This is a genomic window from Actinomadura sp. HBU206391, from assembly GCF_014323665.1.
In the GTDB taxonomy this organism is placed as follows: Bacteria; Actinomycetota; Actinomycetes; order Streptosporangiales; family Streptosporangiaceae; genus Actinomadura_C.
Genome location: NZ_JABVEB010000010.1, coordinates 1 through 57,282 on the forward strand (window position 1 = coordinate 1; position 57,282 = coordinate 57,282).

The window sequence follows — 57,282 nt, forward strand, 5'->3', positions numbered from 1 at the left end:
CTTTGTCATGCTGGAGCGGGTGACGGGAATCGAACCCGCGCTATTAGCTTGGGAAGCTAATGTTCTGCCATTGAACTACACCCGCGTCGTCGCCTGCTGAAGACGACCGCCCGCACATGGTACCGGAACCTGGCCCCACCGCGAGACCCGCGCGGTACGGCCGCGAGTGGTCCGCCGGACCCGGTAGTTTTCTGACGTGCTGCTCTCCGATCGCGACATCAGAGCCGAGCTGGAGTCCGGACGGGTCAAGATCGACCCGTACGACCCCGGCATGGTCCAGCCGTCCAGTGTGGACGTCCGGCTGGACCGCTATTTCCGGGTGTTCGAGAACCACAAGTACCCGCACATCGACCCGGCCGAGGAACAGGCCGACCTGACCCGGCCGGTCGAGGTCGAGGGGAACAACGACGCGTTCATCCTGCACCCCGGTGAGTTCGTCCTCGCGTCGACGTACGAGATCTTCGCGCTGCCCGACAACATCGCGGCACGGCTGGAGGGCAAGAGCTCGCTCGGGCGGCTCGGGCTGCTCACGCACTCCACCGCGGGCTGGATCGACCCGGGCTTCAGCGGCCACGTCACGCTGGAGCTGTCGAACGTCGCGACCCTGCCGATCAAGCTGTGGCCGGGCATGAAGATCGGCCAGATGTGCCTGTTCCGCACGAGTTCGCCGGCCGAGCACCCGTACGGCTCCGAGAAGTACGGCTCGCGCTACCAGGACCAGCGCGGCCCGACCCCCTCCCGCTCTTACCTCAACTTCCACCGTACGAAGGTCTGACCGCGAGGCGGCCATGCGACTCTCCACGCGACGCCGTGAGACGCCCGTCCCCACCCTGCAACTGCCCGAGGGCGCCGGTGCCGACGAGGTCGAACCGCTGCTTCGGCGGTACGACCCGGACGCCCGGCGCAGGCGGCGCCGGATCAGGGTGGCCGGGCCGGTCACGGTGATCTGCGACGGTGAGACGCTCAGGGTGAGGGGCGGGGGGCACCGGCTGGCCAGGGGTCTGCACCATCACCTCGGCGGTACGTGGCTGGTCGCGCCGCCCGAACCCGGAGAGCACGACGAGCAGATCGAGGACATGCTGCGGATCTATGTCCCGCGCAAACTGCTGCCCGCCGAGCCGGCGATGCTGCTGCGGCCCTTTCTGCCGGGGGTGGCGATCCGGGAGGACGCCGCGCTGGGGCTCTTCTGGTTCAACGACGAGGACAGCGAGCTGACGATCTCGGCCCGTGATGTGGACGCGGCCGACCGGGGACCGCTCGCCGCGGCGCTCGGGCAGTTGGCACAGGCCGACGCTTTGTACGAGTGCGGGATCGACGACGTTCACGGACCCACGGAGAAGAGCGCCGAGCAGGCCTGGCGCATCGCGCGGGCCTTCGAGGAAATGGGCGGTGTACCGATCGACCGGTACGGCTTCCGCGTCGCCCGCGCCTCCGACCTCCTGACCCGCCGATCAGGCCTGACGACGCCCTGAGCAGCACAAATCGGGAAGACCTCTGGTGTGACGCAGGCCACCCAAAGATGAAATTTTCCCCAATTAACGATAATTTTCAACAGACGCATGACCGAGTCGTTCGGTTGACACGCGATTTTGTGAGCTGAGTCACAACGGTCGTGGTCGTGCCGAGATCGCGCTCTTTATAAGAAGAAGCACTTCGGCGTCGTACGGGGGTACGCGCCGCGGTGAGTTTCGACCGCGCGCTCCCGGCCGGGGGCGGGTCATCCGCCAGGGTTTGGCGCGGTCCAACCGAAAGGAGATCGTGTCCCGACTCCGCGCACAAAACGTGTCCAAATTGTTCGGCCGCAAAGCCGAAGAGGGTGCCCGCCGCCTGGCCAAGGGCGCCACGGTCGACGAGATCCGCGAACTGGGCGTGACGCCCGCGGTCGTCGACGCCTCCTTCGAGGTGGATGAGGGCGAGATCTTCGTGGTCATGGGCCTGTCGGGGTCCGGGAAGTCCACGCTGATCCGCATGCTGAACGGCCTCCTGCCGCCCACCTCCGGCCATGTCGAGATCGACGGCACCGACATCAGCGGCCTGGGCGGCAAGGCGCTGCGCGCCGTCCGGCAGGCCAAGGTCAGCATGGTCTTCCAGCATTTCGCCCTGTTCCCGCACTGCTCGGTGCTGACGAACGCGGCGTACGGCCTGGAGGTTCAGGGCGTACCGAAGGGCGAGCGGGAGAAGAAGGCCAAGGAGTTCCTGCGCCTCGTCGGCCTCGAAGGCTGGGAGGACAGGCTCCCCGGCCAGTTGTCCGGTGGGATGCGGCAGCGGGTCGGGCTGGCCCGAGCGCTCGCCGCCGAAACCGACATCCTGCTGATGGACGAGGCGTTCAGCGCCCTCGACCCGCTGATCCGGCGGGAGATGCAGGATCTTCTGCTCGAACTGCAGGCCGATCTCGGCAAGACGATCGTGTTCATCACCCACGACCTCAACGAGGCCATGCGGATCGGCGATCGCATCGCGGTGATGCGTGAGGGCAGCATCGTGCAGGTCGGAACGGCCGAGCAGATCCTCACCGACCCGGCAAGCGGTTACGTCGCCCAGTTCGTGGCCGACGTGGACCGGACCCGGGTGCTGACCGCGGCCTCCGTCATGGAGCGTCCGCTCGCCACCGTGGCCTCGACGGACGGCCCGCAGGCGGCACTGCGGACCATGCGGGAGAGCCAGGCCTCCGCCGCGTACGTGGTGGACGGCGATCGCAGGCTGGTCGGAACCGTACGCGCGGACGCGGTCGCCGAGGCCGGGAACGGCGACGGCGCCGTGCTCGACGGGCTCATCGACAAGGGCATGAACCCGGTGGCCCCCCACACCGCCGTGGCCGAACTGTTCACCCGATGCGCGGAGAGCCCGCTGCCCGTACCCGTGACCGACGAGTCCGGCACGCTGCTCGGTGTGATCCCCCGCGTCAGGCTGCTGGCGGCGCTGGGCGCCGTCAACGGCGAGACCGCCGCGAGCACCGAATCGCTGCAGCGACGTGGAGAGGAGGCCACCAGTGTCGATGCCTAGGATCAACGTCGGAACCTGGTTCGAGAACGCGGTCAACTGGCTGACCGACAACCTCTCCTGGCTGTTCGACGCGATCGGCAGTGCGGTCGAGGGCACGGTGAGCGGCCTGGGCGAGGCGTTGCTGTGGCCGCCCGCACTGGCGCTGATCGCCGTGCTGGCCGTCCTCGCGCTGTGGCTGCGGGGGTGGCGCTTCGGCCTGTTCACGCTCCTCGGCCTCGGCCTGATCGACAGCATGGAGCAGTGGGAGCCGGCGATGGAGACGCTGGCCCTGGTGCTCGTCGCGAGCGTCATCTCGGTCGTGCTCGCCATCCCGCTCGGCATCGCCGCGGCCCGCAGTGACGCCCTGAGCCGCCTGCTGCGCCCCGTGCTCGACCTCATGCAGACGATGCCGGCGTTCGTCTACCTCATCCCGGCCGTGTTCTTCTTCAGCATCGGGCCCGTGCCCGGAGTGGTCGCGACGGTCGTGTTCGCGCTGCCCCCGGGCGTACGTCTCACCGAGCTCGGCATCCGCGGTGTCGACCGCGAGGTGGTCGAAGCCGGCGAGGCGTTCGGCTCCTCTCCGCAGCGGATCCTCACCCGAATCCAGCTGCCGCTCGCCATGCCGACCGTCATGGCCGGCGTCAACCAAGTGATCATGCTGGCGCTGTCGATGGTGGTCATCGCCGGCATGGTCGGCGCCGGAGGCCTCGGCAATGTCGTGCTCGACGGCATTCAGCGCCTGGAGATCGCCACGGGCTTCGAAGGCGGACTCGCCGTCGTCATCCTGGCGATCTTCCTTGACCGGATCACCTCGTCACTCGGTGACCGGTCGGCCGTCGCGCGTGCCGAGAAGGCGTCGGCGCGCGCCTGACGGTCACTGTTCTGGGCGCCTGCGGGCGCCCAGCGTCCTGTAGTCGAATGGAAGGACAGCTTGTGCGTTTTCGGCGCAACAGCCTCACGAAAGTAGCGGCCGTCGCCCTGTCGCTCACGCTCGCCGCGACCGTAACCGCGTGTGGTGGTGACAGCGGCGGGTCCAAGAGCGGCTCGGGGTCGGAGAGCAAGGAGATCACGATCGGGTGGGTCTCCGGCTGGGACGAGGACCTCGTGGCCACCTACCTGTGGAAGAAGATCCTGCAGGACAAGGGCTACAAGGTCGAGCTGAAGAACCTGGACACCGCCCCGCTCTACGCCGGCATGGCCAAGGGCGACATCGACGTGTTCCTCGACAGCTGGCTTCCCATCACGCACGAGGACTACTGGAAGCGCTACGGCGACCGGCTCGAGAAGCTCGGCGTCTGGTACGACAACGCCAAACTGACGATCGCGGTGCCGAACTACTCGGATCTGAAGTCGCTCGAGGACCTCAAGGGCAAGGGCGCCCAGTACGACGGGAAGATCTTCGGCATCGAGGCCAGCTCGGGCCTGCAGCGGGTCTCGTCGACCAAGATGCTGCCCGGTTACGGGATCGACAAGGAGTTCAAGGTCGTGCCGTCGTCGACGGCGGCGATGCTGACCGAGCTGAAGAAGGCGACGGACGCCCAGAAGCCGCTCGTCGTCACCCTGTGGCGCCCGCACTGGGCGTACGCCTCGCTGCCCATCCGCGACCTCGCGGACCCGAAGGGGACCATGGGCCAGGCCGAGGAGATCAACATCGTCGGCCGTAAGGGCTTCGGCAAGGACCACGCCGAGGTCGCGGGCTGGCTGAAGAAGTTCAGGATGGACGACAAGCAGCTCGGCTCGCTCGAGGACCTCGCGATCAACAAGTACAAGGGCCAGGAGGACAAGGCCGTCGACGAGTGGGTGAAGGCCAACCCGGACTTCGTCAAGAGCATCACGGGCTGATCCGTACGCCCTGAAGAAGCGCGACGAAAGGGCCGCCCGGCCAGAACCGGGCGGCCCATCGCGTGTCAGTGCCGGGGCCAGGCCCGGACCGAGTGCTACTCGGCGGCGACGGACTCCTTCTCCGGCGCGCGGCCCTCGCCCTTGATGGACTTGATCAGCAGCTGCGAGACGTCGACGACCTCGAGCGACTCCTTGGCCGCGCCGGCGTTCTTCTTCTCGTTGATCGCGTCGCCCAGCATGACGAGGCAGAACGGGCAGGCGGTCGAGACGGTGTCGGGGTCGGTCTCCAGCGCCTCGTCCACGCGTTCGGTGTTGATGCGCTTGCCGATCCGCTCTTCCATCCACATCCGGGCGCCGCCCGCGCCGCAGCAGAACCCGCGGTCTTTGCAGCGGTGCATCTCCTTCGTCTGGACGCCCGGGACCTTGGCCATGATGTCGCGCGGCTGCGCGTAGACCTTGTTGTGCCGGCCCAGGAAGCACGGGTCGTGGTAGGTGATGTTCTCCTCGATCGGGGTGACCGGGGTGAGCCTGCCCTCCTCGACCAGCGCCGCCAGCAGCTGCGTGTGGTGGACGACCTCGTACTGGCCGCCGAGCTGCGGGTACTCGTTGGCGAGCGTGTTGAAGCAGTGCGGGCAGGTCGCCACGATCTTCTTGACGCCCGCCTCGTTGAGCGTCTCGACATTCTGCTGCGCGAGCATCTGGAAGACGAACTCCATGCCCAGCCGGCGGGCCGGGTCACCGCTGCAGGCCTCCATCGGGCCGAGCACCGCGAACTTCACCCCGGCGATGTGCAGCAGTTCGGCGACGGCCTTGGTGGTCTTCTTGGCCCGGTCCTCCAGGGCGCCGGCGCAGCCGACCCAGAACAGCCACTCGGTGTCTTCGGAGATCTTGTCCTCGACGACCTGGACCTCGAAGTCGAGATCCCCGACCCAGTCGAGACGCTTGGTCTCGGACATGCCCCAGGGGTTGCCCTTGTTCTCCAGGTTCTTGAGCATCACGCCGGCCTCGGACGGGAAGCTCGACTCGATCATCACCTGGTAGCGCCGCATGTCGAGAATATGGTCGATGTGCTCGATGTCGACGGGGCACTGCTCGACGCAGGCTCCGCAGTTGGTGCAGGACCAGAGCACGTCGGGGTCGATGACGCCATTGACGTCCTCGCTGCCGACCAGCGGCCGCGCGGCCTCGGCCAGCACGTCCTCGGGCAGGTTCTCGCGCTCGGCGTCGGTCGCCAGGAAGAAGGGCGCCTTGGCGAAGGCGTGGTCGCGCAGGTCGGTGATCAGCATCTTGGGCGACAGCGGCTTGCCGGTGTTCCAGGCGGGGCACTGCGACTGGCAGCGGCCGCACTCGGTGCAGGTGGCGAAGTCGAGGAAACCCTTGAACGTGAAGTCCTCGATCTTGCCGCGGCCGAAGGTGTCCTCGTCCGGGTCGGCCTCCTCGAAGTCGAGGAGCTTGCCCTTGCTCATCATGGGCTGCGCGGGGCCGAGGCCGTCCGGGCGGCGCTTGAACATGACGTTGAGCGGCGCGAGGAAGATGTGCAGGTGCTTGGAGTGCACCACGATGATCAGGAACACCAGCATGACGCCGATGTGCAGCAGCAGCCCGATCGACTCCAGGATCTCGTTCGTGTCGTGACCGAGCCCGTCCAGCACGCTGCCGACGGCGTGTGAGGCGAACGCGCCGTCGCCGTACGGGAAGTTGCCGGTCGCGACACCGGCGCCGCGGAACAGGAACATCGTCCAGATCACGTTGAAGATCATGAACAGGATGAGCCAGGCGCCGCCCACGTGCGAGCCCTCGAACCGGGAGGCGCGGTCGAGCCTCTTCGGCGAGTTCTTGATCCGGATGATCGCGAAGGCGATCAGGCCGAGCAGCGCCGCGACGGCGATGAAGTCCTGCAGGAAGCCGAGCGCGTCCCACTTCCCGACGAGCGGGATGTGGAAGTCCAGCCCGAAGATCAGCGCTCCGTACGCCTCGAGATAGACGGTCGCGAGGATGAAGAACGCCCACATCACGAAGAGGTGCGCCAGGCCGGGGCCGGTCCACTTGAGCAGCTTGCGCTGCCCGAAGACCTCGACCACCTGGCCCTTGACGTCGTCGCCGATGTTCTCCTTGACCGAGGCGACCCGCGTCGGGTCCGGCTGACCGCTGCGGATGAGCCGGTAGAGGAACAGCACCCGCCGACCGGCGAACGCGAGGGCGACCGCCGTTCCGGCAAGCCCAATGATCAACCTGAGAACCACTGTTCCGTCCTCCTGGGGGTACGGGCGTCGCTGTCAGCGTAGGGCTCGCGACTGACTGCTGCGCATACGGCCCCCGAATACTACTCGGTAGTAGCTTCTGCTTCCATGCCCTGAATACCCGAGGTAACACGACCTCATCCGCATCGTCGCACGCCGAAACGGCCGGGTGCGGTGCGAGCCCCCCGCTCGCACCGCACCCGGCCGTACACCCCGGCCGTGGCCGTCATTCGACCTGGACGACCGCCGAGCCGCTGGAGATCAGCGGGGCGGCGAGGCGACCCACTCGTCGGTCACGATGGTGGTCGAGTTCCACACCGAGCCTGCGGGCATGCCCGCGGTCGTGCCGGCCGGCTTCACCGCCACGATGTCCGAGCCCAGTGCCCGCCCGGTCGCGTCGTCGATGATCAGCCGGCGCTGCTGGACGCCGCCGGCCTTGGTGTTCTCGACGATGGCGACTGCGCTGCCCGCCCGTCCCTGGCCGTCCTTGACCGTGCCCACGGACTCGACCGTCTTGAGGTTCGCGAGCATCCTGAACGCCGCCGCGCGGACCTTCGGGGTGATCGGCATGTCGGTGATCAGCCCACCGGCGACCGTGAACAGCCACTGATCGGAGGACATCTTCTCGCTGGTGGACTCGGTGCCGTGCCCGTCATAGGACGCGAGCAGCCAGGCCTTCAGCCGCGCCGGGTCCGTGGGCAGGCCGCGCAGATCCTTCATAGTGACGTTGCGGCCGAGCCAGAACACCTTGTCGCCGTCGGTCAGCGGGGAGTGGCTGACGTGCGCGGGCTTCCGGGTCGCGTCGGTCGTGACGACGAACTTCTTCAAGCGACCCTTGCCCTGGGGGCCCTTGACCGTGGGCAGCTCGATCGTGAACTTCGTGGGAGAGCCGGCCCGCTGCCACGCCGCCTCGTCGGCGGGGCTCGCCGGCCGGGCGCCGAGGTTCTGCTCGCGGCTCCACTGGTCCTGCCCCGTGGCACGCGGCGTCCAGCCGTCGGAGCGGCTCTCGGTGTAGATCGTGTAGCCGTCCGCGGCGGAGCCGATCCGGTAGTAGTTGCGGCTGAGCCGTGTGGAGTGCCAGTACGCCCCGGCCTGCTCCGGCTGCCCGGCCGAGCGCTCCGCCGCCGCGAGCAGCACCGTACGGGCGTCGAGCTTGACCGCGGGGCTCCCCGACGCGGGCGGCGCCTGCCTCCCGGTCCCCGCGTCGTCGGCCGGACCGCTGACCGTGGTGGTGACCACCAGTGCGGCCGCGGCCGCCGCGCCCACCAGGCCGAGCCCCCACATCGGCCATGCGATCTGACGCCGCGTGCCCTTGGCCCGCACGCCGTCCGTCCCGCCGGTCGCGCGAGATCCCATCATCGCCCGGGACAGCTCAGTGCTCCTGGTGACCTGGTCGACCTCCCTGCCCGGATCCAGCTCCTCGGGACGCGCCGCAGCCAGCCTCTTGATGACGCTCATGACATTTCCTTTCCTGCGACCTCTCCGGCGATCCGCACCCGGGGATGTACGGCCCTCGCGGGCGGGTTGTCGTCAATGGCCTGGATGAGCCGCTTGCGCGCGCGGTGCAGCCGTACGCGCAGCGCGGTGGGCGAGCACCCGACGACGCGGGCGGCGTCGCGCGGGGTCAGGCCCTGCCAGGCCACGAGGATCAGGACTTCGCGATCGTCTTCCGGCAGCGCGGCCATGGCCCGCAGCACCGAGAGCCGTTCGGCCACATGCTCGGCGATGTCCCCCTCGGCGCCGTCGGTCCAGATCCTCAGCTCAGCGTTGAACGACTCCCGCCGCGCCTCGGTGCGGAAGTTGTCGCGCAGCACGTTGCGGGCGACCCCGAGCAACCACGGCAGCGGCGGCTCCGGCACGTCGTCCAGCCGCCGCCAGGCGATGGCGAACGTCTCACTGACCACCTCGTCGGCGATCTGCCGACCAGCCCGGCTGACCGCAAAGGCCCATACGCGCTGCCGGCAGGCGTCGTACATCTCGGTGAAGCGATGTTCATCGTCGGTCACCGCCTGCTCCTCCGTCCATCCCGGTGTGCTCTGTCACCGGGTAGTGGTCCGGGGACGGCGATCGTTACCGAGTATCCGCACGCGGCTCGGCACGCGGCCGCGAACAACTGCATGATCACGCCGGTCGACCTGGCGTTCGCGGTGGGACGAGAGGCTCTCGGCGCCGTACGGCCTGGTCAGCCGATCAGCCGGATCGCCCTTCACGCAGCCGCGGCCTCTCGTCGGTCCATCCGAGACTCAAGATAACCTCGCTGCGTATCACCTGGTCGGCGGCACCCCGGGTCCCCATTCGGACCCGCTCGATGGCGAGCGGCAGGCCGGTCTCGGAATCGATGATCAGTCGTTCCGTGATACCGCGGTCCTCGCCCGTCATCGAGACGGCCTGGCCGGATCGGCCGAGGACGTCCTTCACCGAGCCGTGCGAGCGCACCCCCGGCAGTGCGGCCATCATGCGGTACGAGGCCGCCCGTACCTCCGCTGACACCGGGAGCCTGGAGAGCAGCGCCGTCCCCATCTCGAAGAGCACGATGTTCCGGTCGATCTTGGCATTGCCCCCTGAGAGGCGCTTGATCAGCAACACCTTGAGCCGCGCGGGATCGCTGGGGAGCGCACGCGCCTGGGTGATGGTCAGCATGGAGTTGCCGAGGCGGCCCACCCCGTACCTCTCAGGCATCTTCGAGGCGGCGGCCGGCCTCATCTTCGGCACCGCGCAGGACCGCTTGGTGAGCACGCATTTCGAACCCGGCACGGGAAAGCTCGTCGGTGACCCGTCCCGCCGCCACGCCTCGGCGTCCGCCGCGGTGGCCGGACGCGTTCCGAGCTCCTGGCCGAGCAGCCAGGTCGATTCGGCGGCGTCACTCGGAATCCACGTCTCGGAGGTGCGGCGCTGCTCCAGCACATACGTACGACCGGGCGCGGGGTTCCGTTCGGCCTCCACGGTGCGGACGTGCCAGTACGCGCCCTTGGTGGGAGCCGTCTCCGCCCTGGTCGCCGCCGCGAGGAGCACGGTCTGAGCGGACGCCGGCGTGGCCTTCGCCCGTACGTCGGACGTACCGGCCGGTGTGCCGGTGCCCGAGACGGCCATGGCCACCGCCACCGCGGCTCCCGCCGCCGTGAGGCCGAGGCCGCCCGTCAACAAGGTGATCTTGGGTTTGCGGCGCGCGCTCATCCGGCCCGCCGGGGTACGCGCGGCGGCTCGAAGCCGATCGCGGCCCGCGGCCGCGACGGCATCCGACGGCGCCGGCTTGTCGAGCAGAGAGTTGATCATCTGCAGCTCATCCATCGGTGGAGACCTCCTCGTGAAGCGCGGCGCGCAGTTTCTTCCGGGCCCGGCTGAGGCGGGGGCCGACGGTTCCGTACGGGATGCCGAGAGCCTGCGCCACCTCGTCGTGGGTGAACTGGCCCAACGCCACGAGCAGCACCACGTCCCGCTCCTTCTGCGGCAGCCCGGCCAGAGCACGCGCGAGGTGCGGGTGGAAGCCCTCGGCGGTCACCCACGTGACGACCCGGTTCTCGTGGCTGTCGACCGCCGGTTCCGGGCCCGTACGGGCGAGCGCCCGGTAGTGCCGCGTCTCCACCCGCCGGTGCTGGGCGACCTGGTTGGTGGCGATCCCGAAGAGCCATGGCCGGAGGGCTCCCCGCGCCGGGTCGAACCGGTCGCGCTTGCGGAACGCGATGAGAAACGTCTCGGCCGCGATGTCGTCTGCGACCTGGGTGTCGAGCCGTCCCGCGATGTAGCGGTGGATATCGCGGAAGTAGCGGTCGTAGACGGCAGTGAAGCGGTCCGGATCCCGCCGGTACTCCCGTACGAGCTCGGCATCGTTCACGTGTTCCGCCGCGTCGACGTCGGCCAAGGCGGTCACGTCCTTCTCTCCGTCATGCGGGCACCTTCCGGGTGAGACGACCACTCGTCACCCGTACTCCGTCGCAATCTCCGATCCCTTTCGCAGGCACCTCCTCGCAGCGCCGAGGTGCGCCGGAAAGAGTTCGGTCCCGAAACTCCGGGCGGCCTCGGCGGTGATCTCACGAGAATGTCTGGATTACCGGCCGGTGCCGTGGGATTGTCGCGATTGCGGCGACCGGCCGTGCGATCGGAGTCCGGATCCGACGGTGCGATGCACCACCATTCCGAGGAGCGTGCATGCGATCGCCTGGACGGATGATCATCGCCGGTGGGCTGGTCGTCGTGCTGCTGGCCATCGGCATTCCCTTGTACGCGTGGTCGCGCGGCGAGAAGGGCAGCCCCGAGCAGCTCTCCCGCGAGTACTTCAGCGCGTGGAGGCAGGGCGACCTCGAACGGATGCAAGGGCTGGCCGCCGACCCTCCGCTCGACTTCCTCGGGCAGCACAGGGCCCTTTCCCGCGGCCTGTCGGTGACCTCGATCAGCCTCACTCCCGGTCCGGTGATCCGGGACGGCGAGAACCGGGCGCACCTCGACTTCGAGGTGCGGCGGAACCTGTCCGGACGCGGCACCTGGAGCTATCGGTCGGCGCTCTGGCTCGGTGTGGCCGACGGTCGGTGGAAGGTCCTGTGGACGCCGGCCGCCCTGTACCCGGGCCTTCGGAGCGCCGCGACCTGGTCGCTGCGAGAGATCAAGGCGCCGGCCACCCGGTTGGTCGCACGTGACGGAAAGCCGCTGCCCGAAGGCGGCACGCTCGGACCGTACATCGCCGAACTCACCGACCGCTTCGGCGGCGACGAGGAGGACGACGAGCCTGGCTGGGCCGTGGAGTACCGGGAGAACAACGGGCCCGCACAACGGGTCAAGGTCTTCGGCGGACGCACCGGCAAGAAGGTCCGCACCAGTGTGGACACGCGGTGGCAGAAGGCCGCCGAGCAGGCGGTGAACGGCTCGTCCAAGCCCGCGGCCATCGTGGCCCTCCGGCCCTCCACCGGAGAGGTCCTCGCGGTGGCCGACGAACTGGGCGGCCGGAACGCCTTCCTCGGTCTGTATCCGCCCGGCTCCACGTTCAAGGTCGTGACCGCCGCGGCCCTGCTGTCGGACGGGATGGCGCCGGGCAGCAGCGTGAACTGCCCGGGCACGGTCGTCACGTCTCAGCGCACGGTGCGCAACCACGACGGGAGCACCCTCGGCAGGACCGCGTTGCGCAACGCGTTCGCCCAGTCCTGCAACACCACCTTCGCGAGCCTCGCGGTCGAGCGGCTGCGCGCCGCCAAGCTGACGGACGCCGCCCACCGGTTCGGATTCGGCGGGCCGATCACCCCGGGCGTGGGCGCCGCCCGTGGCGGGTTCCCCGAGCCGGACGGCGACGCCGAACTGGCCGAGGCGGCGTTCGGGCAGGGCAAAGTGCAGACCAGCCCGTTGATGATGGCGATCGTCGCGGCGGCGGTCGCGGACGGCACTTGGCGGTCACCGCGCATGGTGGACACGGCGATGATCCGGAGGGTCGGGGATCCGGTGCAGAAGGCCCACCCGGTGGAGGGCGCCGCGGCGCTGCGCACGATGATGCGGGCGGTGGTGACCGACGGCACCGCGGCGCGGGCCGGGCTGCCGGCCGGCACGGCGGGCAAGACCGGCACCGCCGAACGGGTGGACGGCGCGTCACACGCCTGGTTCATCGGTTACAAGGGCGACTTGGCCTTCGCGGTTTTCGTCGAGGGCGGCGGCTCCGGGCCCACGGTCGCCGCTCCGCTCGCCGCCCGATTCCTGCGCGCCGGCCGATGAGCTCCCGCGCGCCCGCCGATGCGCCCGCCCGCGGTGGAGCGGGCGCCGATCGCCGCCGTGCGCAACACACCGCGAGGGCCAGACGGTAGTACTCGGCGACAGGGTTACTGCTGAGGGGACGCGGATGGTGGACAGACGGGTTGATCTTCGCGAGCGGGCTTGATGCGACGAACACCGGCTACGCGCTTACCTCCCGCGAGCTCGCCCCCGTGCTGCAGAAGGGCCGGACCGCCGTCCGACCCGTGTCGACCCAGAGCTGCTCCGCCTGACGCTTCGCGCAGCGCCGGTCGCCGGGCGGTGACGGATGACCACGACGGCGAGTACGGCCGCCGGCGTGCTCTCATTCCCGACATCCCAATCTGGACATTTCTTACTTTTTGGGATTTCATAGCGCAAAATCCCCCCATGTGGTCTGTCTCGTCGGCAGCCGCATCGCGCCATCCGGAGGACCCGAGTGAAGAGGTGGACCGCGCGCGCCGCCATGGCCCTCGCCGTGGCGGCCGGAGCCGCCGGCGTCGTCCAGACGGCCGCGCCACAGACCGCGACCGCCGCCACCACGGCCACACCCCCCGGGTCAGTACGGTCCCCCCTATGGACCGCGCCGGATCCGGCGACCGTCACCGCGCCGCCGTCGTACCGGCTCACGCTCCAGGGGCAGTACCAGCGGACCGACTACTACTGCATGCCCGCCTCGGCTTCGATGAGCCTGTCGACCTTCGGTGTGAAGGTGAAGCAGGCCAAGCTGGCCAGAGCAATGCGGACCACGACGACCGGGACCAGGGACGTCAACGCGATCCCCGTGCTCAGGTCCTACGTCAAGTCGCTCGGCTACAAGTACACGGCGGTCCCGGGCCTCACCGGCCGTCCCAAGGCCCTGATGAAGCGCGTCGCCTACGACGTCGGAATGCTGCACCGGGCACCGAACATCGACGTCTGGATGGAGATGCTGCCCTGGAACAAGGGCGAGATCTACGGCACCAGGGTCGGCCACATCATGGTGGTCTACGGGTACGACCAGAAGAAGGGCACCATCACCGTCTTCGATCCGTGGAAGCCCACCGGCGGCACGCATACCCTCTCGGCCGCGACCCTCGCCGACACGCTCCAGGACGACGGCAGCATCCACTACATCTCCCGCATCTGACGTTCGAACCGTCGCACCCCCCGTACCCGCCGACCGGCGGGTACGGGGGGTGCGCTCGCGGAGGGGGATCCGGCCTCGTCAGGGACGCGCGCTGAGGCTGTTCACCCAGCCCATGGCCTCGTAGGCCATCGACAACTGCACTCCGGATCGCCCGCGGTCGTCGACGCCGAACGCCTGGTAGGCCAGCAGCCGCCCGGTCGCCGGATCGATGATGAGCCGTGCCTCACCGGGCCGGCCCTTCGCGTCCATGGACCGCTTGTCCGAGCCCTGTGCCCTGGACAGGGCGACGCCGGGCCGACCGAGCGGGTCGGTGACCTTCCCGATCAGCCGGATGCCCTCCTGCTCGGCCAGTACGCGGTAGAGCGCGGCCTTGGTGCCCGGCGTGATGGGGCCGGCGAGCAGGTCTTGTGCGGTGCTCCACACGTACGACGCGTAGCTGCCCTGGAGCGGGAACTTCGGGTCGCCGGTATCGGCCTTGTACCGCTTGCGCAGCTCGGCGTTCAGCCCGGTGGCGTCGGTGGGCAGCTTGGCCAGCTCGCGCATGCCGACCTGCTTCTGCCCGATCATGAAGCGCATCGGCTCGTCGTAGTTGTTGACATGCGGCTTGGCCGGCACCCATCCGAGCGACGGCGATCCCATCGCCTTCCACTTCGCCTCATCGGCCGGGGAGGCGAACGTGTACTTGCGGTCGATCCCGACGATCGTACGAGTGCGGTCGCCGGCGTCCCTGGCGGTCCAGCTCTCCTGAGTGTGCGCGACGGTGGCCGAGAAGGACGGTTCGGCGATCCTCCGCTTCCGATCCCCGACGCGGGTGCCCGCGGGCACCCGCTTCGCACCGTCCTTGCCCGCGACCGGGCCCGCGCCCTGGACGGTGCGCTCCCGCGTGTACCAGTAGCGCCCGACCGTGGCCTGGGCGCGCTCGGCCTTCTGCGCGCTGGCGAGCAGGAAGCTCCGCGCGTCGGCGGGCGCCTCCGGCGCGACCGTGGTCACGGGCCCGGCGCCGTCCGCACCGCTGAGCGCGACGACCGCGCCCACGGAGAGCACGCCCACCGCGGTCACTCCGGCGAGCAACAGCGCGGGGCGCGGGAACCGCAGGGCTCTGGCGCCGCGGGCGGTCTCGGCGTCGGCGAGCCGGTTCTGGATCCTCGCCCGCAGGTGCGGCGCGGGCGGAACCTCCCCGTACAGTTCGCGCACGATCCGGATGTCGTCGTTCATCGTCGCCTCATCCACGATGTGGTCCTTCCTGGTCGTGCATGGGATTGGCGCCGCCGAGCGCCTCGCGCAGCTTTCTTCTGGCCCGGTTCAACCGTGAGCCGACGGTTCCGTACGGGATCTGCAGCGCGGCCGAGATCTCGTCATGGCTGAACCCGGCGAGGGCGACGAGCAGCAGCACATCGCGGTCTCCCTTGTTCAGCGAGGCGATGGCGCCCGCGATCTCCGGTCGCAGACCTTCGGCGCTGACCCGCGCGGCGACCCTCTCCTCGGGCCCTTCGGCGGCGTCGGGATCCGGTCCGCGGCGCCCGAGCGCGCGCAGCGCGCGTACCTCGGTGCGGCGGTGCTTGCCCACGAGGTTCGTGGCGATGCCGTACAACCAGGTGCGTACGCTGCCCCGAGCGGCGTCGTAGCCGGCCCGCTTGTGGAACGCGGTCAGGAACGTGTCGGCGACGACGTCCTCTGCCGGTCCCGGGCCGAGGCGGCTCGCCACATATCTGTGGATCTCCGCGAAATGGGCATCGAAGATCTCACCGAAGCGCTCGGGATGTCGACGGGATTGTTCGATCACGGTGGAGTCGTCCGTATGCGGCGGGTCGCTGACCCGGCGCATGACGGTCACGAGGGGCTCCCGTTCATCGGTTGCCTTTCCGTGGCGGATGGGCGGTCGCCTGTGTATCACCCGATCCGCCGATCTGCTTTCACGGGCACCATGCGAATGCGAGCAACTGCATGATCACGGCGGGGCGAAGGCGGCTCGATCGTCAGCCTCCTCGCGGTCGGATCATTTCGGCGGGGGCGGCTTCGTGTCGGTCCAGACGGAGCGCAGCGTCGCCCGGTAACTCAACAAGGTGCCGGGCTTCTCCTCGTCCTTCTTACCCGGCGTCACCAGATGCGCCGGCTGGCGAGCCGTTCACCGGTCTCGGCATCGAAGAGGAGCTCCTCTCGGATGACCGCCTCGGGGTCGAGGTTGTAACCGGGCCGCAGGCCGGTCAGCGCCACTCCGGGCCGCCCGAGCGGGTCCGTCGTCCGGCCGACCGACTCGATGCCGGGCTGGTCGGCGAGTACCCGGATGAGCCCCGCGAGCGCCTTGGGCGGCAACGACCGGTCCAGAACATCGTTATCGGTCCACACGAGCTTGGCACCCGCAGTGGCCTGCTCTCCCTCGCCCATGATGTGATCGGCCATCCGTTGCCAGTAAGGGACCATCACGGCCGCCAGTTTCTTCGGATCCGCCGGGGGCTCCGCACCGTTGAACGGATCCCTGGGCGAGTTGATCAGCATGTTCCCGCCGGGCTTACCGCCTCGGTCCTTCCTCCAGGGTGTGCCATGCGTCTTGTAGAGATGCCTCGGGGCCTGCGGGTGCGGGAACGTGCTCGGCGAGCCGGCGCGCCGCCATGCGGCCGCGTCCTTGGCCGTCAGCGGACGGGTCGGCAGGTCACGCCCCCAGGAGGCCGACCCGCCTGCCTTCTCCCTGGCGCTCCAGGCGTAGTACTCGTGGCAGGCGTGCATCACGTAGTTCCCCGTCCTCGCACGCACGGGCACCGAGTTGCAGGATCGGTAGTGGACGAGCCGGTAGCGCTTCATCGGCCGCATCGCCGCCTGGTCGGCCGCGGCCAGCACCATCTGCTTGGAGGTGCCCGGCACCGGCGGAGACGTGGCGTGCGGGCCGGCGTCCTCTCCGCCCGGCACGACGAGCACGGCCACTACGGCCGCGGCCACTCCTGTCGCCAGCACTCCCAGCACGACCGGGCGCGCGCGCCGGGCCGGCCGGTCCGCACGCCGTGCGAACCGGCGCCGGTCACGACGTACCGGAACCGGCCCGGCGACATCGTCCGGCCCGGTCATCCGGGCGCGCGCGAGCGCGACGACCTGAGGCGTGGGCGCCGGCGGCTCGTCGTACAGGTCCCCCACCATCTCGATTTCGATCTCGATCTCGCTCATCGGCTCGCCCCTCCCTCGTCGAGCAGCGGATTGACGCCGCCCAGTGCCTTGCGCAACTTCTTTCGAGCCCGGCTCAATCTGGATCCGACAGTGCCGAAGGGCACGTTCAGCGCCTGCGCCACCTCCTCGTAGTTGAAGCCGGCCAGCGCCACGAGCAGCAGCACGTCGCGCTGATCGGCCGGCAACCGGGCCACCGCCTCCGCCAGCGGTCTCCTGGCCCGCTCGGCGCTCACCCTCGCGGCGACCCGGTCCTCGTGCCCGTTCAGTGACCCGGTCGAGGCGTTCGAGCGCCCGGAGTTTGCGCAGCTCGTCGCGCAGGTGCCGGCCGATGAGCCTGGTGGCGATGCCGTACAGCCAGGGGCGGGCGTTGTCCCGGCCGAGGTCGTACGCGTATGAGGCCTCGTCACTGACGTGGACAGCGGTCAGCCGTTGTTGTCCGAACCCCCGGATCACCTTCCCCTGTTTCCCTGCCGCTGTTTCCCTGCCGCGCCCTTCGACCGGGGGGCGTAGATCAGGCGGCGCAGCACGACCTCGGCGGGCCCGCGGCGGTCGGCGCGTTCCAGCGCGTACGCCCCGGCGGCGACGACCAGCCAAACGCCCACGGCGAAGAGGACCATGGTGGCGCTGCTGAGATTCGCGCCGAGAAGACCCAGCCCCCAGGCGGCGAGCAGCGGTGAGAAGACCAGCGAGTGGCTCAGGTAGGACGGCAGGGAGCGCTTGCCGACGGCGGCGATCGCGATCACCGGTCGGCTCTCCGTTACCCGCCGAGACATCGCGTGCGCGGCCAGCGCGAGGCACGCCACGTAGCCGAGCCCGCAGGGGATTCCGGTGAGGCCCCGGAGCTGCGACAGCACGCCCTCCTCCGAGACCGCCGCGGGCGGTACGTCCAACACGCCGAGGTGGGCGAGCGCCGCGGGCAGCCCGCCCAGCCAGCCGATCGTGATCCCGATGACCGCCGTCCACCGCAGCAGCCGGAGATGGTCGTGCGGCTCCTCCAGGATGCGCCGCCGGGCGGCCCAGAACCCCAGCAGGAACTGGGGCGCCGTGACCGAGAAGATCCCGCCGACGAACGTCACGAACAGTCCCGTCTCCAACCGGGTCCGCGCGGCGGCGAAAACGTTCTGCTCGCCCGAGGCGTAGACCTCGGTCGTCGGCGGTGCTCCCGCGTTGCCGACCGCTCCGAGATCGCCGGTGACCGCGGCCCCGATCGCCTCGGCGGCGAAAAAGATCGTGAGCCCGGCCGCGACCGCACTCCACACCAGCAGGGTGCGATCGGAGCGCCGAAGGAACAGCCAGCCCAGGAGCAGGCCCACCACGCCGTACGAGCCGACGATGTCCCCGGCCATCAGCAGCGTGGCGTGCAGGAGGCCGAAGACGATCAGCCACAGGCTGCGCCTGCGCAGCAGCCGCACCGCCGCGCGTTCCTCCGCCCCGGCCGCCGTCTGGCGCAGGTAGAGCTGCATCATCCCGTAGCGAAAAGGAACGAGAACAGCGGATAAACGCGCAGGTCCAGCATCGTGATCATCAGGAACTGCGCCGTACGGTCGAGGAACGCCCCCTCGTACGGATGCCACCCCGACGGTCCCTGCCGCGCCGCGTACAGATAGAAGACGGTGTTGGACAGCACGATCAGCAGCAGCATGATGCCGCGCCAGGTCGGGGGCGAGCGCCCGCTCGGCCGCCCGCACGGGGCCACGCGCGACGGTGGAACGTTCGGTGATTCCTCGCATGGTCCGACGCTGGGAACGCCCCTGGGGCGTGACATCGGCCACTCGGCCACGTCGCACCGACGGAAGTCGAAGAGGCGAGTCCGGGGGGCGGAAATCGACCGCGAACCGGCCTGGGAGTTCGGGAACACCGCAGTGGCCTCGCGCGTTGGAGCGGGTGTCAGCAAAGTTGCGTCACATACACTCAAGTCATTTGACAACAGTCGGGCGACAGGGCAATCTTTCGACTGCATGGCTGAACCCGCGAGCGGGCGGGCCGCGCCGGAACCGGGGAGCGAGAAAAGCCCACGAGGAAGACGCCGCCACCGGCCCCCGCGAGCAGTCGTGCCGGAGGCAACAGACCGACACAAGGCACAGCGGCCGCCACCCCGCGGCGGCCGGGCTACACATCGACGGAGGACGAGCTAATGGCACGAGCGGTCGGTATCGACCTCGGGACGACCAACTCGGTCGTCGCGATTCTGGAGGGCGGCGAGCCCACCGTCATCGCCAACGCGGAGGGGTCGCGGACCACGCCGTCCGTCGTCGCCTTCGCCAAGAACGGTGAGGTCCTCGTCGGCGAAGTGGCCAAGCGCCAGGCCGTGACGAACGTGGATCGCACGATCCGGTCGGTCAAGCGCGAGATGGGCACCGACTGGAAGACCTCGATCGACGGCAAGGACTTCACGCCCCAGCAGATCAGCGCCTTCGTGCTGCAGAAGCTGAAGCGTGACGCGGAGTCCTACCTCGGTGAGACGGTCACCGACGCGGTGATCACCGTCCCGGCGTACTTCTCCGACCACCAGCGGCAGGCCACCAAGGAGGCCGGCCAGATCGCGGGTCTCAACGTCCTGCGCATCATCAACGAGCCCACGTCGGCGGCACTCGCCTACCACCTGGAGAAGGAGAGCGAGGCCACCATCCTCGTCTTCGACCTCGGTGGCGGCACGTTCGACGTCTCCCTGCTCGAGGTCGGCGACGGCGTCGTCGAGGTCAAGGCCACGAGCGGCGACAACCACCTCGGTGGCGACGACTGGGACCAGAAGGTCGTCGAGTGGCTGGTCACCAAGTTCAAGAACGCCAACGGCGTCGACCTGTCCAAGGACAAGATGGCGCTGCAGCGGCTCCGTGAGGCCGCCGAGAAGGCCAAGATCGAGCTGTCCTCCTCATCGGAGACCACGATCAACCTGCCCTACATCACGGCCTCGGCCGAGGGCCCGCTGCACCTGGACGAGAAGCTCACCCGGGCCGAGTTCCAGAAGCTCACCGCCGACCTGCTCGAGCGCTGCAAGACCCCGTTCAAGCAGGTCATCAAGGATGGCGGCACCAGCGTCGACGACATCCACCACGTGGTGCTCGTCGGCGGTTCGACCCGGATGCCCGCCGTCGCCGAACTGGTCAAGGAACTGACCGGCGGCAAGGAGGCCAACAAGGGCGTCAACCCCGACGAGGTCGTCGCGGTCGGCGCGTCCCTGCAGGCCGGCGTGCTCAAGGGCGAGGTCAAGGACGTCCTGCTGCTCGACGTCACCCCGCTGTCCCTCGGCATCGAGACCAAGGGCGGCATCTTCACCAAGATCATCGAGCGCAACACCACGATCCCGACCAAGCGGTCCGAGACCTTCACCACGGCCGACGACAACCAGCCGTCCGTGGAGATCCAGGTCTACCAGGGCGAGCGCGAGATCGCGGCGTACAACAAGAAGCTCGGTACCTTCCAGCTCACCGGTCTGCCCCCGGCGCCGCGCGGCGTGCCGCAGATCGAGGTCACCTTCGACATCGACGCCAACGGCATCGTCAACGTGTCGGCGAAGGACACGGGCACCGGCAAGGAGCAGTCGATGGTCATCTCGGGCGGCTCGGCGCTGCCCAAGGACGACATCGACCGGATGATGCGCGAGGCCGAGGAGTACGCCGAAGAGGACCGCAAGCGCAAGGAAGAGGCCGAGGTCCGCAACCAGGCCGACACCCTGTCGTACTCCACCGAGAAGTTCATCCGCGAGAACGGCGACAAGATCCCCGAGGACCTCAAGAAGGAGGTCGAGGAGGCCGTCGCCGAGGTCAAGAAGAACCTCGAGGGCACCGACACCGACGCGATCCGGGCCAGCGCCGAGAAGCTCGCCACGGTGAGCCAGAAGATGGGCGCGGCGATGTACGCCCAGACGCAGGGTGAGGCCGGGGCCCAGGGCGACGCCGGACCCGACGCGGCCGCCCAGGACGCCACCCCTCAGGACGACGAAGTGGTGGACGCCGAGATCGTCGACGACGACAAGGACGTCAAGGGCGGTGCCGCGTGAGCGAACCCACCAACCGTGAGGTGAGGAGCGGGGCGAGCCGTCCACGACGGCATGCCCCGGTCCGCCTCCCCGAGTCCGCGGGTGAGGAGGAGACGTGACGGAGCGCCAGCCGGATCAAGAACACGACGGCCCGGTCATCCGCGACAATCGGCGGATCGATCCCAAGACCGGCCAGGTCCGGGACACGGCGACGGCGCCCAGCGGCTCGACGCCGGCTCCCCCGGCCGAGCAGGTCGACGATTCCACCGAGGGAGCCGAGGTGGCCAAGTTGAAGTCCCAGTTGGCGGAGCGCACCACCGATCTGCAGCGCCTGCAGGCCGAGTACGCCAACTACCGCAAGCGGGTCGAACGCGATCGGGTGGCCGTTCGCGAGCAGGCGCTCGCGAACGTGCTCGCCGAGTTGCTGCCGGTGCTCGACGACATCGGCCGGGCCCGTGACCACGAGGAGCTCACCGGCGGCTTCAAGTCCGTCGCCGAGGCCCTCGAGGCGGCCGTCGGCAAGCTCGGCCTGGTGCGGTTCGGGGAGAAGGGCGAGCCGTTCGACCCCACGGTGCACGAGGCGCTGATGCACTCGTACTCTGCCGATGTGACCGAGCCGACCTGTGTCGACGTCCTGCAGCCGGGCTACCGGATCGGCGAGCGCGTCATGCGGGCCGCCAGGGTCGCGGTGGCCGAACCCGACGAGGACGCAGCCGCCGGAACGGGCGCGCCTGCGGCCGCCGGCGCGGGCGAGGACACCGGCGCCGGCGTGGCCTCGGATACGAGCGCCGACGCCGACACCAACGCGGCGGGCACCGAGAAGTGATTCAGTCCGGGCGGTCCCGGTCCCCCGGGGCCGCCCGGACGACGAGAACCCGGCAATCGAAAAGAGAGGCGCCGTGAGCACCAAGGACTTCCTGGAGAAGGACTACTACAAGGTCCTCGGCGTCTCCAAGACCGCCGGCCAGGACGAGATCAAGAAGTCCTACCGCAAGCTCGCGCGGAAGTATCACCCCGACGCGAACAAGGGCGACAGCGAGGCCGAGGACCGGTTCAAGGAGATCTCCGAGGCCTACGACGTCCTGTCGGACGACAAGCGGCGCAAGGAGTACGACGAGGCCCGGAAGTACGGTGTCGGCGGCTTCCGCTCGCAGCCGGGCGGCGGTTTCGGCTTCGACCTCGGCGACCTGTTCGGCAACCAGCCCGGCCAGGCCGGAGGCGCCGGTGAGCGGATCGGCGACATCTTTGGCGGGCTGTTCAACCGGGGCGCCGGCACCCGGCAGACGAGCCGGCGGCCCAGGCGCGGCGCCGACGTCGAGTCCGAGGTGACGCTGTCGTTCGGCGAGGCCCTCGACGGCATTACGATGCCGCTCCGGCTGACCAGCGAGGCCGCGTGCGCCGGCTGCCGCGGCACCGGCGCCAAGGCGGGCACCGTGCCGCGCGTCTGCCCGTCGTGCGAGGGCACCGGGCAGGAGAATCGCAACATGGGCAGCTTCTCCTTCGCCGAGCCGTGCCAGGAGTGCCGCGGCCGCGGACTGGTCGTCGACGACCCGTGCCCGATCTGCCACGGCAGCGGCCGGGCGACCGGCACCCGTACCATCCAGGCCCGTATCCCGGCCGGCGTCTCGGACGCCCAGCGGATCCGGCTCAAGGGCAAGGGCGCTCCCGGTGAGAGCGGCGGGCCGGCCGGCGACCTGTACGTCGTCGTCAAGGTGGCCCCGCACAAGGTGTTCGGACGCAGCGGCGACAACCTCACCATCACCGTGCCGATCACGTTCCCCGAGGCCGCGCTGGGCGCCGAGATCAAGGCGCCGACCCACCGCGGCCAGCCGGTGACCCTGCGGATCCCGGCCGGCACGCCCAACGGCCGTACGTTCCGGGTGCGCGGCCGCGGCGCGACCCGACGCGACGGTTCCAAGGGCGACCTGCTCGTCACGGTCGACGTGCAGGTGCCGCAGAAGCTCGACGACACCACGCGTGAGGCGCTGGAGCGGCTGCGCGCCTCGGGCAGTGGTGACGACCTCCGCAGCGAACTGCTCCAGTTGGCCAGGGAGGGATGAACGGCATGAACTTCGCAGACGACTCTCCTGTCTACGTCATCTCGGTCGCGGCACAGTTGTCCGGTCTGCACCCGCAGACCCTGCGGACCTATGACCGCATGGGGCTCGTCTCACCGGGCCGTACGGCCGGCCGCGGCCGCCGCTATTCGACGCGCGACATCGAGATGCTGCGCGAGATCCAGCGGCTGTCCCAGGAAGAGGGCATCAACCTCGCCGGGATCAAGCACATCCTCGAACTCCAGCGCGAGGTCGCCCGGCTGCGCGACGAGGTCGCCCGGCTTCATTCGCTGATCGGCAACCTCGGCAACGAGCTGGAGTCGACCCGGGCCGTCGCCGCAAGACTGGCCAAGCTGCGGCACGACCCGGACCCGGGCGGGCGCGATCTCGTACCGATCCGGCAGACCAGCGTCGTGCTGTGGCGGCAGACGGGCGACAACCCGTGATCGGCCGGCCCGAACCGGCGGGGCCCGGATCGGCACAGCACGGATCGGCAGAGCGCGAATCAAAGAACGTGAATCGGTAGTACAGGGCGGGCCGAGCGTCGCGGCCGATCAGGTCACGACCAAGGGTCCGCGCCACAGGGGACAGGGAGGGGACAGGCGTGGACTACAAGCTGACGCAGAGAAGTCAGGAGGCCGTGTCCGCCGCCGTCCGGCGGGCGGCCACCAAGGGTAACCCGCAGGTGGAGCCGGTCCATCTGCTGGTGGCGCTGCTCGGCCAGGCCGACGGCATCGCCGGCCCCCTGCTCGAGGCCGTCGGCGCCGACGGGCGGGCGCTGCGCCGCCAGGCCGAGGAGGCTCTGGCCGCCCTGCCCAAGGCCGCGGGCTCGACGGTCGGGGCGCCGCAGTACTCCCGCCCGTGGCTCGTCGCCATCAACACCGCAGCCAACCGCGCCAAGCAGCTCGAGGACGAGTACGTCTCCACCGAGCACCTGCTGGTCGGGCTGGCCGACAACGAACGCGACACCGCCGGCGCGCTGCTGCGCAAGGCCGGAGCGACTCCGAAGGCCCTGCTGGACGCGTTCGAGAAGGTCCGCGGCCATGCCAAGGTGACCAGCGAGAACCCCGAGGACACCTACCAGGCGCTGGAGAAGTACGGCGTCGACCTCACCGAGCACGCCCGTGAGGGCAGGCTCGACCCGGTGATCGGCCGCGACGCCGAGATCCGCCGGGTCGTGCAGGTGCTCAGCAGAAGGACGAAGAACAACCCGGTGCTCATCGGCGAACCGGGCGTCGGCAAGACCGCCGTCGTCGAGGGCCTGGCACAGCGGATCGTCGCCGGCGACGTTCCCGAGTCGCTGCGGAACAAGCGACTGGTCTCGCTCGACCTCAGTGCCATGGTCGCCGGCGCGAAGTACCGCGGCGAGTTCGAAGAGCGGCTCAAGGCCGTACTGGGCGAGATCAAGCAGAGCGACGGCCAGATCATCACGTTCATCGACGAGCTGCACACCATGGTCGGGGCGGGCGCGGCCGAGGGCGCGATGGACGCGGGCAACATGCTCAAGCCCATGCTGGCCCGCGGTGAGCTGCGCATGATCGGCGCGACCACGCTCGACGAGTACCGCGAGCGGATCGAGAAGGACCCCGCGCTGGAACGCCGGTTCCAGCAGGTCTTCGTCGGCGAGCCGTCCGTCGAGGACACCATCGCGATCCTGCGCGGGCTCAAGGGCCGGTACGAGGCGCACCACCAGGTGCAGATCGCCGACTCGGCGCTGGTCGCCGCCTCGACGCTGTCCGACCGGTACATCACCGCGCGGTTCCTGCCCGACAAGGCCATCGACCTGGTCGACGAGGCCGCCTCCCGGCTGCGGATGGAGATCGACTCCCGCCCGGTCGAGATCGATGTGCTGCAGCGTGCCGTCGACCGGCTGAAGATGGAGGAGATGGCGCTCTCCAAGGAGTCCGACGACGCCTCCAAGCAGCGACTGGAGCGGATCCAGCGGGATCTCGCCGACAAGCAGGAGCAGCTCAACGCCCTCGTCAGCCGCTGGGACCAGGAGAAGGCCGGGCTCAACAAGGTCGGCGAGCTCAAGAAGCGGATCGACCGGTTGCGCGGTGAGGCCCAACGCGCCCAGCGCGACGGCGACCTCGAGACCTCAGCCCGCCTCACGTACGGCGAGATCCCGGAGCTGGAGAAGGAACTCGCCGCCGCCTCCGAGGCCGCGGAGAACCGCGAGGCCATGGTCAAGGAGGAGGTCGGCCCCGACGACGTCGCCGAGGTCGTCTCGTCGTGGACGGGCGTGCCCGTCGGCCGGCTGCTCGAGGGCGAGACCGGCAAGCTGCTGCGGATGGAGGACGAGCTGGGCCGCCGGCTCATCGGCCAGTCCGCGGCGGTCGAAGCCGTCTCGGACGCCGTACGGCGGGCCCGCACGGGCATCTCCGACCCCGACCGGCCGACCGGCGCGTTCCTGTTCCTCGGCCCGACCGGTGTCGGCAAGACCGAGCTGGCCAAGGCCCTCGCCGACTTCCTGTTCGACGACGAGCGGGCCATGACCCGGATCGACATGAGCGAGTACGGCGAGAAGCACTCCGTCGCCCGGCTGGTCGGCGCCCCGCCCGGCTACATCGGTTACGAGGAGGGCGGGCAGCTCACCGAGGCCGTCCGGCGCCGTCCGTACGGCGTGGTGCTCCTCGACGAGGTGGAGAAGGCCCACCCGGAGGTCTTCGACATCCTGCTGCAGGTGTTCGACGACGGACGGCTCACCGACGGCCAGGGCCGTACGGTCGACTTCCGCAACACCATCCTGATCATGACGTCGAACCTTGGCTCGCAGTTCCTGGTCGATCCGACGTTGGAGAACGGCGTCAAGCGCGATGCCGTGATGACCGCAGTGCGCAAGAGCTTCAAGCCCGAGTTCCTCAACCGGCTCGACGACGTCATCATCTTCGACGCGCTGACCACCGACGAGCTCACCCGGATCGTCGATCTCCAGGTGGACCGGCTGGCCGCGCGGCTGGCCGACCGGCAGCTGGCGCTGACCGTCACCGAGGCCGCGCGTGAGTGGCTGGCGGTCACCGGCTACGACCCGGTGTACGGTGCCCGCCCGCTGCGCCGTCTCGTGCAGAGCGCGATCGGCGACCGGCTCGCCCGCTCGCTGCTGTCCGGCGAGGTACGCGACGGGGACGAGGTGGTCGTCGACCTCGACGAGGCCGCCGACGCCCTCACCGTCGGGCCGGCGCAGCCCGCTGCGGTCTCGTTCGACAAGTAGCGCTGCTAACACACACTCCAGCGCCGTTCAGTGTCGGGAAACGCACCACGAAGTCGCCCGTCCGTGGTTCGTTCGCCGACACTGAACGGCGTTCTGGGCTCATCCGGCGGAGATCATCGGGCGGAGAAACGTGCGCTCGGCCCGCCGCGCAGCCGCCCCTCCGGCAGGCTGCGGCCGCACAGCACGAGCAGCAGATCCTGGGCGGCGCCGCTCAGCGGCGCCCCCGACCCGTAGGACCAGTCCAGGTCGTCGGCACGCAACTCGATGCCGTCCAGATCCACTCCGAAGTACTTGACCTGCTTCGGGCGAACGCCTCGCAACACGATGCCCAGCCGATCCTCGGGGACCTTCCGGGCCAGGCCCAGAGCGACCGTGATGTCCAGACCATGGATCACGTCGTGGGACAGAGCGCCCTCGAAACCGCCCCCCGGTGGCTTCCACGGGTGCGTCGCGTTCTCGCGCAGCGAGCCGAGGAGTTCCTCGGCCGGCAGTAGTGCCGCGTCGCGGCGGGCGGACCGGTCGGCCATCCGGTCGAAGTTCCCCCGCGCTCGTACGAGCTGCCACAGAAAACCGGGCAACGAGGACCGAAACGGCATGGTCATGTGCGCCACGACCTCGCGTACCCGCCACCCGGCGCACAGCGACGGCGCGTCCCATCGCTCGGCCGGCAGTTCACCCAGCAGGGCCGCGAGGTCCCGGCGCTCGGCCGCGATCGCCGCTCGTACATCCGTGTCCCGCATTCGATGCCTCCTCTCGCGGATCCATCGGCACGGATCCGCCCTCGCCCCCACCGACGAACGGGCCGCCCGCCGACCGACATCGTCACGGCACCGTCATCGGGCCGCCGGGCCGCCGGGCCGCCCGGCCGTGAGGGCCGCGCGTGCGCGATCCGGACCTGAAGGCCGAGGCCGTTCTCGACCGGTGCGAATGACGGCTTGACGCCCGCCCCGGGTCACCGATCTGCTGACGGATGGATTCCGACAACGAGCGGATCGGTCTGAGGGAGTGGCATGGACGACTTCATCGCGGGGCTGCCCAAGTGCGAACTGCACCTGCACATCGAGGGCACGCTGGAGCCGGAGCTGAAATTCCGGCTGGCCGAGCGCAACGGCATCGAACTTCCGCACGCGACGGTCGAAGAGGCGCGTGCGGCGTACAGCTTCGACAGCCTCACCTCGTTCCTGGTCGGCTACTACGAGAGCATGGACGTCCTGCGAACCGAGCCGGACTTCTACGATCTGGCGTACGCCTATCTCGCCAAGGCCGTGTCGCAGAACGTGCGCTACGCGGAGATCTTCTTCGATCCGCAGGCGCACACGTCGCGAGGCGTGCCCTTCGACATCGTGATCCGCGGGCTGCGGCGGGCGATCCTCGACGCCGAGCGTACGCTCGGCATCCGAGCGCAGCTCATCATGTGCTTCCTGCGCGACCTCTCCGCGGGGTACGCCATGGCGACGCTGATGGAGTCGCTCCCGTACCGGGAATGGATCGTGGGCGTCGGGCTCGACTCCGACGAGCGTGGCAACCCTCCCGTCAAGTTCGAGCAGGTCTTCGCCCGTGCCCGGCAGGAGGGTTACCTGCTGACCATGCACTGCGACGTCGATCAGGAGAACTCCGTCACGCACATCCGGCAGTGTCTCGACGTCATCGGCGTCGACCGCATCGACCACGGGGTGAACGCGCTCGACGACTCGTCACTGGTCGAGGAGATCCAACGGCGCGGGCTCGGCTTCACCGTCTGCCCAGTCTCGAACGGCTTCGTCACCGACGGGATCAAGGCCGAGGAGATCCGGCGCATGCTCGACCTGGGCCTGCGGGTCACCGTGAACTCCGACGACCCGGCCTACTTCCTCGCCTACGTGACCGAGAATCTGCAGGCGGTGCACCAGGCCCTCGACCTGACCACCGGCGACCTCGCCCGGCTGGAGCAGAACGCCTTCGAGATCAGTTGGCTGCCCCGTGCGGTCAAGGACGGCTACCTCGCCGAACTCACGGACTACACCCGAACCCAGGGGTGACGATCCCGCAGCCCCGTCGGAACAGAACGTCGACCCGGCCGGGGGCTACATCCGGGACGGCTCTAGCGGGGACCGAGGGTGCCGTTGTTTCAGGCGGCCCAGAGGGGTGGTGTTCCGGGTGGGCTGTGTTCGTGGATTTCGCGGCCGTCTGGTGCGGTGGCGGTGGTGCTTCCATCGGGGTCGAGGCGTATCTCCCAACCCCAGCTGTGCACGGCGATGAGGTGGTGGAAGCTGCACAGCGTCAGCAGGTTCCACAGTTCGGTGGGCCCGTCCTTCGACCGTGGGACGATGTGATGGACCTGCGACAGCGACGCCGGATGGTCACACCCGGGGAAGCGGCACCGCTGGTCTCGGCGCCGCACCGACCTTTCCAGCGCGGCAGGCACGGTCTTGTCGTCTTTTCCGGCGTCGAGGACGATGCTCGGGCCGGCGAGTGGGCGGTCGAGGAGGCGGGTGCGTAGGTACGAGGCGAGCCCGCGGGGCCCGGAAAGAACTTGGATGGCCCAGCGGAGCATCCCGGCCTGCAAACGGGAATAGCTGCCTGCATCCAACGGTCGCCGTGCATGCAGGCAGCTACCCGGATCGCATCCGCATCCGATGTCAGTGCAGGTGGCGCCCGTCGTGGACTGCGGTAAGCAGTGGGTGAGCCATTGGTCGGTCATGGCGTTAAGGGCGTCGTAGTCGATGTCGGCGGTCACGGTGGGGGTGATGGTCGAGTCGCAGGCGAGTGCGGCGGCCAGGGTATTGCTGATGGCGCCGATGCCCTCCAGCACCGCGCCCTCGTCCAGTCCCGGCAGTCTCGGCTGAACCGGACCCGGCGGGCGCATCGACCGGTCGGCATCGGACGCACCGACCCGTTCACTGCCGAGTCCACTGCCCGCATCAGGGACGAGTCCATCGTAGGCGCGGACGAGGTGACCGCCTTCACGGCCATCGGCCGGTCCGGCGTCCAGGCCATCGACCGGCCTGGTGCCCGGTTCGGTCACCTGGCCGGTGTCGGAGTCGGTGTCGGAGTCCGACTGAATGCCGCGCTGGGTCGTTTCGGTGTCGGCTTGTGCGTCGCCCTCGGCGTCGGTCTGGTGCGCATGGCCGTTATCCGGATCGGTGTTCACACCGGTGCCGGTCTCGGCGTCGGCCTGGATGCCGTCTGCGGATGCCGACCCGGACGGCGACCCGGACGCCGACCCGGACGGCGGCTCAGACGGCGGCTCAGACGGCGGGTCGTTCGTACGGCCGTCGTCGTGGAGGAAGAGGTCGTTGGTGGTGTCGCCGTGGAAGCGGCGGCGGGCCAGGTTGGCGGCGGTGTGCTCTATCCATTCCCGTTCGGCTTGGCGGGAGCCGGGGAGGTTCCGCAACGTGGCCAGGTCCATGTCGACCTTCACCTGCGGCTTGGACCCACCACGTTCCGGAAGCAGATCGGAGGCGGCCAAGCGGCGCATGGCCTCGACCAGGGCGTCGTGGCGGCGCTGTGTCTTGGTGCGGGTGTCTTCCGGGCCTTGCCTCACCGCGAGCGCCTCGATCACCGTCTCGGCCAACGCCGTTCCCTCGGCGGTCAGATCCCCATTGAGCCGACCCACCCCACCCAAAGTCTTCGACAGCGTCAGGTTACGTTCGGCATCCCGCCGGGCCTCCTCATCCTCCAGGCCATTCGGACGGAGCCGGCGGAGAGCGGCGTTGTGGATCTCGACCAGATCACCGAGTTCGGCGCCGGAGCGGGCGGCCTCGGTCAAGATGTCCTCGACAGTGTCGCGGTCGGCCGGTTCGAAGGCCTTCACCAGGTCGGTGATCGACTGACCCACCGACTCGGCCACCTGCCCGTCGGAGAGAGACTGGTGGACGTGCGCGTGACCAAGCTGCCGCAACGACCACCCCACCGCCCGCCGACCCGCGGCCGGCGTACAACGGGTGAACCTCGCCAACCACGCCCCCACCGAACGCTGCCCATCCGCAGCGGGGCCATTGGCGGCATGGAACGCACCGATCAAGCTCGCGTATGCGGCACTTTCCTTGGCCTGCAACCGCGACCACGCCTGTAATAACTCGGCCTGCGTCGACACCGGCAAAGTCGGCAGATCCTCACCATTCAGGAAATCCCACGCCGCCTCCACCATCGCCAACGCCTCCACCGCACATGACGGCGAAACCACAGCACAAGGTTCAGACACCAGTGGCTCCAACGCAGGTGAGGGGTGGAAGTGGGTCGGATGCTTACGACACCTAATCTATCGCACTGATGTTCGAATGGCAATGGGAAATCGATGAATCCAAAGCTCCGGCAACGCAGCTCGTTTAATCTAATTGGCGCATATTGCCACAAATGCACCAACGTATATATTTTGCACGTAGGCGAACGCGCTTGGCACATGGCTGCATTACCGCCACGGTCATCACGGTGGAGGCCTCGGCGCGGCCGCCCGACGAGCGTGGACCGCGAAGTGAACAGAACGTCGACCCGGCCGAGCTACGCCCAGCAGTCGAAGTTCCAGTGTTCGGGCAGCATGGCGCCGCACAGGTCGCAGAAGAAGTAGCGGTCTTTGACCACATTGCGCTCACCGCACCCCGGGCATCGGCGGAACAGCAGCTTGTCGGTGAAGTCGCCCGGGTGCGGCAGGCCGGCCCGTTCGAGGGCGCCCGCCACCGCGGGCCAGCAGTCGGGGTCGGGGCAATAGCCCGTCGACTGATTGCTGACCTGGGCCACCGACCACTCGCCGGCCGTACCCGCGAAACGCACCTCACCCGCGGCGAGTACGTCCCGGCCGCCCGCGCACGCGACGTGCTCACTGCGTCGTGGCGCCAGCCGGAGCAGCCCATCGAGGCCGACGACGAACGTGAACGGCTCGTCGAGATCCTGGACGCCACCGCGACCCTTCAACCACCGGTCGAGATCCGCCTGGCAGCCGATGACGACGGCCTCGCCACCGGGACGGACCTCATCGGAGAGTTCGGCCGGACCGACGTAGCGGTACCGGCGCCGGGGGCCTCCGGCCACAGGGACACCTCGACTCCCGATCAGCCCGCGATGAGTCGGACGGGATCGTAGTCCAGCCAGGGATCCTGCAGGAACTCGCGCCAGCGCGGGTCGTGGCCCGACCGCTTGACCCGGAAGTACAGAGCCCGGCGTACGGCATCGGAGGTGTTCCCGCCGATGTTGTGGCCGAGCAGATAGTGGGCGAGCAGCACGTCGCCGGCCCGGCCGTGGATCCGCTCGGGCTCGGGGAGCGTGATCGGCGGATAGCCGGCCGCTTCGAAGAACGCGTCGGGGCCGTGCCCGCGGAAGTACTCCGCGTGGGTCAGATGGGTGCCCGGCCACACCCACAGGTTCCCCTCGTCGTCGCTGAGCTGGCCCGACATCAGCACCCCGACGAGCATCGTGAACGTCCCTGGGCGGCCGTCCGGCTCGCACGGCGAACCACCGTCGAGGTGGTGCGAGCCGGGTCGGTGCGGGAACGGAGGAATGTTCAGGGCGATCTGTACCTGCCACGGCACGTCCAGGGTGCCCGGGCCGGTCAGCGCCTCGGCCGTCGAGAAGACCGGGGTCTCCGTCAGCACGTTGAGCAGCGATGGCGCCTTGTCGGTTTCCGGAAAGTAGAAGTGCGGGCCGCGAACACCGGCACCCGGCGGATCACGCTCGATCGTCTCGTCGATGAACTGCGACGCGGCCGTCACCAGCTCCGGCGGCACGGCCTGCGGCAGCAGGAGGAACCCGCGTTCGGCGAAGTCCTTCAGCTGTGATGAGCTCAGCACCCTGTCGACACTAGGTCGACCATTCGGCGATCGCGAACGATTATCCGCACGCCCGCCACGCCACGCCGTGCCATTCCACACCACGCCAACCTCCGCCGGACGACCCGCACGGGTCGCACGGGTCGCACATTCGACGGCCGACAAGGGCGGTCGCGGCGCACGTCGCGCCGATCAGGACGTGATGTGCCGGAGGGTGTAGTCGGCGGCCGCGTAGTCGCCGCCCTGCGGCCCCGGCCCGGCGAAGAACGCGTCGGCTTCGGGGAACCGGTCGGCATAGCGCTCGGCGTCGTCCTGTGGTGTGTAGCCGATCTCGTCGGGCAGTTTCCAGAAGCGGCGGGAGTTGGCCGAGACGGCGTAGTGCACGGCGAAGCCGGCCTCGGGCGCGGTCAGCGAGGCCAGCACGATGCCGGCGCAGTCGCGCGGGCTCAGCCACGTCGCCAGGTGACGTACCTCGTTCGGCTCGTCTTCGAGGCTGCCGATGCGCAGGCACACCACGCGCAGGCCGAACTTGTCCGCGTACAGCCGTGCCAGCGCCTCGACGGCGACCTTGCTGACGCCGTACATGCCGTCGGGCCGCGGCGGCATCTCTGGCGACACCGTCTCGGAGGTCGGGTAACAGCCGGTCAGCCGGTTGCTGCCGGCCAGCACCACACGCCCGACGCCGGTACGCCGTGCCGCCTCCAGAACATGGTGAGTACCGAGCACGTTGCCGTGGAGCAGTTCGGGGAGCGGAGCCTCGTCGGCGACGCCCGCGAGGTGGATCACCGCGTCGGCCCCCTCGACGACCTCTGCCACGACCTCGGCGCTCGACAGGTCGACCTGGCGTACGACTTCGACGGGCGACTCCGCGGTCAACGGCGCTCGGTCGACCAGGACCAGCCGTTCCACCTCGGCGCGCAGCGGGGCGCGCAACGCGGACCCGACCAGCCCGGCGGCGCCTGTCATGACCACGGTTCCAAGAGACATGGCGGGCACTCTGCCACCCGCCGCCGACAGAACCGAAGAGAAGCGGCCGCTCAGGAAGATACCGGGCGCTTCAGGGGACCAGCCGCTGAGCGAACCGCGCGTACAGAACCGCGCGTACAGAACCGGGCGCTCAGAGGAACAGTTCGGCGAGGCGCGGAAGGCGCCTGCGCATCTCGTCCTCGTCCTCGAAGTCCCAGTTCTCGCCCGTCGGCGGTTCGAGACGTCCGGGCCGTGGCAATGCCTCGTGATAAGCGTCGTAAGAGTCGGTCTCGCCCTGCCGGCGGCCGTAGGCGATGCGCGACACGTAGTTCATGCCCTCGCAGCCGATCCAGCCCTTGTCGTCGTGGGCCATCCGGTTCACGACGGGCAGCTCGGCGAGCGAGTCGGGATCCTCCAGCGCCCGCGTGAACGTGTCGCGTCCGAGGAGGATCAGACCGGCACGGAAGTCCATGAAACCGTCGTCGCCGCACCCTCCCTCGATGAGGTAGGCCGCTCCCCACAGCGAATACCGATAGGCCGAACTCCATATTTCGGAGAACGTCCCCCCGAACGCGATGATCTGCTCCGGGGGAAGCGCGGCGAGCTGGTCGACCAGGTGGGGAACGAGCGGGTCGTTCGGCGGGTCACGGTCGTCGGCGCGGTCCCCCGCCGATGCTCTCGCGCGCTCGACGAAGCCCCACCACGCGTCGATGTCCATCGCGGCCCTCCAGCGAGATCGGCCCCGCAGCGATGCCGGTCCGTGGATCCCGTCGCCAGGGCTACGGCACACCGTACTCCACATGGTGATCTTGCATGCGCCCTCCACCCGGGAACGGGCGTCCTACCCGCCGCGACGGGCGGAGCAGGCCTCGTCAATCGGCGATGAGGGCCTGACGGCGGCGGGGCGGGTGAGAGCAACTGGTCGTACAGCTGCAGGATCTGCAGCCAGTCCCCGGCAGTGGCCGGCACGTCGCTGTGGACGGCGTTGATCGCCGCCTGGATCTGGTACGGGCGGGGCCGGTCACGCCGGAGACACCGCCGTACGATCTCCTGGCACACGGCGACGAGGCTTCGATCCAAGCGACCGCGGTCCTGGTCGGCACCTCCGAAGGGATGCCATCCCGCGTCACCGTGCCTACGGTCGCCGATGGCCGGCAGCGGTCGGGCGCTATTTCTCGTCCCCACAGGTGCGCAGGAACGTCCCTCCCTGGCCGAGATGGTTGGTGACGAGGTAATCGGCGCCGGCATCCTGCTGGGCGCGCCACCATGCCCGCTGGGCACTTCGATCGCACTTCTGCGCCCAGGGTCGACGCGGGCAGGAGGCGAACTCGCCCGGCGACTTGTTGCTGCCGAGCCGTTTCGTGCCGTCGGGCCCTCCCCAGATCCGCACCTTCAGCCCGGCGTCATGCGCCCTCCGCACGACTTCGTTGAACGCCTCCTGCTCCGATTCACTGATCTTGCCGTTCTTGTCCCGGTCGGCGCAGTCGGCCCAGGCGCCGTTCAGCATGGTGTAGTGCTTCGCGCGTTCCCGGTCGTACCGCGGGTTGGCCGGATCGAGTTCCAACGGAAGCGAACAGTCCTTGCCCAAGGTGCCGTAGAAGAAGACCCCTGGCGGCTGCTTGCCCATGCTCGCTCCCGGAGTGCCGTCCGGGATGATCACGTGTACGCCGGGAGGCAGCCCGCGGGTCTCATCGAGGATCTTCTGATAGACACTGTCATCGCCGTGCTTGACCTCCAGGATGAGCTCGAACGGCTGGTCACGACCCTGGTAGATCTGTCCCCCGTTCTTCGCGGCCCGCGCAATGAGCGGGTCGACGTAGACGTCGCGGAGCGTTCCCCGGGACCGGTCGGTTTCATCATGCTTGAGCTGGAGCCGGCCGTTCTCGTCGAGCCAGACATCCGGTTCGACGCTCGTCGCGCCGTTGCCGAGCGCGTCCTCGAGCGGGTTGGCGTTCTCGTAGTCGTTGTGGGCGTGGAGGCGCTCGACCCACGCGCCGCCGGGGTCTGGGGTGCAGACGGGTTTCGGAATCGGCGGCCGGGAGGGTGATCTGTCCGGTATCGCGGCCGCACCCGGCAGCTCCACGCGGCCGGAGTCCCCAGCCCGCAAGGCCGGACAGTCCGCGCCGGCCACCCTGCAGATCGCGGACTCGCAGGCGGCCACCACCTTGGCGCCGACATCGCTGACCAGCACGGCGCTGGAGATGAGAGCGATGAGAGCGACCACCGCGATGTACTCGATCGGACCCGAGCCTTGCTCGCGAGGCGTTGTCGATCGTCGCATGTGACCCAAGGGTGGCTATCGGGAATCGGCCGGCGGGGACTCGTGGCTTCTTCTTCAACGATGTCAGGGTGCGTGCACGATCGGGCAGAGACCCAGGACCCAATCCGGGCCCAAGCCGGGAACCCGGACGCTCAGGGAACCGGACGCTCAGAGAAACAGCTCGGCGAGTCGAGGAAGGCGCCGGCGCATCTCGTCGTCGTCCTCGAGATCCCAGCGCTCGCCCGCCGCCCGGTCCGGCCATCCGGGGGTGGACATCGCCGCGTCGTAGGAGTCGGTCTCACCCTGTACGCGTTCGTACGCCGTGTGGGCTGCGTGGTTCATGTCCTCACAGCCGATCCAGCCCCCGTCGCCATCGGCCATTCGGATCACCACGGGCAGGTCGGCCAGCGAGTCGGGATCGTCGACCGCGCGGGTGAAGGTCGTACGGCCGAGCAGGATCAGGCCGGCGCGAAAGTCCATGAAGCCGTCGTCGCCGCATCCGCCCTCGATGAGGTAGGCCGCCGCCCACAGCCGCCACTGGTGAGCCGAGCGCCACACCTCGGAGAACCGCCGCTCGAACGCGATGATCTGATCGGGCGGCAGGGCGACGAGCAGATCCACCAGGATGTCGACCAGCGGATCATCGGGCGAATCGCGGTCGTCGGCCCGTTCGCCGGCGGCCACACGCGCTCGCTCGATGTGGCCCCACCACTCGTCGACGTCCATGGCGTCGGCCTCCACGTCGCTCATCCCCTCATCGGAAGTCGGCGGTCAGGGCTGTGGCCCGGCTCGTCACCGGGGCCGCCGTCGGCGATCATCTCGCGCCGGTGATCGGCCACACGGAGGGCTGTGCGACGAGCATGTGCTCTCCAGCGCCTGCTTGGCCGTCACCGAAGGATCGTCGTTTCGCCGTCAACCGCGTTCGAGATGGACGCGACCACCGCTGAAATGCCGGATGGCTTGGTCCAAGCGGTCTGACAAGGCGATCGAATCGCGGAAATCGAACCAGAACTCCGCTCCATGCCGAGCCGCGCTGGCCCGCAATCGAGCCGCATGCAGAGGATGACCGCCCACCAACTCGTCGGTATCGCATATCTGGATCATCAGGTACCGGGAATTGGCCTGTAGGAGCCATATGCGGCGCACCTGATCCCAGGGGATCATCAAGTCGTATCCGCCGGGCGAGTCGAACGCCCGGACGCGGATACCTTCGATGTTGAGCACCGGTGGGTGCCGCAGCCTGGCCTCCACCCTCCGAAAGAGGTACAGCGCGACGAGCAGCGGTACGCAGAGCATCACCGGGAGCAAGGCATACCCCGCTCCGGAGGCCAAAGTCATGGGGACCAGCGTCACCAGCGACAAGAGAATGCAGGCCACGAGCAGTGCTTGGATCGTGCGCACTCGCGAGAGGCTCACGGGGATCCGGTACTCGTCGGCGGTGTGCATCGCCGCAGTCTAACGATGGCCCCCGTTCGAGTTACTCGATCGGGCCCGAGCCATGCGCGTGCGTACACAGTGGGGCCCAGAGACCCAGACCCCGATCCGAATCCATGCCGGGAACCGGGCGAGCGCGCTGGGAGCGGACGCTTCAGCTCGACGGGATCTGGTCCGGTTCCCTGTGATGGCACCACGTCAGGAGGCTGACGCGGCGACCGTCGCGCTCCTTGATCACGGGGTGGTCGCCGGTGAGCCGGAAGCCGGTCGCGCGGGCGACGGCGACGCTGGCCAGGTTCTCCGGGTCGATCCGCAGGACGACCCGGCGCATCGCCAGCACGTCGTAGGCGTAAGCGGTCATCAGCTCGACCGCCCTGGCCGCCAGCCGTTGCCGACGGTGCCGTGCGCCGATGCCGTAGGCGAGTTCCACCTCATGGTCGTCCGCATCGGGGCGGAAGAGCAGGATCTCGCCTTGAGCGTTCCGCCCGTCGCTCGTGATCGCGAGCTGGATGCCCCGACCGGCGGTGCGATCTTCGCGGGCCTTGGACAGGTAGGCCTGTGCGACCGCGAGGTCGAACGGCGAGGACAGCGGCGTCCAGCGGTGGATCTGTGGCTCGTCGAAGAGCTCGACCAGCACCGGCAGATCGTCGTCCGCCCATTCCCGCAGGTGGAGCCCATTACCCGAGATCTGGATGGCAGGAGGAAAGCCGTTCTCTGTGCTGTCCTGTGCCGTCATGGGCCGATCCTGCCCAGGTTCGACACTGGAACGTCAAATCCGCCGAGTCGCTCTGACGGCGTCAGCCCCGCTTGATCTTCGTGGTGAAGGCGCGCCAGGCCTCGGGCTCGAACGTCAGGGCCGGTCCGTCCGGGTTCTTGGAGTCGCGGACGGCCACGACCCCGAGCCGCGTCGCCACCTCGACGCAGTCCCCGCCATTGGGACCACTACGGCTGCTCTTCCGCCAGACGGCATCGGTCAGGTCCATTTCTCGTCCGCCGTTCTCCTGATGAGTTGCAGGGACTCACGCTGGGGCAGAGCACACGCCTGGATGGATTCCCAGAGATCGGTGAGGATCTCAAGGTCCTCTGGATTGCGTGCAAGCTCGCCTCGTACGGCCGTTTCTACGTACGCTACCTCACCGTTTCCGGCTTTGAGAGAGGCGATTACGAAGGGGCTGAGGGTGCCAGGATGCACCCCATGCGGGACCACTCGAATGGTGATCCGAGGGGATGACGCAGCCTCGATCAGTTACTCAAACTGCTTCCGCATGGTCTCGGTGTCCCCGATGGGGCGCAGCAGCACGGCCTCATCCAGCACGCACCGCAACTTGGGCGGAGGCGGCTCTCTCTGGCCAGAAGCTCCTGTCGCTCCAGCCGGGCCGCGACCGCCTCTTCGTCGCCGTCCAGTACCGCGTGGGCGTAATCCCTGGTCTGCAGTAACCCATAGACCACTGATAGCTGGAACGTACGCAGAACGGTGGCCTGGGCTTCGATCTTGGGCCATTCGCCGAACCAACTCGGGAAGCGGTCGGCCTTGCGCCAGTCCAGCAGCCGCGACAGCGCACCGCCGGTGTTGAGCGCCTCATCACAGATCTGTGCGAAGTCGGCCGAGGCGGGCAGCTGACCGGTCTCGATACCGCTGATCAGCGACTCGCTGAAATGGATGAGCTCCCCGAGCCGGGTCTGGGTGAGACCGGCCGCGAGCCGGTAATGCCGCAGTTCACGACCCCAGATCGCCTGCGGGCCGTACGGTTCGGTTATTTTCGATCCTCCGCGTCCGAGTTCAAGCGCTCCAAGGCCGCGCGGTCGACCCCCAAGCCCATTTCACTTCGTGACGAAACTCCTACGGAAAGTAGCTTGCACTGGTCACGCTGGGGTTCCACGCCGATCGCGGAAAGTGCGAGGCGCAGCGACAACTCGAAGCCGTGAACACGGCCCGCCGGTCACTTCGGCAGCTCACCGGCGATGCCCGACGCCAGACCGCATCCGTCCTCGCGGCCCTCGACGACCAGACCAGCAAACTCATCCAGCAGGTACGCAGCCTCAAGTCATCCGAGAGCAGCCGCGCCCGATCGGCTGGTGAGGCACGTGGGCGACCACTCCCCGATCTTCCAGGCGACACCTCCGACCTCATCCGGCGAGTCCTCAGCGAAGCCGAGCCGCCGACCGCACCGCCAACGCCGACGCCACCACGGCCCGTACACCAGCCCCCTGCCGCCCGGACACCCGTCACCACCGTTCACCCGGTGAAGCCCAGGACGACCGTGGCACCTCCGAGGCCGAGGCCGGAACCGGTGAGGGTCATCTCACGAGGCAGAGCATCGGCCCCGCCCACGAGCGAATCCCGCCGCTCGGCCGGCGGACCGTCACGCCTTCCCGCTGCGGGGATCCGCACGTGGCCTGACGATCCACGGCAGGCTCCAGAAGATCGGGCACGCCGCCTCGTCCCTGGCGACGGCTCCAATCCCGGTCGCCGACGCGAGCCCGATCGCATGGGCCCGGACGGCCGTCCGCCCGATCCTCCCGCCACGGACGGCCACTCGAGCCCACCGGTGGACGTTCTCGGAGACGCTCGCGGATGTTGCCCCGGAGGCATGGGACGGAACGTCCGTCGCGACCGGCGGGGCACGGGCGCAAAATGCGTTGCCAGCGACTCCAGCGGTCGTCACCCTTACCGGAACGGCAGGGGAAGACCGGAACCCCCACGAAGGGAATGACATGTCCACGCTGCGGGTCACCGCGGAACGGCTGACGATCCACCCCCACGACAATGCGGACGCGCTCGAGCTTGCGCAGGTCGGGCTCTACCGGGCGGTCGTCGCCAAGGGCGAGTACAACACCGGCGACTGGGCGCTCTACATTCCCGAAGGCTCACTGCTGCCCGACGACCTGATCGAGGAACTCGGCCTGACCGGCAGGCTGGCCGGCTCGCAGAAGAACCGGGTCAGGGCCGTACGGCTGCGCGGCGAGCTCTCGCAGGGCATCGTGTGCAGTCCAAAGGCTGTGGACGACGTCGACCTGGCCGCAGCGCACGCGGAGGGCCGGAACTTCGCGGCCGACCTCGGAGTCACGAAGTGGGTGGCGCCCATTCCCGTGCACATGGCCGGTGAGATGCTCCCCGCGCCCGACCTGATCCCGTGGATCGAGATCGAGGACATCAAGCGCTACCCCGCCATCTTCGAGCCCGGCGAGCCGGTCGTGGCGACAGAGAAGGTGCACGGCACGGCGTGCCTGTTCACCCTGGCGCTCGACGAGCGTGGCACCGCCTCGAGCGACGACGGCTCGGTGCCGGGCGACTACTTCGTCTCCTCCAAGGGGTTCGGCTCCAAGCGGCTCGCCATCGCGCACGCGGACACGAACCTGTACTGGCGCGCGATCGAGAGCTACGGCGTGCCGGCCGTGGCCGCCCGGATCGCCGAGTTGTTCGACACCGAGCGGGTCGGCATCTTCGGCGAGGTCTTCGGCAAGGGCGTACAGGACCTGGGCTATGGCGCGTCCGGTGGCGGCGAACGGCCCGGCTACGCCGTCTTCGACATCGCCGTGCAGGTGCCCGGCATCATTCGCTGGCTGGACCCCGGCGAGCTGGCCGACGTGCTCGCGAAGATGGAGCTGCCCGCCGTACCGCGCCTGTACGAGGGGCCGTACGACCAGGCGGCGCTCATGGAGCTGGCGACCGGCCACGAGACCGTCTCGGGCACGTCCGCGCACCTCCGCGAGGGACTGGTCGTCAGGTCGGCCACGGGTCGCTACAGCTCGGTCACCGGCGGCCGCGCCATCGCCAAGTTCGTGTCCCCGGCCTACCTCACCCGTAAGGGCGGCACGGAGTACGAGTGACGACGCCGGAGGCATCCTCGGCGGAGCGTCTGACGGGGCGAGAACCCCGGGCGCTCCGCCGACCGGCCGAAGATCATCGCGCGTGGTCGGTGGCCTGAACGCGACGTGAACGCGGGCGACGGCTCCAATCCCGTACCCCCCGGCAGGTGGACGCAGCCGCCTGGGTCGGATAGAGATGCCCTCTATGACGCGTTTGGTGCTAGGCCCCCTGCTCCGCCATGTCGACGACCGTGCCGCAACGGTCTGGGTGGAGACCGAACAGCCGTGTGAGGTGCGCGTTCTCGACTCCACGGCGCACACGTTCACTGTGCACGGTCACCACTACGCCCTCGTGGAGATCGACGGGCTCGAGCCCGGCTCGGACACCCCCTACGAGGTCGCGCTGGACGGTGAGAAGGTCTGGCCCGAGCCGGAGTCGAACTTCCCGCCCAGCCGGATCCGCACGATCGACCCCCGCGACGAACTGCGGATCGCGTTCGGATCGTGCCGCCGGTCGCCTGCGGCCGAGACCGCCTACGGGGTCGACACGCTGATCGCGTACGCGCACCGGCTCGCCGACGGCGGCGAGAGCGTCAACTGGCCCAGCGTGCTGCTCATGATCGGTGACCAGGTGTACGCCGACGAGCTCGGCGACAAGATGCGGAAGTTCATCACCGAGCGGCGCGGCGACGAGGCGCCGGAGGGCGAGCTCTCCGACTTCGAGGAGTACTGCCACCTCTACCAGCTCGCATGGGGCGAGGACGAGGCGGTGCGATGGCTGCTCTCCACCGTGCCGAGCCTCATGATCTTCGATGACCATGATATCCGCGACGACTGGAACACCTCGCACACGTGGCGCCAGGAGATGTGGTCGCAGCCGTGGTGGGAGAAGCGCATCGTCGGCGGGCTCGGCACGTACTGGATCTACCAGCATCTCGGGAACCTCTCTGCCAAGGACCGGGCCGAGGATCCGCTGTACGCGAAGCTGCGGGCGGCCGGCGACGGCGGTGAGTTGCTGGACGAGTTCGCCGAGTGCGCCGACAAGTCCCCCGAGACCACCCGCTGGAGTTACGCGCACGACTACGGCGACACCCGCCTGATCGTGGTCGACAGCCGCAGCTCCCGCGTGCTCACCCCGGACCGGCGGGCCATGCTCGACGACGGTGAGCTCACCTGGTTCGAGGAGCAGTGCGCGGGCGACTTCGACCATCTGCTGATCGGCAGCTCCCTGCCGTACCTGCTGCCCGCCTCAATCCACCACGCGGAGGCCTGGAACGAGGGGGTGGCCGAGGGCGCCTGGGGCCGGCGGGCGGCGCGCCTCGGCGAGAAGATCCGGCAGGGCGCCGACCTGGAGCACTGGGCGGCGTTCGAGAGATCGTTCCGTACCGTCGCCGAGGACATCATCAAGGTGGCCGGAAGAGAGCAGGGGAGCGCACCGGCCAGCATCGCGTTCCTGTCCGGCGACGTGCACTACTCCTATCTCGCCCGCGTCACCGCGCCCTCGATCGGGACCCCGGTCTCCCAGGTCGTGTGCTCACCGCTGCGCAATCCACTGGAGCGGAAGTTCAAGTTCGCCCAAAAACTCGCGTGCAACGGCGTCCTCACCGGAATGCTCAGGTCACTCGCCCGCAGCGCCAAGGTCCCGAGGCCACCGCTCAGGTGGCGGATCACCAAGGGACCGTGGTTCGACAACGCGATCGCGACGGTCAAGATCAGCGGCCGCGTCTCCATGGTCATCTGGGAGACGCCCGACGCGGATACCTCGCTGACCGAGCTGGGCCGCGCCGAACTCTCGGCGTGAGCGGACCAGCCGTGTACCGTCGCTCCCGCCCATACTCCATACTTTCCTGGAAGAGTGACGAATCGCCGTATTGGCTTACGGCCGTTTGAGACTTCACTACGCTATGGATGCCCGGGGTCCTTCGATGGCTCGCGTCTACCGCTCAGTGGGTCGAGATGGTCTCGTGTTGACGAAAGGCGGTGTCGCGTGGATCGCAGCGCGCTGTTCGTAGATGCCGGCTACCTGCTGGCTGACGGCGCGATGGCGGTGCACGGAACCCGCCATCGGGAGACCGTGTCGTGGGACTTCGGTGGGCTGCTCCAGCTGCTGAGCAACCTGACCCGTGAGCGCACCGGGTTGCCGCTGCTCCGCTGCTACTGGTACGAGGCCACGATCGAGGGCCGCCGTGCCTCCGAGCACGAGGCACTGGCCGACCTGCCGGGCCTGAAGCTGCGTCTGGGACGCATCCGGCCCGGCCGCCGTGAGGGCGTCGACACCGAGATCCACCGCGACCTCACCACGCTGGCCCGCAACGGCGCCATCGCGGACGCGGTCGTCGTCAGCGGCGACGAGGACCTCGCCCAGGTCGTCTCCGACGCCCAGGCCCTCGGCGTGCGGGTGACGCTCGTGCACGTCTCGGTCGACGGCAACTGGACCATCTCGCGGGTGCTCCGCCAGGAGTGCGACGACCTCATCGAGATCGGGGCCGGCCATCTGCGGCCGTACGTCAACGCGCTGACCGGGGCCGACAGCTCGTCCGGCCCGCTGTCCAACGGCCACTCGACGCCCGCGAACTCGCCGATCGGCCCGCTCAAGACCGGCCCGCACAGCGGCCCTCCACCCGGGTCGCCGATCACCGGCCAGCCGCACCGGTCGCACATGTCCATCCCGGCACGTGTCGGTCCGCCGTCGCACACCGCCACCGGTGCACCGCCGAACCCGTCGACCACCGGACCGATGCACGCCGCGCCGACCCCCGCGCAGACGTCGGCGCCCGTACACTCCCAGGCTCCGTCGCACTCGCAGAACCTCGGGTCGCAGTACATCTCGCCGCCGCCACAGCAGCACGGCCCCTACACCGGCCCTCAGCAGATCGCCCCGGTGCCCGTACAGCAGAACGCGCCGACCCTGTCGGACGCGGTCAAGTCCGCGCACCAGGAGGGCCAGGACTTCGGCGAGTCGGTCGCCAGGGACGCGCCGGCGCTGTGGCTCGAGGCGGTGCTCGCCCGCAAGCCCCGGATGCCCTCCGATCTCGAGGCCAGACTGCTGCAGGGCTCCTCACTGCCCATCGACTTCCTACTCCACGACGAAGTGCGACACGCGCTTCGGCGGGGGTTCTGGGACGCACTCGAACGTTCCCGACGGTAGAAAGTGCGGAATTCCGATCATCCGTAATCGCCCGCTTCGCCGGGCGACTGGCGGGTAGCGTCTAGGGCGTGACGCATGTTACGGAAGACGATCTCGACGACCTGGAGTTCGACACACTGCGCACCGGCGATCACACGTCGGCCGCAGAGCGACTCGCCACGCTGGCGGAGACCGTGTCGGGTGGGGTGTCCAGGGCAAAGGTGCTGCTACGCGCCGGCGAGCAGTGGCAGCACGCGGGTGATCATGCCAAGGCGGCGGTCCTCTATCGGCAGGCGATAGAGGACGGAGGCGAGACGTACGGGGATCCGCGCGCCTATCTCGCCGACGCCCTCTTCGAGCTGGGCCGCAAGGATGAGGCGCAGTCGCTGGTCGAGGAGATCCGTGCCGACGTCCCAGGCGATCCCGAGGTCTATCGCACCGTCGCCGAGGTGCTCTACGAGCAGGGCGATGTGTCGGGCACGTACGAATGGGCCACGGCCGGAGCCGACGTCGTACTCGCCATCCGCGACCGGGGCGACCGGAGCTCGGCCGAGGACAGCCTGGAGGCGCTGCTCCGGCTCCGCTACCGGGCCCGGGTCGACCTGGGCCAGCCCGAAGACGACTACGACACCCTCTTGGACGACCTCCTCAAGAACTAGCGAGCGGAGCAGGCGCCTCTCAGAGGGCCGCGATGAGGTTCCGCAGAGCCTGTGCGGTGCTGACGGGGTCCTCGCCCTGCCCGCCCGCCAGTTCACGCACCGGCCAGCCGCGTAGCCTCGCCTGGCGGGCCTGCAGCTCGTACGGCTCGGACGTTCGCAGATAGCCGCAGGGGGCGTCCGGCCAGTCTCCCCGCAGTTCCCCGGGTGCCGGGAACTCCGCGTCGACGAAGACATAGCCGCCCACCGTGCGATGCGCCGCCCGCTGCGCGAGGCCGAGCGACGGCAGCAGGGCGCCGGCGGCGTTGTGCGCGACCAGGACGAGCGGCTGAGCGGGCAGGTGCGCCGTGATCTCCATGGCGGCGCGGGCGACATAGCGACCCGTGCTCGGCGGCCGCTGAGCTCGGCTGTGATCGCCCCCATGGGCGTGGTCGTGATCGGTGCCGTGAGCGTGGCCGTGATCAGTGTTGCGAGCGCGGCCGTTGGCGACGCCTTGATCGGCCCTGTGCACGTAGCCATGATCGGCGCTGTCGTCACGGAGGTCGGGGACGACGACATCGGTCCCGTAGGAGCGGAGCGTCTCAGGGATCGCTCCCCAGACCGCCGCGGTGGCGAGGGGGCCGTGCAGGAGGACCAGCGTGCCGGGCGTCATGGTCCAACCCTGCCATTACCCCGCCCAGGCGCCCCGCATAGGCTTCGTGCGTGACCGATCGCGAGGACCTGCTGAACGCAATCAAGAGCAAGGCCGTCGTGCAGGGCGACTTCGTCCTGTCGTCGGGACGCAGGGCGTCCTGGTACGTCGACCTGCGCCGCATCACGCTGGACGGAGCGTCGGCTCCGCTGGTCGGCCGGGTCATGCTCGATCTCACCGCCGACCTCGACTACGACGCCGTCGGCGGGCTCACGCTGGGCGCCGACCCGGTCGCGACGGCGATGCTGCACGCGGCCGCCGCCCGTGGACGGCTTCTCGACGCGTTCGTCGTGCGCAAGGCGGACAAGGTCCACGGGCTGCAGCGGCGCATCGAAGGCCCGGACGTGGCCGGACGGCGTGTACTCGCCGTCGAGGACACCTCGACGACCGGCGGCTCGGTGCTCACCGCCGTCGAGGCTCTGCGTGCCGCCGGGGCCGAGATCGCGGGAGTCGCGACCATCGTCGAGCGCGGCGCGGCCGATCGCATCCGCAGTGAGGGCCTGGACTACCGCTCGGCGTTCACCCTGGAGGATCTCGGCGTCGCCTGAGCCGGGCCGTACGGCGTCGCCGCAGGAGGGCGATCCGCGCGATCGATCCGCGCGCGGATCGATCCGTACCGCGTTGATCCGTACCGCGTTGACCTGTCCGACGGTCGCACCTACGGCGGTGCCGCACGGCCGAAGATCGCTCGGGTTCCGGCCTGGCCGCGATCGAGCCGGCCGGGCGGTCAGATCAGGTCACTGTTTGGCCACGTGCCACTGGCCTCTCTTACCCGGCCTGCTCTTCGCCTGCCGCTTACCGTAGATGTACACGTCCACAGCGCTGCCGTCGGTGACGACGACATCCAGCGGGGCTTCGTCGTACTGCCGGATGTCTCCGGTATTCAGTACGCCGTCCTCGAGCACCTGAGAGGTGTTCCCGGAGACGGTGACGTACACCCTGGTCGGCGCGCCGGTCACCTTGATCACAAGCGATTGCTGGGTGGCAATGCTCGATCTCGCTGGAGAACTGGCGGATTTGGTCCGAGCCGAGGCATCGGACTTGCCGGTTGCCGGAGTCGCCTGAGGGGTGCTGCTCGGTGCCGCATCCGAGGTGAGCGCGCCGAAAAGCGCGAGCCCACCAACGATGAGGAGCACCAGAGCAAGCACCACGGCGAGCACTGCGATCATTATGCGCGCGTGACCGCGAGGATCCGGCCGATGACGTCCCACATGGGGAGGTTAGCGGGAACTGTCACCACTCAGCGACGGACGCGACGCTTCCGAGTCGTTCTTCTCCGGATCGTTGCCACCAGAACGCCGTCCCCGTAGGACCTCACGGAGTACTGGAACGATCGAGGCGAGCACCGCGAGAGCCACCACCGGAAGCACGAACTTGTCGATGCCCTCGACGCGATTGCCCAGGTAGTGGCCGAGTAGGACGATCGACTCGGTCCAGATGATCGCGCCGACGACGTTCCAGATGAAGAACCGGCGGGCGCTCATCTCGAGCATTCCGGCGAGCGGGTTCAGAAAAGTCCGAACCACCGGGATGAAGCGGGCGAGCACGACCGCCTTGGCGGGGCCGAACTTGTTGAAGTAGTGCTCGGCCTTGTCGACATGTTCCTGTCGGAACAGCCGAGAATTCGGACGTTCAAACAACTTACGACCATAACGGGCACCGAGATAGTGGCCGAACTGCGCGCCGGCGATCGCGAAGAACGGCGCCGCGATCAGCAGCATGGGCAGTGAGAGCGGTTCGATCCCCACCCCCTTCGCGCCCGACACGGTCGTGAAGAGACCGGCGCTGAAGAGGAGAGTGTCGCCGGGCAGGAAGAACCCGATCAACAGACCTGTCTCAGCAAAGATGATCAAGAGAATTCCGACCACGCCGAAGGCGGTGATGAGCGAGGTCGGGTCCATCCAATTCACGGCGAGATCCACATCCCGAGCGTACCCGCCAGCGGGGCACGTTTCCGCCCGACGTGAACTTCGGGATACTGGGACGGAGGGCGACACCCTGCGCCCGTCTTGTGCTGCCTGGAGCCTCACTGCATGGGAGCGCCGGCGCGCTGAAGTCGTGCCGGCCGGCACTGTGGACAAGCGCTAGAAAGGATGTTGAAGATGCCGATCGCGACCCCAGAGGTCTACGCGGAGATGCTCGACCGCGCCAAGCAGGGCGGCTTCGCCTATCCCGCGATCAACGTGACCTCGAGCCAGACCCTCAACGCCGCGATCCGCGGCTTCGCCGAGGCGGAGAGCGACGGGATCGTCCAGGTCTCCACCGGTGGCGCCGATTACCTGTCCGGCTCCACGGTCAAGGACATGGTCACCGGGGCCACGGCCCTCGCCGAGTTCGCCCGGGTGGTCGCCGACAAGTACCCGGTGAACATCGCTCTGCACACCGACCACTGCCCGAAGGACAAGCTCGACAGCTTCGTCCGGCCACTGATCAAGATCTCCCAGGAGCGGGTCGCGCGCGGCGAGGCCCCCCTGTTCCAGTCGCACATGTGGGACGGCTCGGCGGTGCCGCTCGACGAGAACCTCGAGATCGCCAAGGAGTTGCTCGAGGAGTGCGCCAAGGCGAAAATCATCCTCGAGATCGAGATCGGCGTCGTCGGCGGCGAGGAGGACGGCGTAGCCCACGAGATCAACGAGAAGCTCTACACCACCACGGGTGACGCGCTGGCGACCGCCGACGCTCTTGGCCTGGGCGAGAAGGGCCGCTACATCCTCGCGGCCACCTTCGGAAACGTGCACGGCGTCTACAAGCCGGGCGCCGTGAAGCTCCGCCCCGAGGTGCTCAAGGAGATCCAGGAGGCCGTCGCCGGGAAGTACGGCAAGGAGGCCCCGTTCGAGCTGGTCTTCCACGGCGGCTCCGGCTCGTCACTTGAGGAGATCCGCGAGGCGCTCTCGTACGGTGTCGTCAAGATGAACATCGACACCGACACGCAGTACGCCTTCACCCGCCCGATCGCCGACCACATGTTCCGCAACTACGAGGGCGTGCTGAAGGTCGACGGCGGCGTGGGCAACAAGAAGCAGTACGACCCCCGCTCGTACGGCAAGAGCGCCGAGGCCGGCATGGCCGATCGCGTGAAGACCGCCTGCGAGAACCTGCTCTCCGCCGGCACCAGGATCAAGTAGCCGGCCAAGCGCGTACAACTGCATGATCACGCCAGCGAATCTCCTGCCGTGATCATGCAGTTGTACGCGAGGGCTCGTCCGACACCCCGCGAGACCCCTCACGGCCGGTGGATGAATTGCGTCATGCAACTCGGCGCCTACCATGAAGGCGTGCTTCCCCGGACGTACCAGACCCAGAACTGCTCGATCGCCCGAGCCCTCGAGATCGTGGGCGATCGATGGACGATGCTCGTCATCCGCAGCGCCTTCGAGGGCGTGCGACGCTTCGACGACTTCCAGACCGCGCTGGGCGTAGCCCGGAATGTACTGACCGACCGCCTCGGGCGGCTCTGCGACGAGGGCATCCTGCGGCGGCATCGCTATCAGGAGCGACCGGACCGCTATGAGTACCGCCTCACCCGCAAGGGTGTGGAGCTCTGGCCGACGATGATGTCGCTCATGTTGTGGGGCGACCGGCACTACGCGGAGAACGGTCCCCCGGCGCTCATCACCCACCGCGGCTGCGGCGGCGGACTCACCCGGGGTCTGACCTGCGACGCGTGCGGCGCGTCTCTCCAGCCGACCGATGTCGAGGTATTCCCCGGCCCAGGAGCCTGAAAAACAAGGGTTGCGTCACACAACTAACCCGTGTGGAATAGGTTGCATGAAACAACTCGATGCGTCACACCGACGTGCGTGAGGCCCTGCAGCGCCCGGACGTACGGCATCCGGACGTACGGCATCCGGACGTGCGGGACGCCACGCCGCGGGCGAACGTGGTGCTCGGCGACCTGAGGATGCGGCCGTACGGCGTCGCCGACCGCGACCGGCTGCGCCGGATGTCCACGGTCTTGTCCCCGCAGAGCCTCTACACGAGGTTCTTCGCGGGCACCCCGCAGATCCCGGAGATGTACGTCCGAGCTCTGCACGCCCTCGACCACTGGAATCACGACGCGCTGGTCGCGATGATCGACGACGAGATGGTCGGGATCGCGGAGTACGTACGCGACCGTGCGGACCCGGAACGCGCCGAGATCGCGGTGCTGATCGCCGATCACTGGCAGCGGCACGGCGTCGCCAGTTGCCTGATCAGGTACCTCGCACGCCTCGCCGAACGGCGCGGCATCACCGAGTTCAGCGCCGACGTCATGCTCGGCAACGCCGCCGCGTTGGCCGCGATCCGCGCCGGCTGGCCGGCCGCCCGGCCACAGCGGGACGGCGGGGCCGCCCGGTTCCGCCTGCCGCTGCCGCAACCGGGCTCGGGCCGCGGGGAACGGTCACGTGATCACGAGGGGATCGAACTGGTTCTGGAGCTGCTGGGATCGCAGTCCCGGTGAGCCTCGCTCACGCGGTCGCCTTGATCGCTGCGGGCCGTGCCGGTTGACCGCTGTCGTCATCGTCGCCCTACGATGGGCGCCATGACCCACAATCTGCTCGGCGGGCCGCCTCCGACCGAACTCCCGGAAAACGTCGAGGCACGCGAAGCGCTGGACAGCGGTGTCGATCCGGTCGAGGTGGCTGCTCGCTTCCCCGAGTATCCGGACGCATGGGCCAGACTCGCCGACCGCGCATTCGACGGCGGCAACGTCATCGAGTCGTACGCCTACGCCCGTACGGGCTATCACCGTGGACTCGACCAGCTCCGCCGTGCGGGCTGGAAGGGCCACGGGCCGATCCCGTGGGAGCACGCCCCCAACCGCGGCTTCCTGACCGCCCTGCACGCGCTCGGCCGAGCGGCCGGTGCGATCGGTGAGGACCACGAGGCGGAGCGATGCAAAACGTTCCTGCGTGACAGCAGCGCCGCCGCCGCGGAGGCCCTGTCCTAGGGAGCACGCCGGTTTCTTCGCACCGGATGTCCGGGTACCATCGGATCGCAAGAGGCCCCGGTCGTGCTTGCGACCAGGGTCTTCGTCGTGAGAGAGGGAGCGCCTGATGCCGGCCATCGTGCTTGTCGGGGCACAGTGGGGCGACGAAGGCAAGGGCAAGGCCACTGACCTGCTCGGCGGAGACGTCGATTACGTCGTTCGCTACCAGGGTGGCAACAACGCCGGTCACACCGTGGTCATCGGGGACAAGAGCTACGCTCTTCACCTGCTGCCGTCCGGGGTGCTGTCCCCGGATGTCGTCCCTGTCATCGGCAACGGAGTCGTGATCGACCCCGGCGTGCTCCTCGAGGAGATCGACGGCCTCCAGGCCAAGGGTGTGACGTGCGAGCGCCTGCTGATCTCGGCGAACGCGCATTTGATCATGCCGCACCACCGAGCGCTCGACAAGGTCTCTGAGCGCTACCTCGGCAAGGCGCGCATCGGTACCACCGGGCGCGGCATCGGGCCCGCCTACGGCGACAAGATCGCTCGGATGGGCATCCGGGTTCAGGACCTGTTCGACCCCAGCATCCTGACCCAGAAGATCGAGCTGGCGCTGCGCGAGAAGAACCAGGTGCTCGCCAAGGTCTACAACCGCCGGCGGATCGACGCCGATCCGATCGTCGAGGAGTACGTCGCCTACGGCGAGCGGCTCAAGCCCTACGTCGCCGACACCGGGCTCGTGATCAACGAGGCGCTCGACCAGGGCAAGGTAGTCCTCTTGGAGGGCGCCCAGGGCACGCTCCTCGACGTCGACCACGGGTCGTACCCCTTCGTGACGTCCTCCAGCCCCACTGCGGGCGGCGCGTGCGCGGGCTCCGGCATCGGTCCGACCAAGATCACCCGGGTGATCGGCATCCTCAAGGCCTACACCACCCGGGTGGGCGCGGGACCGTTCCCGACCGAGCTGCTCGACGAGATGGGCGAGTTCCTCCGTACGACGGGCGGGGAGTACGGCGTCACGACCGGCCGCGACCGGCGCTGTGGCTGGTTCGACGCGGTGATCGCCCGGTATGCCGCCCGCGTCAACGGCATCACCGACTTCTTCCTCACCAAGCTCGACGTGCTCTCCGGGCTCGACAAGGTGCCGGTCTGCGTGGCCTACGAGGTCGACGGCGTGCGCTGCGACGAGATGCCCACGTCACAGACCGATTTCCACCACGCCAAGCCGGTGCTGGAGTACTTCGACGGCTGGAAAGAGGACATCACCGGCGCCAAGACGTTCGAAGACCTGCCCGACAACGCGCAGGCCTACGTCCGGGCGCTCGAAGAGATGTCCGGTGCTCAGATCTCGGCGATCGGCGTCGGCCCGGGCCGTGACCAGACCCTCACGCTGCGGCCGCTGATCTGATCCCCTTCTCCACCGGTCAGACATGATCACTCGCACGGCCACCGCAGGCATGGGACGGGTGTCCACCTTCGCGCCCCTTGATGTTGCCGTAGTCGTAACCGGCGTATCGGGGAAGTGTTAATCACGTTGCGTAACGCTCCGGTGTGCCCACTGAGACACCACTGCGCGCACTCCGAACTGGCGGCGTAGCAAGGAGAAGAACACTGCGGGACCGGGTCGAAGCGCACGGCCACAGAGGCTCGCGCGGCCTGCGGCCGGAGAACACGCTTCCGTCGTTCGCGCATGCCCTGGCCATCGGCGTGGACGTCATAGAGCTCGACGTGGGCCTGACGGCGGACGGCGTGGTGATCGTCAACCACGACCAGGCGCTGTCGCCGATGATCGCCCGCGACACCGCACCCAGCCGGCCGGGCGATCCGATGTTCCCCTATGTCGGCAGGTCCGTCCGCGATCTCACGCTCGCGCAGATCAAGACCGTTGACGCGGGGATGCGGCGCCCGTGCGACACCGATCCCTTCGTGCTGACCCAGCTGCCGATCGTGGGCACCCGCATGCCGACGCTCACCGAGGTGTGCGACCTGATCGACCGGCTCGGCGCGCACACCCCCGACCTGGCCGTCGAGATCAAGACCGACCCCGGGTGGCCGGACGACGAGGTGGCACGCCTGGTCGAGGCGGTCGCGAAGATAATGGACACCTGCGGCCTGACGCGGCGGACCCGGATCCTGGCCTTCGACTGGCGGGTCCTCGCCCACGCTCGGAGCCTCGCGCCGCAGGCCGCCCGCAGGGTGGCCCTGATCGAGCACGAGACGCTCGAGGCGGGCTCGGCGTGGCTGGCGGGGATCACTCCTCCGGAGCCGGGGACCGAGACCACCACCGGTCCCCTCGACGCCGCCGCGTGGACCGGCCTGCTCAACGGGGCGATCTCGGTGGGGGCCACCATGCTGTCACCCGAGCGAACGCTCACCGGGCCGGAGCTGATCGGCGAGGCGCACCGGCTTGGGTTGCCCGTCACCGTCTGGACGGTGAACGAGCCGGTCGAGATGGCGCGCCTCATCGACCTCGGCGTGGACGGGATCGTCACCGACTATCCCGACCGCCTGCGCGCCGTGATGGAGGCTCGCGGGCTGCCGCTCCCGCCGCGCCACCGCGCCCGCAAGCCCGTAAGCAGCCTCTGAGTCACCTGAACCGTGACGTGCCTGAACCGTGACAACGGTGTGTTCGGTGGCCCCTCACAGGGCCACCGAACACACCACAAGCCCGGGCCCCAGCCACAAGCCGGGTCGCGACCGGGGCGCTCAGAGCCAGCCGTTGCGGCGGAAGCCGCGATGGAGCAGCAGACACGACATCCCGATGAGGCACATGACGACGGGATAGCTGAAGGCCCACCCCAGCTCGGGCATGTGCGTGAAGTTCATGCCGTAGATCCCGGCGATGGCGGTCGGCACCATCAGGATCGCGCCCCAGGCGGAGATCTTGCGCATGTCCTGGTTGTCGTCCACCGTCACCTGGGTCATGTGCGCCTGCAGGATCGGGTTGAGCAGTTCGTCGCAGGACTCCACCTGCTCCTGGACCCGGGTGACGTGGTCCTCGACGTCGCGGAAGTACTCCCGGATCTCGGTCGGCACGAACCGCCGGCCGGCCAGCGTGCGAAGCGGTGACGCGAGCGGCCCGACGGCCCGCTTGAGGTGGATGACCTCGCGCTTGAGGCGGTAGATGCGGCCGGCCTCGTTGCCGCGCTCGGGCGAGAAGACCGCCTCTTCGACCTCGTCGATGTCCTGCTGCACGCCGTCGGCGACGCACATGTAGTCGTCGACCACACGGTCGGCGACCGCGTGCACGACCGCCGCCGGCCCGAGGGCGAGCCGCTCGGGGTTGGCCTCGAGCCGCCGCCGCACCGGGCCCAGCTCGCCATGTGCGCCGTGGCGTACGGTCACCACGAAATCGGGACCGCAGAACACCATGATCTCGCCGGTCTCGACCGCCTCGACTCCGGAGGCGCGGCCGACATAGCCGACGGTCTTCATCACGAAGAACTGAACGCCGTCGTACCGCTCCAGCTTGGGCCGCTGGTGTGCGTGGATGGCGTCCTCCACCGCGAGCGGGTGCAGGCCGAAGACCTCGGCGAGCCGCTCCAGTTCGGCGGCGTCAGGGTCGTGCAGACCGACCCAGACGAAGCCCTTCGGCGAGGCCGCGCCGGCATCGGGCTCCGCCCGCACCAGTCGTACGGCCTCGGTGAGGTTGTCGACGGGGACCCTGTGACCGTCGACGTACGCCGCCCAGTCGATGATCGCGGAATCGCGGTCGGGCCGGATGGAGACGGCCGGACGCGCGGGACGGCCGAGCGGCTTGAACAGTGCCTTGGTTGCGATGCCTGGGCGCACCCGGGTCATGGCCATTGGGGGGCTCCTTCCCCGCCGGCCGGCCGCGCTCGCACGCGCCCAAATCATGAGCCGGGCTCAGCTGGGCTGGACCCTACGAATGAAGGGGGTGCGCGAGGAGGGCTCGGCCGGACGCCGAATAGAGGCGGACGGACCAGTCCGGTCGGGACTATGGGGGACCTCGGCGGTACTACTAGGATCACCGGTACCCATTCCGGCCACCTCCCTTCAGGGCTAGGCGTCAGAGCACAAGCTGCGCGAGCATCGTCAGATTATCACCGCGCGATGGGGTCCCCCTGCCGATCAGCCGTTTCCAGGCCTGCGCGCCCACCGGACGTCACCGCCGATTCACCTGGTCATGACGAGGGCGTCACAGCCGGGGCGGCGGCCGAAACCCGACGCGAGGCGCCGAGGCCGGGAGCCCGATAGGGTCAGGTCGCGTGCGAGTTCTCCTCCTAGGATCCGGCGGTCGCGAGCACGCCATCGCCCGCGCCCTGCGTCTCGATCCCGCAGTCACCGCCCTGCACTGCGCTCCCGGCAACGCCGGCACCGCCGACATAGCCGACAACCACGTACTCGATCCGACCGATCCGGTCGCGGTCGTCGAACTGGCCAGGCGGATCCGCCCCGAACTCGTCGTGATCGGCCCCGAGGCGGTGCTGGTCGCCGGGGTCGCCGACGCGGTCCGCCAGGCCGGGATCCCGTGCTTCGGGCCCGACGCGGCGGCCGCGAAGATCGAGGGGTCCAAGGCGTTCGCGAAAGAGATCATGGAGGCGGCCGGCGTCCCGACGGCCGCGGCCCGGGTCTGCGAGTCCGGTGACGAGGTGAGCGCCGCCCTCGACCTGTTCGGCCCGCCCTACGTGGTCAAGGACGACGGGCTCGCGGCCGGCAAGGGCGTCGTGGTCACCGAGGACCGGGCCGCCGCCGAAGAGCACGCCGCCGCGTGCGGACGCGTGGTCATCGAGGAGTACCTCGAAGGTCCCGAGATCTCGATCTTCGCACTCAGCGACGGCACGCACACCGTGCCGATGCTGCCCGCGCAGGATTACAAGCGCGCCTACGACGAAGACCGGGGTCCGAACACCGGCGGGATGGGCGCCTACACGCCGCTGCCATGGGCGCCGGCCAGCCTCGTCGACGAGGTGATGTCCACGGTCGTGCAGCCCGTGATCGACGAGTTGCGTCGCCTTAAGACGCCGTACGTGGGCGTGCTGTACGCGGGACTCGCCCTCACACCGGCGGGCGTCCGCGTGGTGGAGTTCAACGCGCGGTTCGGTGACCCGGAGATCCAGGTCGTCCTCGACCGGCTGGCCACCCCGTTCGGCACCCTGCTGCAGACCTGCGCGATCGGCGGCCTGCAGGAGGGCTTGCGGCTGGAGTGGACTCCGGGAGCGGCGGTCAACGTCGTCGTCGCCGCGGAGAACTACCCAGCGGATCCGGTGAAGGGCGACGTCATCGCCGGAATCGAAGAGGCCGACGCCGTGCCGGACGCCTACGTTCTGCACGCGGGCACCACGTACTCGGACCGGCTGCTGGTCGCCGCCGGCGGCCGGGTCCTCAACGTCATCGGCACCGGCCCCGACCTCGCGGCCGCCCGCGCGACCGCGTACGAGGCGGTCGACAAGATCCGCATGCGCGGCATGCGCTACCGCACCGATATCGCGGCGAAGGCGGCGGCGACGCCGTCCTGACCGTGTCACCCCTCGGCTGACACCCCCCTCAGCCGACACCACGTCACGCAGCACCGCTCACGACACCGCTGATCGTGGGCGAGATGGAAGGCCGCCATGATCTCCCCCACCCGGCCGGTCGAGGACGTTTATCGCGTCACGACCCTGGAGCTCTTCTTCGATCTCGTCTTCGTCTTCGCCGTCACCCAGCTCACCGGCGTGCTGGCCGACGAACTGTCACCGCTCGGCGTGCTGCAGGTCGTCGCCATGTTCGGGGTGATGTGGTGGATCTACGGCGGCTACGCCTGGCTCACCAACACCCTCACCCCGACCACCACGACCAGGCGCCTGCTCCTGCTGACCGGCATGGCCGGGTTCCTGATCATGGCGCTGGCCACGCCCGGCGCCTTCAAGGACACCGGTGTGGCGTGGGGGATCGGTTACCTCATCGTGGTGCTGGTCCACGCCGGCCTCTACGTACAGGGCAACTCGAACATCCTGCGGGTGCTCCCCGCCAACCTGCTCGCCGCGGCGCTCATCATCATCGCCGGGCTGCTGGACGGGGCGGCGGTCCGCGTCCTGTGGATCGCCGCGCTGCTCATCCCGATCGCGATGCCGTACATCGTGCCGGCCGGCGGCCGCTTCCTCATCCAGCCGACCCACATCGTCGAGCGGCACGGACTGCTCGTGATCATCACGCTGGGCGAGACGATCATGGCGATCGGGATCGGCGCCGAAGGCCTGACCGTCGACGCCGAGCTGGCCATGGCGGCGGTGCTCATCCTCGCCCTCGTGGCCGGCCTGTGGTGGGTCTACTTCGACCGCGACGACGAACGCGCCGAAGAGACGCTGAGCGCCGTGGACGACGGCACCCGGACGCAGCTCACCATGTTCGGCTACTTCTACGCGCACATCCCCATCGTGGTCGGTGTCATCGTCATGGCGGCCGGCGTGAAGAAGGCCGTCGGGCACGCCTGGGAGCCGCTGCACGGCGGCCCGGCCATCGCCCTCGCGAGCGGCGTGGCCCTCTACCTCGCCGGCCAGGTGCTGTTCCGCCGGATCATGCGCATCGGCCCGTCCCGCATCCGGACCGCCGCCGTTCCGGTCGCCCTCGCCACCATCCCGATCGGTCTGTGGACGGCCGCGGCCGAGCTGGTGGCTCTCACGGTCGTGGTCGCCGCCACCCTGGTCGCGGAACGCCTCGCCGCCACCCGTGCGGCGACCGCCGAAGCCAGGGGTGTACGGCGGGACGACTCCGACCTGCGAGAATCGGGAGCGTGATTGATCGGTACACCCTCCCTGAGATGGGCCGCGTCTGGAGTGACGCGCACAAATACGAGCTGTGGTGCCAGGTCGAGACCCTGGTGGTCGAGGCACACGCGGAGGCCGGCACGATCCCGGCCGACGTCGTGGAGCCCGTCCGCAAGGCCCCTCCGCCCACGCCCGAGCGGGTCGACGAGATCGAGGCCGTCACCCAGCACGATGTGATCGCGTTCCTGAGCGCGTGGGCGGACAACACCGAGCCACGCGAGGCCGCGGCGTACGTCCACTTCGGCATGACCTCGTCGGACCTGCTCGACACGGCGCTGGCGGTGCAGTTGGTCGAGGCGACCGACATCCTCCTGGCCAAGGCCGACGCCCTGGTGGCGGCGCTGCGCGATCACGCCCTGGAGCACCGCGGCACCCTGCGGGTCGGCCGTACGCACGGCATCCACGGTGAGCCGGACGTGTGGGGGCACCGGGTCGCCGACTTCGCGTTCGCGATGGCGCGGTCGCGTGACCGGCTCAGGCGGGCGCGCGAGGCCGTCGGCGTCATGGCCATCTCGGGCTCGGTCGGCACGTACTCGAACATCGACCCCGCGGTGGAGCGGCACGTCGCGCGCGAGCTGGGGCTCAAGGCGGCCGACGTGTCCACCCAGGTCGT

53 protein-coding genes, 1 tRNA gene and 3 pseudogenes (1 of these 57 only partly in view) are annotated in these 57,282 nt (G+C 69.1%); 27 read left to right on the forward strand and 30 right to left on the reverse strand.

The window, feature by feature from the left end:
- Window positions 1-11: 11 nt before the first annotated feature.
- A tRNA-Gly gene (locus HKK72_RS06645) sits at window positions 12-85 on the reverse strand.
- Window positions 86-196: 111 nt separating this feature from the next.
- On the opposite strand from HKK72_RS06645, the gene dcd reads away from it, so the two are divergent.
- The 5 genes and pseudogenes from dcd (at window position 197) to HKK72_RS06670 (ending at window position 4,824) form a co-directional block, all read left to right on the forward strand.
- Entirely contained in the window at window positions 197-775 is a 579-nt protein-coding gene (gene dcd / locus HKK72_RS06650) for a dCTP deaminase (protein WP_187233363.1), read from the forward strand.
- A gap of 13 nt (window positions 776-788) precedes the next feature.
- Window positions 789-1,472, forward strand: a complete 684-nt coding sequence (locus HKK72_RS06655) for a hypothetical protein (protein WP_187233364.1) — start codon at window positions 789-791, stop codon at window positions 1,470-1,472.
- Between the two features lie 286 nt (window positions 1,473-1,758).
- On the forward strand, window positions 1,759-3,003 hold the full coding sequence (locus tag HKK72_RS06660) for a glycine betaine/L-proline ABC transporter ATP-binding protein (protein ID WP_187233365.1): 1,245 nt from the start codon (window positions 1,759-1,761) through the stop codon (window positions 3,001-3,003).
- 127 nt (window positions 3,004-3,130) lie between these two features.
- Window positions 3,131-3,853, forward strand: a pseudogene (locus tag HKK72_RS06665) (ABC transporter permease); the annotation flags it as partial.
- Between the two features lie 47 nt (window positions 3,854-3,900).
- Window positions 3,901-4,824 (forward strand): glycine betaine ABC transporter substrate-binding protein, encoded by a 924-nt coding sequence (locus HKK72_RS06670; protein ID WP_187233367.1) that lies wholly within the window; start codon window positions 3,901-3,903, stop codon window positions 4,822-4,824.
- Window positions 4,825-4,919: 95 nt separating this feature from the next.
- Here the strand turns inward: HKK72_RS06670 and HKK72_RS06675 are convergent, their stop codons facing one another.
- From HKK72_RS06675 to HKK72_RS06695, 5 genes are all read right to left on the reverse strand, one after another.
- Window positions 4,920-7,055, reverse strand: a complete 2,136-nt coding sequence (locus HKK72_RS06675; protein ID WP_222720418.1) for a (Fe-S)-binding protein — start codon at window positions 7,053-7,055, stop codon at window positions 4,920-4,922.
- A gap of 270 nt (window positions 7,056-7,325) precedes the next feature.
- On the reverse strand, window positions 7,326-8,522 hold the full coding sequence (locus tag HKK72_RS06680) for a CU044_5270 family protein (RefSeq protein ID WP_187233369.1): 1,197 nt from the start codon (window positions 8,520-8,522) through the stop codon (window positions 7,326-7,328).
- A complete protein-coding gene (locus tag HKK72_RS06685) occupies window positions 8,519-9,070 on the reverse strand; it encodes a sigma-70 family RNA polymerase sigma factor (RefSeq protein WP_315987113.1) in 552 nt (183 codons plus the stop codon). Before HKK72_RS06685 ends, HKK72_RS06680 begins: the two co-directional genes overlap by 4 nt.
- Before the next feature lie 184 nt (window positions 9,071-9,254).
- Window positions 9,255-10,352, reverse strand: a complete 1,098-nt coding sequence (locus HKK72_RS06690; RefSeq protein ID WP_187233370.1) for a CU044_5270 family protein — start codon at window positions 10,350-10,352, stop codon at window positions 9,255-9,257.
- A complete protein-coding gene (locus HKK72_RS06695; RefSeq protein ID WP_315987114.1) occupies window positions 10,345-10,932 on the reverse strand; it encodes an RNA polymerase sigma factor in 588 nt (195 codons plus the stop codon). The genes HKK72_RS06690 and HKK72_RS06695 overlap by 8 nt, the downstream gene beginning before the upstream one ends.
- Before the next feature lie 278 nt (window positions 10,933-11,210).
- Between HKK72_RS06695 and HKK72_RS06700 the strand changes: the two genes are divergently transcribed.
- Both HKK72_RS06700 and HKK72_RS06705 read left to right on the forward strand, forming a co-directional pair.
- Window positions 11,211-12,755 carry a penicillin-binding transpeptidase domain-containing protein gene (locus tag HKK72_RS06700; protein ID WP_187233371.1) on the forward strand — a complete coding sequence of 515 codons (1,545 nt, stop codon included), beginning with the start codon at window positions 11,211-11,213 and terminating at the stop codon, window positions 12,753-12,755.
- A 454-nt stretch (window positions 12,756-13,209) separates the two neighbouring features.
- A complete protein-coding gene (locus HKK72_RS06705) occupies window positions 13,210-13,899 on the forward strand; it encodes a C39 family peptidase (RefSeq protein ID WP_187233372.1) in 690 nt (229 codons plus the stop codon).
- Between the two features lie 78 nt (window positions 13,900-13,977).
- Here HKK72_RS06705 and HKK72_RS06710 read toward each other — a convergent pair whose 3' ends face one another.
- From HKK72_RS06710 to HKK72_RS40700, 6 genes are all read right to left on the reverse strand, one after another.
- A complete protein-coding gene (locus tag HKK72_RS06710; protein ID WP_187233373.1) occupies window positions 13,978-15,129 on the reverse strand; it encodes a CU044_5270 family protein in 1,152 nt (383 codons plus the stop codon).
- The gene (locus HKK72_RS06715) at window positions 15,122-15,724 is read right to left on the reverse strand and encodes an RNA polymerase sigma factor (RefSeq protein ID WP_187233437.1); all 603 of its coding nucleotides are present in this window, start codon (window positions 15,722-15,724) and stop codon (window positions 15,122-15,124) included. The genes HKK72_RS06710 and HKK72_RS06715 overlap by 8 nt, the downstream gene beginning before the upstream one ends.
- A gap of 272 nt (window positions 15,725-15,996) precedes the next feature.
- Window positions 15,997-17,055, reverse strand: coding sequence for a CU044_5270 family protein (locus HKK72_RS06720; protein ID WP_187233374.1), 1,059 nt, complete (start codon window positions 17,053-17,055; stop codon window positions 15,997-15,999).
- Window positions 17,052-17,288 (reverse strand): RNA polymerase sigma factor, encoded by a 237-nt coding sequence (locus tag HKK72_RS40695; RefSeq protein ID WP_315987115.1) that lies wholly within the window; start codon window positions 17,286-17,288, stop codon window positions 17,052-17,054. The genes HKK72_RS06720 and HKK72_RS40695 overlap by 4 nt, the downstream gene beginning before the upstream one ends.
- A 216-nt stretch (window positions 17,289-17,504) precedes the next feature.
- Entirely contained in the window at window positions 17,505-18,521 is a 1,017-nt protein-coding gene (locus HKK72_RS06730) for a DUF418 domain-containing protein (protein ID WP_261986605.1), read from the reverse strand.
- Window positions 18,518-18,697: a hypothetical protein gene (locus HKK72_RS40700; RefSeq protein WP_261986606.1), complete on the reverse strand. Its 180-nt coding sequence runs from the start codon at window positions 18,695-18,697 to the stop codon at window positions 18,518-18,520. The genes HKK72_RS06730 and HKK72_RS40700 overlap by 4 nt, the downstream gene beginning before the upstream one ends.
- Before the next feature lie 492 nt (window positions 18,698-19,189).
- Here HKK72_RS40700 and dnaK point away from each other — a divergent pair, with 492 nt between their 5' ends.
- The 5 genes from dnaK to clpB all read left to right on the forward strand — a co-directional run bounded on the left by dnaK (window position 19,190) and on the right by clpB (window position 26,302).
- Window positions 19,190-21,055: a molecular chaperone DnaK gene (gene dnaK / locus HKK72_RS06735; protein ID WP_187233375.1), complete on the forward strand. Its 1,866-nt coding sequence runs from the start codon at window positions 19,190-19,192 to the stop codon at window positions 21,053-21,055.
- A gap of 94 nt (window positions 21,056-21,149) precedes the next feature.
- The gene (gene grpE, locus HKK72_RS06740; RefSeq protein ID WP_187233376.1) at window positions 21,150-21,860 is read left to right on the forward strand and encodes a nucleotide exchange factor GrpE; all 711 of its coding nucleotides are present in this window, start codon (window positions 21,150-21,152) and stop codon (window positions 21,858-21,860) included.
- Between the two features lie 73 nt (window positions 21,861-21,933).
- Window positions 21,934-23,094 carry a molecular chaperone DnaJ gene (gene dnaJ, locus HKK72_RS06745; protein WP_187233377.1) on the forward strand — a complete coding sequence of 387 codons (1,161 nt, stop codon included), beginning with the start codon at window positions 21,934-21,936 and terminating at the stop codon, window positions 23,092-23,094.
- Window positions 23,091-23,537 carry a heat shock protein transcriptional repressor HspR gene (locus tag HKK72_RS06750; RefSeq protein ID WP_187233378.1) on the forward strand — a complete coding sequence of 149 codons (447 nt, stop codon included), beginning with the start codon at window positions 23,091-23,093 and terminating at the stop codon, window positions 23,535-23,537. The genes dnaJ and HKK72_RS06750 overlap by 4 nt, the downstream gene beginning before the upstream one ends.
- Window positions 23,538-23,695: 158 nt before the next feature.
- On the forward strand, window positions 23,696-26,302 hold the full coding sequence (gene clpB, locus HKK72_RS06755) for an ATP-dependent chaperone ClpB (protein WP_187233379.1): 2,607 nt from the start codon (window positions 23,696-23,698) through the stop codon (window positions 26,300-26,302).
- Between the two features lie 113 nt (window positions 26,303-26,415).
- On the opposite strand, the gene HKK72_RS06760 is transcribed toward clpB, so the two are convergent.
- Entirely contained in the window at window positions 26,416-27,042 is a 627-nt protein-coding gene (locus HKK72_RS06760; RefSeq protein WP_187233380.1) for a maleylpyruvate isomerase family mycothiol-dependent enzyme, read from the reverse strand.
- A 270-nt stretch (window positions 27,043-27,312) separates the two neighbouring features.
- On the opposite strand from HKK72_RS06760, the gene add reads away from it, so the two are divergent.
- Window positions 27,313-28,320 carry an adenosine deaminase gene (gene add, locus HKK72_RS06765; RefSeq protein ID WP_187233381.1) on the forward strand — a complete coding sequence of 336 codons (1,008 nt, stop codon included), beginning with the start codon at window positions 27,313-27,315 and terminating at the stop codon, window positions 28,318-28,320.
- Between the two features lie 89 nt (window positions 28,321-28,409).
- On the opposite strand, the gene HKK72_RS06770 is transcribed toward add, so the two are convergent.
- From HKK72_RS06770 to HKK72_RS06825, 13 genes and pseudogenes are all read right to left on the reverse strand, one after another.
- Complete coding sequence (locus tag HKK72_RS06770) at window positions 28,410-30,431, reverse strand: HNH endonuclease signature motif containing protein (protein ID WP_261986611.1); 2,022 nt, start codon at window positions 30,429-30,431, stop codon at window positions 28,410-28,412.
- A gap of 350 nt (window positions 30,432-30,781) precedes the next feature.
- Entirely contained in the window at window positions 30,782-31,309 is a 528-nt protein-coding gene (locus tag HKK72_RS06775; RefSeq protein WP_187233383.1) for a hypothetical protein, read from the reverse strand.
- Window positions 31,310-31,329: 20 nt separating this feature from the next.
- Window positions 31,330-32,064: a phytanoyl-CoA dioxygenase family protein gene (locus tag HKK72_RS06780; protein ID WP_187233384.1), complete on the reverse strand. Its 735-nt coding sequence runs from the start codon at window positions 32,062-32,064 to the stop codon at window positions 31,330-31,332.
- Window positions 32,065-32,235: 171 nt separating this feature from the next.
- The gene (locus HKK72_RS06785; RefSeq protein WP_187233385.1) at window positions 32,236-33,030 is read right to left on the reverse strand and encodes an NAD-dependent epimerase/dehydratase family protein; all 795 of its coding nucleotides are present in this window, start codon (window positions 33,028-33,030) and stop codon (window positions 32,236-32,238) included.
- Window positions 33,031-33,160: 130 nt separating this feature from the next.
- The gene (locus tag HKK72_RS06790; protein WP_187233386.1) at window positions 33,161-33,727 is read right to left on the reverse strand and encodes a DUF4240 domain-containing protein; all 567 of its coding nucleotides are present in this window, start codon (window positions 33,725-33,727) and stop codon (window positions 33,161-33,163) included.
- A gap of 450 nt (window positions 33,728-34,177) precedes the next feature.
- A complete protein-coding gene (locus HKK72_RS06795; protein WP_187233387.1) occupies window positions 34,178-35,290 on the reverse strand; it encodes a hypothetical protein in 1,113 nt (370 codons plus the stop codon).
- 147 nt (window positions 35,291-35,437) lie between these two features.
- A complete protein-coding gene (locus HKK72_RS06800; RefSeq protein ID WP_222720419.1) occupies window positions 35,438-36,019 on the reverse strand; it encodes a DUF4240 domain-containing protein in 582 nt (193 codons plus the stop codon).
- A 162-nt stretch (window positions 36,020-36,181) separates the two neighbouring features.
- Window positions 36,182-36,715 carry a hypothetical protein gene (locus HKK72_RS06805; protein WP_187233388.1) on the reverse strand — a complete coding sequence of 178 codons (534 nt, stop codon included), beginning with the start codon at window positions 36,713-36,715 and terminating at the stop codon, window positions 36,182-36,184.
- A 142-nt stretch (window positions 36,716-36,857) separates the two neighbouring features.
- Window positions 36,858-37,439, reverse strand: coding sequence for a GNAT family N-acetyltransferase (locus HKK72_RS06810; protein ID WP_187233389.1), 582 nt, complete (start codon window positions 37,437-37,439; stop codon window positions 36,858-36,860).
- A 61-nt stretch (window positions 37,440-37,500) separates the two neighbouring features.
- Window positions 37,501-37,686, reverse strand: a complete 186-nt coding sequence (locus HKK72_RS06815) for a DUF397 domain-containing protein (RefSeq protein WP_187233390.1) — start codon at window positions 37,684-37,686, stop codon at window positions 37,501-37,503.
- Window positions 37,677-38,027, reverse strand: a pseudogene (locus HKK72_RS42670) (DUF5753 domain-containing protein). Before HKK72_RS42670 ends, HKK72_RS06815 begins: the two are co-directional and overlap by 10 nt.
- A gap of 23 nt (window positions 38,028-38,050) precedes the next feature.
- Window positions 38,051-38,461, reverse strand: a pseudogene (locus HKK72_RS42675) (Scr1 family TA system antitoxin-like transcriptional regulator); the annotation flags it as partial.
- 478 nt (window positions 38,462-38,939) lie between these two features.
- Window positions 38,940-39,095 carry a hypothetical protein gene (locus HKK72_RS06825; RefSeq protein WP_187233391.1) on the reverse strand — a complete coding sequence of 52 codons (156 nt, stop codon included), beginning with the start codon at window positions 39,093-39,095 and terminating at the stop codon, window positions 38,940-38,942.
- A gap of 323 nt (window positions 39,096-39,418) precedes the next feature.
- Between HKK72_RS06825 and HKK72_RS06830 the strand changes: the two genes are divergently transcribed.
- The 4 genes from HKK72_RS06830 (at window position 39,419) to HKK72_RS06845 (ending at window position 44,299) form a co-directional block, all read left to right on the forward strand.
- Window positions 39,419-40,534, forward strand: a complete 1,116-nt coding sequence (locus tag HKK72_RS06830; protein ID WP_187233392.1) for an RNA ligase (ATP) — start codon at window positions 39,419-39,421, stop codon at window positions 40,532-40,534.
- A gap of 184 nt (window positions 40,535-40,718) precedes the next feature.
- Window positions 40,719-42,314 carry an alkaline phosphatase D family protein gene (locus tag HKK72_RS06835; RefSeq protein WP_187233393.1) on the forward strand — a complete coding sequence of 532 codons (1,596 nt, stop codon included), beginning with the start codon at window positions 40,719-40,721 and terminating at the stop codon, window positions 42,312-42,314.
- A 186-nt stretch (window positions 42,315-42,500) separates the two neighbouring features.
- A complete protein-coding gene (locus HKK72_RS06840; protein WP_187233394.1) occupies window positions 42,501-43,661 on the forward strand; it encodes an NYN domain-containing protein in 1,161 nt (386 codons plus the stop codon).
- Between the two features lie 68 nt (window positions 43,662-43,729).
- Window positions 43,730-44,299 carry a tetratricopeptide repeat protein gene (locus HKK72_RS06845; protein WP_187233395.1) on the forward strand — a complete coding sequence of 190 codons (570 nt, stop codon included), beginning with the start codon at window positions 43,730-43,732 and terminating at the stop codon, window positions 44,297-44,299.
- 19 nt (window positions 44,300-44,318) lie between these two features.
- Here the strand turns inward: HKK72_RS06845 and HKK72_RS06850 are convergent, their stop codons facing one another.
- Window positions 44,319-44,948, reverse strand: coding sequence for a hypothetical protein (locus HKK72_RS06850; protein ID WP_187233396.1), 630 nt, complete (start codon window positions 44,946-44,948; stop codon window positions 44,319-44,321).
- A gap of 50 nt (window positions 44,949-44,998) precedes the next feature.
- Here HKK72_RS06850 and pyrE point away from each other — a divergent pair, with 50 nt between their 5' ends.
- Window positions 44,999-45,535: an orotate phosphoribosyltransferase gene (gene pyrE, locus HKK72_RS06855; RefSeq protein ID WP_187233397.1), complete on the forward strand. Its 537-nt coding sequence runs from the start codon at window positions 44,999-45,001 to the stop codon at window positions 45,533-45,535.
- A 189-nt stretch (window positions 45,536-45,724) separates the two neighbouring features.
- On the opposite strand, the gene HKK72_RS06860 is transcribed toward pyrE, so the two are convergent.
- Both HKK72_RS06860 and HKK72_RS06865 read right to left on the reverse strand, forming a co-directional pair.
- Window positions 45,725-46,156, reverse strand: a complete 432-nt coding sequence (locus tag HKK72_RS06860) for a hypothetical protein (protein WP_222720422.1) — start codon at window positions 46,154-46,156, stop codon at window positions 45,725-45,727.
- 51 nt (window positions 46,157-46,207) lie between these two features.
- Window positions 46,208-46,909 carry a DedA family protein gene (locus HKK72_RS06865; RefSeq protein ID WP_315987117.1) on the reverse strand — a complete coding sequence of 234 codons (702 nt, stop codon included), beginning with the start codon at window positions 46,907-46,909 and terminating at the stop codon, window positions 46,208-46,210.
- Between the two features lie 180 nt (window positions 46,910-47,089).
- Between HKK72_RS06865 and fbaA the strand changes: the two genes are divergently transcribed.
- From fbaA to HKK72_RS06895, 6 genes are all read left to right on the forward strand, one after another.
- Window positions 47,090-48,112: a class II fructose-bisphosphate aldolase gene (fbaA, locus tag HKK72_RS06870; protein WP_187233399.1), complete on the forward strand. Its 1,023-nt coding sequence runs from the start codon at window positions 47,090-47,092 to the stop codon at window positions 48,110-48,112.
- 150 nt (window positions 48,113-48,262) lie between these two features.
- Window positions 48,263-48,709 (forward strand): helix-turn-helix domain-containing protein, encoded by a 447-nt coding sequence (locus tag HKK72_RS06875; protein WP_315987118.1) that lies wholly within the window; start codon window positions 48,263-48,265, stop codon window positions 48,707-48,709.
- A gap of 59 nt (window positions 48,710-48,768) precedes the next feature.
- Window positions 48,769-49,428, forward strand: a complete 660-nt coding sequence (locus HKK72_RS06880) for a GNAT family N-acetyltransferase (RefSeq protein ID WP_187233401.1) — start codon at window positions 48,769-48,771, stop codon at window positions 49,426-49,428.
- 72 nt (window positions 49,429-49,500) lie between these two features.
- A complete protein-coding gene (locus HKK72_RS06885; RefSeq protein WP_187233402.1) occupies window positions 49,501-49,917 on the forward strand; it encodes a DUF3151 domain-containing protein in 417 nt (138 codons plus the stop codon).
- Window positions 49,918-50,023: 106 nt separating this feature from the next.
- Window positions 50,024-51,307 carry an adenylosuccinate synthase gene (locus tag HKK72_RS06890; protein ID WP_187233403.1) on the forward strand — a complete coding sequence of 428 codons (1,284 nt, stop codon included), beginning with the start codon at window positions 50,024-50,026 and terminating at the stop codon, window positions 51,305-51,307.
- 143 nt (window positions 51,308-51,450) lie between these two features.
- Window positions 51,451-52,485: a glycerophosphodiester phosphodiesterase family protein gene (locus HKK72_RS06895; RefSeq protein ID WP_315987119.1), complete on the forward strand. Its 1,035-nt coding sequence runs from the start codon at window positions 51,451-51,453 to the stop codon at window positions 52,483-52,485.
- A gap of 120 nt (window positions 52,486-52,605) precedes the next feature.
- Here the strand turns inward: HKK72_RS06895 and HKK72_RS06900 are convergent, their stop codons facing one another.
- Window positions 52,606-53,706 (reverse strand): magnesium and cobalt transport protein CorA, encoded by a 1,101-nt coding sequence (locus tag HKK72_RS06900; RefSeq protein WP_187233404.1) that lies wholly within the window; start codon window positions 53,704-53,706, stop codon window positions 52,606-52,608.
- Window positions 53,707-54,128: 422 nt separating this feature from the next.
- Between HKK72_RS06900 and purD the strand changes: the two genes are divergently transcribed.
- From purD to purB, 3 genes are all read left to right on the forward strand, one after another.
- A complete protein-coding gene (purD, locus tag HKK72_RS06905) occupies window positions 54,129-55,379 on the forward strand; it encodes a phosphoribosylamine--glycine ligase (RefSeq protein ID WP_187233405.1) in 1,251 nt (416 codons plus the stop codon).
- A 96-nt stretch (window positions 55,380-55,475) separates the two neighbouring features.
- Entirely contained in the window at window positions 55,476-56,639 is a 1,164-nt protein-coding gene (locus HKK72_RS06910) for a low temperature requirement protein A (protein WP_187233406.1), read from the forward strand.
- On the forward strand, window positions 56,636-57,282 hold the beginning of the coding sequence (gene purB / locus HKK72_RS06915; RefSeq protein ID WP_187233407.1) for an adenylosuccinate lyase. The gene runs 664 nt beyond the window's last position; only the first 647 of its 1,311 coding nucleotides appear in the window; its start codon is at window positions 56,636-56,638; its stop codon lies beyond the right edge, outside the window. Before HKK72_RS06910 ends, purB begins: the two co-directional genes overlap by 4 nt.

Excerpts from the sequence above, each read along its gene's own strand:
- HKK72_RS06655 (WP_187233364.1), top strand. The coding sequence starts at position 789 with ATGCGACTCTCCACGCGACGCCGTGAGACGCCCGTCCCCACCCTGCAA.
- HKK72_RS06670 (WP_187233367.1), top strand. The coding sequence starts at position 3,901 with ATGGAAGGACAGCTTGTGCGTTTTCGGCGCAACAGCCTCACGAAAGTA.
- HKK72_RS06680 (WP_187233369.1), bottom strand. The coding sequence starts at position 8,522 with ATGAGCGTCATCAAGAGGCTGGCTGCGGCGCGTCCCGAGGAGCTGGAT.
- HKK72_RS06690 (WP_187233370.1), bottom strand. The coding sequence starts at position 10,352 with ATGGATGAGCTGCAGATGATCAACTCTCTGCTCGACAAGCCGGCGCCG.
- HKK72_RS06700 (WP_187233371.1), top strand. The coding sequence starts at position 11,211 with ATGCGATCGCCTGGACGGATGATCATCGCCGGTGGGCTGGTCGTCGTG.
- HKK72_RS06715 (WP_187233437.1), bottom strand. The coding sequence starts at position 15,724 with ATGCGCCGGGTCAGCGACCCGCCGCATACGGACGACTCCACCGTGATC.
- HKK72_RS06720 (WP_187233374.1), bottom strand. The coding sequence starts at position 17,055 with ATGAGCGAGATCGAGATCGAAATCGAGATGGTGGGGGACCTGTACGAC.
- HKK72_RS06730 (WP_261986605.1), bottom strand. The coding sequence starts at position 18,521 with ATGATGCAGCTCTACCTGCGCCAGACGGCGGCCGGGGCGGAGGAACGC.
- HKK72_RS40700 (WP_261986606.1), bottom strand. The coding sequence starts at position 18,697 with ATGCTGCTGCTGATCGTGCTGTCCAACACCGTCTTCTATCTGTACGCG.
- dnaK (WP_187233375.1), top strand. The coding sequence starts at position 19,190 with ATGGCACGAGCGGTCGGTATCGACCTCGGGACGACCAACTCGGTCGTC.
- HKK72_RS06750 (WP_187233378.1), top strand. The coding sequence starts at position 23,091 with ATGAACGGCATGAACTTCGCAGACGACTCTCCTGTCTACGTCATCTCG.
- HKK72_RS06760 (WP_187233380.1), bottom strand. The coding sequence starts at position 27,042 with ATGCGGGACACGGATGTACGAGCGGCGATCGCGGCCGAGCGCCGGGAC.
- add (WP_187233381.1), top strand. The coding sequence starts at position 27,313 with ATGGACGACTTCATCGCGGGGCTGCCCAAGTGCGAACTGCACCTGCAC.
- HKK72_RS06770 (WP_261986611.1), bottom strand. The coding sequence starts at position 30,431 with ATGGTGGAGGCGGCGTGGGATTTCCTGAATGGTGAGGATCTGCCGACT.
- HKK72_RS06785 (WP_187233385.1), bottom strand. The coding sequence starts at position 33,030 with ATGTCTCTTGGAACCGTGGTCATGACAGGCGCCGCCGGGCTGGTCGGG.
- HKK72_RS06790 (WP_187233386.1), bottom strand. The coding sequence starts at position 33,727 with ATGGACATCGACGCGTGGTGGGGCTTCGTCGAGCGCGCGAGAGCATCG.
- HKK72_RS06795 (WP_187233387.1), bottom strand. The coding sequence starts at position 35,290 with ATGCGACGATCGACAACGCCTCGCGAGCAAGGCTCGGGTCCGATCGAG.
- HKK72_RS06800 (WP_222720419.1), bottom strand. The coding sequence starts at position 36,019 with ATGAGCGACGTGGAGGCCGACGCCATGGACGTCGACGAGTGGTGGGGC.
- HKK72_RS06805 (WP_187233388.1), bottom strand. The coding sequence starts at position 36,715 with ATGCACACCGCCGACGAGTACCGGATCCCCGTGAGCCTCTCGCGAGTG.
- HKK72_RS06810 (WP_187233389.1), bottom strand. The coding sequence starts at position 37,439 with ATGACGGCACAGGACAGCACAGAGAACGGCTTTCCTCCTGCCATCCAG.
- HKK72_RS06815 (WP_187233390.1), bottom strand. The coding sequence starts at position 37,686 with ATGGACCTGACCGATGCCGTCTGGCGGAAGAGCAGCCGTAGTGGTCCC.
- HKK72_RS06830 (WP_187233392.1), top strand. The coding sequence starts at position 39,419 with ATGTCCACGCTGCGGGTCACCGCGGAACGGCTGACGATCCACCCCCAC.
- HKK72_RS06835 (WP_187233393.1), top strand. The coding sequence starts at position 40,719 with ATGACGCGTTTGGTGCTAGGCCCCCTGCTCCGCCATGTCGACGACCGT.
- HKK72_RS06850 (WP_187233396.1), bottom strand. The coding sequence starts at position 44,948 with ATGACGCCCGGCACGCTGGTCCTCCTGCACGGCCCCCTCGCCACCGCG.
- HKK72_RS06860 (WP_222720422.1), bottom strand. The coding sequence starts at position 46,156 with ATGATCGCAGTGCTCGCCGTGGTGCTTGCTCTGGTGCTCCTCATCGTT.
- fbaA (WP_187233399.1), top strand. The coding sequence starts at position 47,090 with ATGCCGATCGCGACCCCAGAGGTCTACGCGGAGATGCTCGACCGCGCC.
- HKK72_RS06880 (WP_187233401.1), top strand. The coding sequence starts at position 48,769 with ATGCGTCACACCGACGTGCGTGAGGCCCTGCAGCGCCCGGACGTACGG.
- HKK72_RS06885 (WP_187233402.1), top strand. The coding sequence starts at position 49,501 with ATGGGCGCCATGACCCACAATCTGCTCGGCGGGCCGCCTCCGACCGAA.
- HKK72_RS06890 (WP_187233403.1), top strand. The coding sequence starts at position 50,024 with ATGCCGGCCATCGTGCTTGTCGGGGCACAGTGGGGCGACGAAGGCAAG.
- HKK72_RS06900 (WP_187233404.1), bottom strand. The coding sequence starts at position 53,706 with ATGGCCATGACCCGGGTGCGCCCAGGCATCGCAACCAAGGCACTGTTC.
- HKK72_RS06910 (WP_187233406.1), top strand. The coding sequence starts at position 55,476 with ATGATCTCCCCCACCCGGCCGGTCGAGGACGTTTATCGCGTCACGACC.